Source organism: Hymenobacter sp. BT18, assembly GCF_012273015.1.
Taxonomy (GTDB): domain Bacteria; phylum Bacteroidota; class Bacteroidia; order Cytophagales; family Hymenobacteraceae; genus Hymenobacter; species Hymenobacter lutimineralis.
In genome coordinates, this window is the sequence record NZ_CP050954.1 from 4209596 (window position 1) to 4267266 (window position 57671).

Annotated in this window: 51 protein-coding genes (2 of these 51 running past the window's edge); 30 read left to right on the top strand and 21 right to left on the bottom strand. The window is 57.8% G+C overall.

Translation table 11 applies throughout. From position 1 onward, the window contains the following. Positions 1 to 148, top strand: the 3' portion of a protein-coding gene (locus HER32_RS18060) for a T9SS type A sorting domain-containing protein (protein WP_168682890.1). Its footprint begins 935 nt before the window's first position; only the last 148 of its 1083 coding nucleotides appear in the window; the start codon falls outside the window, past its left edge; the stop codon is at positions 146 to 148. A 464-nt stretch (positions 149 to 612) separates the two neighbouring features. On the opposite strand, the gene HER32_RS18065 is transcribed toward HER32_RS18060, so the two are convergent. The 3 genes from HER32_RS18065 to HER32_RS18075 form a co-directional block, all read right to left on the bottom strand. Next, positions 613 to 1686 (bottom strand): SusE domain-containing protein, encoded by a 1074-nt coding sequence (locus tag HER32_RS18065; protein WP_168682891.1) that lies wholly within the window; start codon positions 1684 to 1686, stop codon positions 613 to 615. Positions 1687 to 1792: 106 nt separating this feature from the next. Next, complete coding sequence (locus HER32_RS18070; RefSeq protein WP_168682892.1) at positions 1793 to 3412, bottom strand: RagB/SusD family nutrient uptake outer membrane protein; 1620 nt, start codon at positions 3410 to 3412, stop codon at positions 1793 to 1795. Positions 3413 to 3431: 19 nt separating this feature from the next. Next, entirely contained in the window at positions 3432 to 6425 is a 2994-nt protein-coding gene (locus HER32_RS18075; RefSeq protein WP_168682893.1) for a SusC/RagA family TonB-linked outer membrane protein, read from the bottom strand. 516 nt (positions 6426 to 6941) lie between these two features. Between HER32_RS18075 and HER32_RS18080 the strand changes: the two genes are divergently transcribed. From HER32_RS18080 to HER32_RS18145, 14 genes are all read left to right on the top strand, one after another. Further along, positions 6942 to 7505: a hypothetical protein gene (locus tag HER32_RS18080; protein ID WP_149070539.1), complete on the top strand. Its 564-nt coding sequence runs from the start codon at positions 6942 to 6944 to the stop codon at positions 7503 to 7505. 61 nt (positions 7506 to 7566) lie between these two features. Further along, complete coding sequence (locus tag HER32_RS18085) at positions 7567 to 8949, top strand: alpha/beta hydrolase-fold protein (protein ID WP_168682894.1); 1383 nt, start codon at positions 7567 to 7569, stop codon at positions 8947 to 8949. Positions 8950 to 9228: 279 nt separating this feature from the next. After that, positions 9229 to 10644, top strand: coding sequence for an anthranilate synthase component I family protein (locus tag HER32_RS18090; RefSeq protein WP_149070541.1), 1416 nt, complete (start codon positions 9229 to 9231; stop codon positions 10642 to 10644). Between the two features lie 132 nt (positions 10645 to 10776). Beyond that, positions 10777 to 11343, top strand: a complete 567-nt coding sequence (locus HER32_RS18095) for an anthranilate synthase component II (RefSeq protein ID WP_149070542.1) — start codon at positions 10777 to 10779, stop codon at positions 11341 to 11343. A gap of 169 nt (positions 11344 to 11512) precedes the next feature. Further along, a complete protein-coding gene (gene trpD, locus HER32_RS18100) occupies positions 11513 to 12505 on the top strand; it encodes an anthranilate phosphoribosyltransferase (RefSeq protein ID WP_168682895.1) in 993 nt (330 codons plus the stop codon). 144 nt (positions 12506 to 12649) lie between these two features. Further along, positions 12650 to 13462 carry an indole-3-glycerol phosphate synthase TrpC gene (gene trpC / locus HER32_RS18105; RefSeq protein WP_168682896.1) on the top strand — a complete coding sequence of 271 codons (813 nt, stop codon included), beginning with the start codon at positions 12650 to 12652 and terminating at the stop codon, positions 13460 to 13462. A 227-nt stretch (positions 13463 to 13689) separates the two neighbouring features. Further along, complete coding sequence (locus tag HER32_RS18110) at positions 13690 to 14316, top strand: phosphoribosylanthranilate isomerase (protein ID WP_168682897.1); 627 nt, start codon at positions 13690 to 13692, stop codon at positions 14314 to 14316. 53 nt (positions 14317 to 14369) lie between these two features. Next, positions 14370 to 15278 carry an ABC transporter substrate-binding protein gene (locus HER32_RS18115; RefSeq protein WP_168682898.1) on the top strand — a complete coding sequence of 303 codons (909 nt, stop codon included), beginning with the start codon at positions 14370 to 14372 and terminating at the stop codon, positions 15276 to 15278. Positions 15279 to 15362: 84 nt separating this feature from the next. Then, positions 15363 to 16559, top strand: coding sequence for a tryptophan synthase subunit beta (gene trpB, locus HER32_RS18120; protein ID WP_149070547.1), 1197 nt, complete (start codon positions 15363 to 15365; stop codon positions 16557 to 16559). A gap of 139 nt (positions 16560 to 16698) precedes the next feature. Then, positions 16699 to 17478, top strand: a complete 780-nt coding sequence (gene trpA, locus HER32_RS18125; protein WP_168682899.1) for a tryptophan synthase subunit alpha — start codon at positions 16699 to 16701, stop codon at positions 17476 to 17478. Positions 17479 to 17641: 163 nt separating this feature from the next. Beyond that, on the top strand, positions 17642 to 18655 hold the full coding sequence (gene aroF, locus HER32_RS18130; RefSeq protein ID WP_168682900.1) for a 3-deoxy-7-phosphoheptulonate synthase: 1014 nt from the start codon (positions 17642 to 17644) through the stop codon (positions 18653 to 18655). 224 nt (positions 18656 to 18879) lie between these two features. Continuing rightward, the gene (locus HER32_RS18135) at positions 18880 to 20220 is read left to right on the top strand and encodes a helix-turn-helix domain-containing protein (protein ID WP_168682901.1); all 1341 of its coding nucleotides are present in this window, start codon (positions 18880 to 18882) and stop codon (positions 20218 to 20220) included. Between the two features lie 329 nt (positions 20221 to 20549). Beyond that, complete coding sequence (locus HER32_RS18140) at positions 20550 to 20936, top strand: hypothetical protein (protein ID WP_149070551.1); 387 nt, start codon at positions 20550 to 20552, stop codon at positions 20934 to 20936. A gap of 402 nt (positions 20937 to 21338) precedes the next feature. Then, complete coding sequence (locus HER32_RS18145) at positions 21339 to 22073, top strand: phenylalanine 4-monooxygenase (RefSeq protein WP_232066302.1); 735 nt, start codon at positions 21339 to 21341, stop codon at positions 22071 to 22073. Between the two features lie 67 nt (positions 22074 to 22140). On the opposite strand, the gene HER32_RS18150 is transcribed toward HER32_RS18145, so the two are convergent. The 6 genes from HER32_RS18150 to HER32_RS18175 all read right to left on the bottom strand — a co-directional run bounded on the left by HER32_RS18150 (position 22141) and on the right by HER32_RS18175 (position 27977). After that, positions 22141 to 22611, bottom strand: a complete 471-nt coding sequence (locus HER32_RS18150) for a DUF962 domain-containing protein (RefSeq protein ID WP_168682902.1) — start codon at positions 22609 to 22611, stop codon at positions 22141 to 22143. Between the two features lie 130 nt (positions 22612 to 22741). Further along, the gene (locus tag HER32_RS18155; protein ID WP_149070554.1) at positions 22742 to 23599 is read right to left on the bottom strand and encodes a dienelactone hydrolase family protein; all 858 of its coding nucleotides are present in this window, start codon (positions 23597 to 23599) and stop codon (positions 22742 to 22744) included. Between the two features lie 71 nt (positions 23600 to 23670). Continuing rightward, positions 23671 to 25029 (bottom strand): ABC1 kinase family protein, encoded by a 1359-nt coding sequence (locus HER32_RS18160; protein ID WP_232066303.1) that lies wholly within the window; start codon positions 25027 to 25029, stop codon positions 23671 to 23673. Positions 25030 to 25136: 107 nt separating this feature from the next. Then, positions 25137 to 25805, bottom strand: coding sequence for a TetR family transcriptional regulator C-terminal domain-containing protein (locus HER32_RS18165; protein WP_168682904.1), 669 nt, complete (start codon positions 25803 to 25805; stop codon positions 25137 to 25139). A gap of 35 nt (positions 25806 to 25840) precedes the next feature. After that, positions 25841 to 27148, bottom strand: a complete 1308-nt coding sequence (locus tag HER32_RS18170; protein ID WP_168682905.1) for a cryptochrome/photolyase family protein — start codon at positions 27146 to 27148, stop codon at positions 25841 to 25843. A gap of 115 nt (positions 27149 to 27263) precedes the next feature. Beyond that, positions 27264 to 27977, bottom strand: a complete 714-nt coding sequence (locus HER32_RS18175; RefSeq protein ID WP_168682906.1) for an SDR family NAD(P)-dependent oxidoreductase — start codon at positions 27975 to 27977, stop codon at positions 27264 to 27266. A gap of 202 nt (positions 27978 to 28179) precedes the next feature. Between HER32_RS18175 and HER32_RS18180 the strand changes: the two genes are divergently transcribed. From HER32_RS18180 to HER32_RS18190, 3 genes are all read left to right on the top strand, one after another. Further along, positions 28180 to 31626, top strand: coding sequence for a pyruvate carboxylase (locus HER32_RS18180; RefSeq protein WP_149070559.1), 3447 nt, complete (start codon positions 28180 to 28182; stop codon positions 31624 to 31626). 45 nt (positions 31627 to 31671) lie between these two features. After that, the gene (locus tag HER32_RS18185) at positions 31672 to 32445 is read left to right on the top strand and encodes a hypothetical protein (protein WP_168682907.1); all 774 of its coding nucleotides are present in this window, start codon (positions 31672 to 31674) and stop codon (positions 32443 to 32445) included. A 405-nt stretch (positions 32446 to 32850) separates the two neighbouring features. Further along, positions 32851 to 34188, top strand: coding sequence for a M20/M25/M40 family metallo-hydrolase (locus HER32_RS18190; protein ID WP_149070561.1), 1338 nt, complete (start codon positions 32851 to 32853; stop codon positions 34186 to 34188). Positions 34189 to 34258: 70 nt separating this feature from the next. Here the strand turns inward: HER32_RS18190 and HER32_RS18195 are convergent, their stop codons facing one another. From HER32_RS18195 to HER32_RS18210, 4 genes are all read right to left on the bottom strand, one after another. Then, positions 34259 to 34510 carry a hypothetical protein gene (locus tag HER32_RS18195; RefSeq protein WP_168682908.1) on the bottom strand — a complete coding sequence of 84 codons (252 nt, stop codon included), beginning with the start codon at positions 34508 to 34510 and terminating at the stop codon, positions 34259 to 34261. A gap of 246 nt (positions 34511 to 34756) precedes the next feature. Next, positions 34757 to 35572 (bottom strand): transporter, encoded by an 816-nt coding sequence (locus HER32_RS18200; RefSeq protein WP_168682909.1) that lies wholly within the window; start codon positions 35570 to 35572, stop codon positions 34757 to 34759. A 282-nt stretch (positions 35573 to 35854) separates the two neighbouring features. Then, positions 35855 to 37462: a S41 family peptidase gene (locus tag HER32_RS18205; protein ID WP_168682910.1), complete on the bottom strand. Its 1608-nt coding sequence runs from the start codon at positions 37460 to 37462 to the stop codon at positions 35855 to 35857. Between the two features lie 275 nt (positions 37463 to 37737). Next, the gene (locus tag HER32_RS18210) at positions 37738 to 38076 is read right to left on the bottom strand and encodes a tetratricopeptide repeat protein (protein ID WP_168682911.1); all 339 of its coding nucleotides are present in this window, start codon (positions 38074 to 38076) and stop codon (positions 37738 to 37740) included. Between the two features lie 77 nt (positions 38077 to 38153). Here HER32_RS18210 and HER32_RS18215 point away from each other — a divergent pair, with 77 nt between their 5' ends. The 4 genes from HER32_RS18215 (at position 38154) to HER32_RS18230 (ending at position 41440) form a co-directional block, all read left to right on the top strand. Further along, the gene (locus HER32_RS18215) at positions 38154 to 38894 is read left to right on the top strand and encodes an electron transfer flavoprotein subunit beta/FixA family protein (RefSeq protein ID WP_149070565.1); all 741 of its coding nucleotides are present in this window, start codon (positions 38154 to 38156) and stop codon (positions 38892 to 38894) included. Positions 38895 to 38998: 104 nt separating this feature from the next. Next, entirely contained in the window at positions 38999 to 39976 is a 978-nt protein-coding gene (locus HER32_RS18220) for an electron transfer flavoprotein subunit alpha/FixB family protein (protein ID WP_168682912.1), read from the top strand. 162 nt (positions 39977 to 40138) lie between these two features. After that, positions 40139 to 40765 carry a bifunctional nuclease family protein gene (locus HER32_RS18225; protein WP_168682913.1) on the top strand — a complete coding sequence of 209 codons (627 nt, stop codon included), beginning with the start codon at positions 40139 to 40141 and terminating at the stop codon, positions 40763 to 40765. A 129-nt stretch (positions 40766 to 40894) separates the two neighbouring features. Beyond that, positions 40895 to 41440, top strand: a complete 546-nt coding sequence (locus HER32_RS18230) for a YfiT family bacillithiol transferase (protein ID WP_168682914.1) — start codon at positions 40895 to 40897, stop codon at positions 41438 to 41440. A gap of 90 nt (positions 41441 to 41530) precedes the next feature. Here the strand turns inward: HER32_RS18230 and HER32_RS18235 are convergent, their stop codons facing one another. Both HER32_RS18235 and HER32_RS18240 read right to left on the bottom strand, forming a co-directional pair. Continuing rightward, entirely contained in the window at positions 41531 to 42340 is an 810-nt protein-coding gene (locus HER32_RS18235; RefSeq protein ID WP_149070569.1) for an ABC transporter ATP-binding protein, read from the bottom strand. 9 nt (positions 42341 to 42349) lie between these two features. Then, complete coding sequence (locus HER32_RS18240) at positions 42350 to 43081, bottom strand: MlaE family ABC transporter permease (RefSeq protein ID WP_149070570.1); 732 nt, start codon at positions 43079 to 43081, stop codon at positions 42350 to 42352. A 117-nt stretch (positions 43082 to 43198) separates the two neighbouring features. On the opposite strand from HER32_RS18240, the gene HER32_RS18245 reads away from it, so the two are divergent. Continuing rightward, entirely contained in the window at positions 43199 to 43912 is a 714-nt protein-coding gene (locus tag HER32_RS18245) for an SDR family oxidoreductase (protein ID WP_149070571.1), read from the top strand. A 14-nt stretch (positions 43913 to 43926) separates the two neighbouring features. Here HER32_RS18245 and HER32_RS18250 read toward each other — a convergent pair whose 3' ends face one another. Next, positions 43927 to 44706 (bottom strand): GIN domain-containing protein, encoded by a 780-nt coding sequence (locus tag HER32_RS18250; protein ID WP_168682915.1) that lies wholly within the window; start codon positions 44704 to 44706, stop codon positions 43927 to 43929. A gap of 17 nt (positions 44707 to 44723) precedes the next feature. Between HER32_RS18250 and HER32_RS18255 the strand changes: the two genes are divergently transcribed. The 7 genes from HER32_RS18255 (at position 44724) to gldC (ending at position 52182) form a co-directional block, all read left to right on the top strand. Continuing rightward, a complete protein-coding gene (locus HER32_RS18255) occupies positions 44724 to 45422 on the top strand; it encodes an SDR family oxidoreductase (protein WP_168682916.1) in 699 nt (232 codons plus the stop codon). Positions 45423 to 45586: 164 nt separating this feature from the next. Continuing rightward, a complete protein-coding gene (gldA, locus tag HER32_RS18260) occupies positions 45587 to 46513 on the top strand; it encodes a gliding motility-associated ABC transporter ATP-binding subunit GldA (protein ID WP_168682917.1) in 927 nt (308 codons plus the stop codon). A 112-nt stretch (positions 46514 to 46625) separates the two neighbouring features. Further along, complete coding sequence (gene gldF / locus HER32_RS18265) at positions 46626 to 47351, top strand: gliding motility-associated ABC transporter permease subunit GldF (RefSeq protein WP_168682918.1); 726 nt, start codon at positions 46626 to 46628, stop codon at positions 47349 to 47351. Between the two features lie 43 nt (positions 47352 to 47394). Continuing rightward, positions 47395 to 49107, top strand: coding sequence for a gliding motility-associated ABC transporter substrate-binding protein GldG (gene gldG, locus HER32_RS18270; RefSeq protein ID WP_168682919.1), 1713 nt, complete (start codon positions 47395 to 47397; stop codon positions 49105 to 49107). Positions 49108 to 49146: 39 nt separating this feature from the next. Next, positions 49147 to 50409: an acyltransferase family protein gene (locus HER32_RS18275; RefSeq protein WP_168682920.1), complete on the top strand. Its 1263-nt coding sequence runs from the start codon at positions 49147 to 49149 to the stop codon at positions 50407 to 50409. A gap of 165 nt (positions 50410 to 50574) precedes the next feature. Continuing rightward, positions 50575 to 51699, top strand: coding sequence for a DNA polymerase III subunit beta (dnaN, locus tag HER32_RS18280; RefSeq protein WP_168682921.1), 1125 nt, complete (start codon positions 50575 to 50577; stop codon positions 51697 to 51699). A gap of 144 nt (positions 51700 to 51843) precedes the next feature. After that, positions 51844 to 52182, top strand: a complete 339-nt coding sequence (gldC, locus tag HER32_RS18285; protein ID WP_149070580.1) for a gliding motility protein GldC — start codon at positions 51844 to 51846, stop codon at positions 52180 to 52182. Positions 52183 to 52252: 70 nt separating this feature from the next. Here the strand turns inward: gldC and HER32_RS18290 are convergent, their stop codons facing one another. The 5 genes from HER32_RS18290 to HER32_RS18310 all read right to left on the bottom strand — a co-directional run. Beyond that, positions 52253 to 52795 carry a hypothetical protein gene (locus HER32_RS18290; RefSeq protein WP_168682922.1) on the bottom strand — a complete coding sequence of 181 codons (543 nt, stop codon included), beginning with the start codon at positions 52793 to 52795 and terminating at the stop codon, positions 52253 to 52255. Positions 52796 to 52970: 175 nt separating this feature from the next. Beyond that, entirely contained in the window at positions 52971 to 53507 is a 537-nt protein-coding gene (gene dcd / locus HER32_RS18295) for a dCTP deaminase (RefSeq protein ID WP_149070582.1), read from the bottom strand. 23 nt (positions 53508 to 53530) lie between these two features. Continuing rightward, positions 53531 to 54424: a hypothetical protein gene (locus tag HER32_RS18300; protein ID WP_168682923.1), complete on the bottom strand. Its 894-nt coding sequence runs from the start codon at positions 54422 to 54424 to the stop codon at positions 53531 to 53533. A gap of 214 nt (positions 54425 to 54638) precedes the next feature. Next, the gene (gene hemL / locus HER32_RS18305) at positions 54639 to 55970 is read right to left on the bottom strand and encodes a glutamate-1-semialdehyde 2,1-aminomutase (RefSeq protein ID WP_168682924.1); all 1332 of its coding nucleotides are present in this window, start codon (positions 55968 to 55970) and stop codon (positions 54639 to 54641) included. Between the two features lie 110 nt (positions 55971 to 56080). Further along, positions 56081 to 57671: the 3' portion of an ABC transporter substrate-binding protein gene (locus HER32_RS18310; protein ID WP_168682925.1), read on the bottom strand. The gene runs 254 nt beyond the window's last position; only the last 1591 of its 1845 coding nucleotides appear in the window; the start codon falls outside the window, past its right edge; the stop codon is at positions 56081 to 56083.

Sequence of the window (57671 nt, forward strand, 5' to 3'; positions counted from 1 at the left end):
CCTCATGGGTCAGCGCGTACGTACGCTGGTGGCTGGCAAGCAGACGGGTACTCAATCCGTTGCCTTGTCCGAACTGAAAGCTGGCACGTACTTAGTGAAGCTGCGCGTGGGTGACCAGATGACCAGCCAGAAAGTGGTCATTCTGTAAGTTCCTGCACAAAAAGCATCAGCAAAAACGGGAGGACCAATTGGTCCTCCCGTTTCGTTTATATGCCTCCGCAGAAAAGTGAAGTTATACACTCGGCCGTAGAAGGAAGCCAGCTGGCGCAAGATCGTACGTTCTAAATAGATGACTGCGCCAGGCCACCAGCAGTTGGTGCCTTGGCGCAGTAGTGAGGTACAAGCAGCACCAATATCGAGTACCCGCTGTACGCATCGGCGTGTCTTCTGTTGCCTTATGTACGAGTGCTTTACCGTAGATAAGCAAGTAACACATCAGGTTGCCAAGCGCATTACCTAGTTATTGAAGCGTCTCTTTCCTATCAATGCCTTGGCGCTAAATTCAGAGAGGAAACTATAAAACGTAAAAAAGCGCCGACCAACGGGCCGGCGCTTTTTGATAGATATAAGAAAGAACGCCAAAGCCCAACGGCCGGCAGATCTTGCTGTGACCTAGTTTTTAGTCAGCTTGTACTGGAAATTACCAGCATTCGACAGGTCCATCGTGATGGTGTAGTTGCCCGGCTCTGCAATAGCAATGTTGTCTCCACTGTAGTCGAGCAAACCATCCGCAGCAATGCCGTCATCTTTCTTACCATCACCGAAGTTGATAGCCCAGTCGTTGTTAGCGCGGAATTTGATTTCGCCAACTGCCAGCGTGGTCGTTACCGACCAGAGCTTAGTGGCCGGATCATAGGTCATTGGGGTATCCGTGCTCCAGGCACCGGGCGTAGCCGAACCGATTACCCCCCACGTGGTTTTGGTAGCCAGGAAAGTCAACTCACCCAGGTCAATACGCAGCTGGTAGTAGCCAGCGCCCGTCACCTTAAAGTCGGCGCCAGGGGAAGCCACTTTACCGGTTGTGCCATCACCGGCATCACCGTAAATGCCCTTCGCGTCGCTCCACTCGGGAGCACCCGTGATTTTGAACATCGTCGTGGCATCGGGGAAGTACAGGTAGCCTTCGTACTTCTGTGCCGCAGTAGTGAAAGCTGCCAGCGTGGGAGCAGTAGCTGGAGTCCAGCCCTGGTAGCTGCCAGGCACCCATACCGTAGGATACACAACGATAGCCGCGTAGGGCGTACCCGTCAGCGTAGTAACCGTGGAGGCCAGCGTTTTGATTTTAGCATCCACTACCGAAACAAGGCGAACATCAACAGAAGACTCCGAGCCGGCGGGCAGCCCCAGGCCATTGAAGATGTTATTTAGGTCTTTAACCGTAGCCTTGTACGAGGTGGCACCGGCGGGTAGGCTGATGGTTTTAGGAGCCGAAAAGTTTCCTCCACGCTTATCAAATTGCAGCGTGTACTGCTGAGCTGCCTGGAAGCCAAACTCACCAGGGGTCCACTTAAACGTTGTCGCCTCATCGGCACTCTTATCGGCAGACAGCGTGAGTGTCTTTTGGGAAACCGTGAGGGAAGGAGCGGTGCCAGGCTGAACCGTTGCCTTTATTTCGTCTTTCTCGCAGGAGGAGAAAACGAGGATGGCAGCGCAAAGCCCAACGAGTTGGGTAATCCAGTTTTTCATAAACTTGGGGCTGTTGAGACGAAAAAATGAGTGAAAAGAGAAATTACAGAAGCTGAACAGGTAAATAAATACGAATTGTTCAGCTTCTGTAAAATTTCCTAACCGGCTATTGGCGGCCGATATTTTGCTTCAGATTGGGGTTAGCAATCAGATCAGACGAAGGAATGGGAAATACCACCCGGAAGTCCTCTACGCCCGTACCCTCAGGCACGCCGCCTTTGAAAGGCCACACATATGCGGCCGTCGTGTACTTGCCAAAGCGAATCAGGTCGGTACGACGGTGGGCTTCCCAGTATAGTTCCCGGGCCCGCTCGTTGAGAATCTCATCCAGCGAGAGAGAACCTAGCGCGGTAGCCCCGGCCCGGCTTCTGATTTGGTTGACGTACGTCAGTGCTTGCGCCTCGCTGCCGCCTTGTCCACCGCGTAACACGGCTTCGGCATACATCAGCATCACGTCGGCTAGGCGGAACATAGGGAAGTCAGTGTCCACAAAGTCACCATTGCCACCCGTGCCATCAGGCTTAGGGTACCAGGAGCCGGGCGTGCCATCCAGGTTCACATTGCGCCATTTAGTTACCGCGTAGCCATCATTGAAGTTGGTAAAGTTGGTAATCTCCTTGCTCTGTCCGCTGGTATAGAACATAGCGCGTTTATCGTTGCCACCTTCCGGGAACAGATCAACTAGGTTCTTTTTGGTCCTTAGACCAAACCAACCGTTGTTGACACCAAAGTCTGCCGCGTTCATCGAGCCACCAATGGAGGCATGGGTCAGGAACGTAGTGCCACCATAGTTCTGGGTGTAGACGCCGTCAAAAACAACCGGGAAGATGATTTCGTTTTTGGCGGCCGTAGAGCCGTTATCAGCTAGGAAGAGCGAACGGTACTCAGGAGCCAGAGAATAACCCGAATCAATTACTTTCTTGGCGTAGGTAACGGCATCGGTGTACCGGTTCGTTTTCGCAAACACCTCGGCGTTCAGGTACAACATCGTTTGCAGGGCCCAGCAAGCACCTTTGTCGGCGCGACCGTATACGCTGCCGGGAGCTAGCAAAGAGCCTTCTATGGCTTTCAGCTCCGAATCAATGTAAGCAAAGATTTCGGCGCTGGTTTTTTGCTTGGGCAGAGTACCAACATTATCCTCTTCGGTTACGAAGGGTACGCGGCCGAACAAGTCCAGCAGGTGAGTGTAAGTAAGAGCCCGCAGGAAACGGGCTTCGGCCCGGTACTGACGAACTTTTTCCGCATTCGCCCCGGAGATACCGCGCTCCGACATTTTGCTGTCGGTGGTCTGACGCAGGAACTCGTTGCAGGCCGAAATCTGAAAGAAGAAACGCTCGTACATGCCGCGGATAAATTGGTTATCCGCCGTCCATTGCACCCGGTTGAAGTCGGGAATACCTGCGTCACCCCAAGCCAGCGTAGCCTCGTCGGTTGTTACTTCCTGCAAGTTGAAGTAGTTCCGCACATAGTTGGAATAGTCGCCGTTGATCTTTACCAGATCGTTGATTTCGGCGGCGCTACCAGCCTGTCCCTGACCCGTCATGGCCAAGCCGCCATAGAGACGGGCTACTACCTGCTCAATCTGGGCTGGGTCGCTATAAATAACTTCCGCGCTTGCCCGGTACGTAGGCTGTTGATCCAAATCTTTAACGCACGATGAGCTTACGGTCATCAGCGTTGCGGTCAGGGCCAACAGGCCCAAACCACGAGTAAAAGAGCTATGCATACTAAAGAGGAAGTAAGGGTTAGAAGCCGAAGTTCAGACCGAGCGTGTACGTGCGGGGGCGCGGATAAACCGTGTTATCGATGCCATTCGCAATTTCCGGATCAAGCCCGGAATATTTCGTAATCAGGAACGCATTCTGAACAGCAAATGAGAGGCTTAAGTTCGAGTTTTCTTTCACAAGGCTGCCGAAATCGTAGCCCAGCGTAATGTTCTGCATGCGCAGGAACGAGCCGTTCTCGATGTAGTAGTCCGACAGAATCTGGCGGTCCGAAGACGTGGTAAAACCAGTTACCAACACTTCCGGAGTAGAGTTGCGGTTGTAGCCGCTGGTGGGCACGTACAGCGAGCGGGAACGGATGTTGTTGTATACGTAGTTGCCGATGTTGGAGCGCAGCGTGAAGGCCAGGCTGGCTTTGCCATAGCTCATGTTGGAGCTGAAGCCCAGAATGGCCGTGGGGCGGGGCGACTTGTAGCGGTAACGGTCAGCTACCGTGATGGAACCATCCCCATCGCGGTCTACGAATACACCTTCCAGGGGCTTACCATCAGTGCCGTACACCTGCTGGTAGGGGAAGAAGGACTGGGCCTGGTAGTCAACAGAGTTCACCTGAATGTCACCGTTGCCTACGCCATCGAAGTTGTTGATACCGCCGGTCAGGAAGTCAATCCGCTCGATGTCGTCGCTGGTCGTCAGCTTGGTGATTTCATTACGGTTGAACGTCGCGTTACCGCTCACGGTCAGGTTGAATTTTTCGCCTTTGATAGCGTCAACCGTCGTAATTACCTCTACCCCTCTGTTGGTGAGTGAGCCTACGTTGAGTAGACCACCATTGCTGGGGTAAGAACCGGCGGCCACGAATACTTCGTTGATGAGGTCATCCGTGTCGCGCTGGTACACGTCAACGGCACCATATACGCGGCCGTCGAAGAAGCCGTAGTCCAGACCAGCGTTGTAGGTGGTCGTCGTTTCCCACTTCAGGTCGGCGCTGTAGAAGTCAGGCCGCAGGGTGGTTACGGGCTTGCCGCCAATCACGTAGGAAGAAGAACGTACGCCCTGAGTGTAGAAGGGCAGGGCAGGATAGTAGTTGATGCCAACGTCCTGCTGACCGGTCTGGCCGTAGCCCAGGCGCAGCTTGAACTCCGAAATAATCTTGGAGTCTTTCAGGAAGTCTTCGCCTTTCAGGCGCCAAGCCACCGAAGCTGAAGGGAAGTAGCCCCACTTGTTGTTGGCGAAGCGCGAAGTGCCATCGGCCCGGAAAGTACCCGTGAAGAGGTAACGGTCCTTGATGTTTACGTTAGCGCGTCCGAAGAACGAAACCAGGTTGTACTGATCTTGGAAGTCGGTCTTGTTATCGTAGGTTTTGTTGGCTGGCTGGAACAAGGTGCCGTCGGCGCGCAGGTCGTCGAAGTTGTAGTTCTTGTTCTGGAATTCCTGCCAGGAGTAACCACCCAGGACGTCAAACTTGGTTGAGCCAATCTCGCGGTTGTACTTGAGCAGGGTTTCCAGCAGCTTGTTGTTCAGGTCCTGACGGTACTGCTGCTTTACGCCGCCGCGGTTGAAGTCGGTACCGGCGGTTTTCGGAACGTCAATCGTGCCTTTGCCGCGCTGCACGTCAAAGCCTAGGTTCAGGTTGGCGCTCAGGCCGGAGAGGAAGGGCAGCTTGTAATCGAGTTGGGCGTTACCAATGCTGCGGTTCACGGTGCTGCGGTCATTGCGCTGGTTGATGGCGCTTACCGGGTTGCGGGGAGCCAAAATGTTCAGGTTGCCACTGCCGTCCAGCACTTCAAAATAGCCGCCAAAAGGAGCGTATTCAGCGCCGGAGTTGGTGATAGGCTGGGTGGGGTCAAAAAACACCGCTGAGTTCACCGCGCCCTGGTTGCTGAAGTTGTTTTCAATCTGGCTGGCGCGCAGGTTCAGATCTACTTTGAGGTTGTCGTTCAACAGACGGGGCGATACGCCTACCGAGCCGGAGTAACGCTTCAGGTCGTTGCGTTTCAGCAAGCCTTCCTGATACAGGTAGCCGCCCGATACGCGTACGGGTACATTGGCAATGGAGCCCATCAGGCTCACGTTGTTATCCGAGGTGTTAGCCGTGCGGTAGATGGCTTTCTGCCAGTCGGTGTTGCTGGTGCCCAGGGCGGCTTTCTGCGAAGCCGTACCGCGAGCATTTACCAGTGCCCGGAACTCGGGGCCATTGAGCACATCGACGTAGTCGGCAGCTTCCGAGATAGAGTAGTTAGTGCTGGCCGAAACCCGCAGTTTCTCGCCTTGCAAGCCGCGCTTGGTGGTTACGATGATAACGCCGTTGGAGCCGCGCGAACCGTAGATAGCCGTGGAGGAGGCATCCTTCAGGACGGAAATGCTTTCGATGTCGTTGGGGTTGATCAGGGCCAGCGGGTTGCTGGCGCCTTTCACGCCAATGTTGTCGACAGGCACGCCATCGATTACGATGAGCGGATCATTGGAAGCGTTCAGTGACGAACCGCCCCGGATCCGGATTTCCGAGCCGGCACCAGGGGCGCCGCCGGTAGTAACTTGTAAACCAGCTACTTTGCCCTGAACAAGCTGCTCGGGGTTGGTTACTTGGCCTTTTACAAATTCCTTTTCCGAAATCTGGGATACGGCACCAGTTACGTCTTGCCGACGCTGGGTACCGTAGGCCACAACCACGGCTTCATTCAGAAGCGTAGTGTTTTCCACGAGGTTCACGTCCACCGTAGAATTCTGACCGGCCGCTACTGTAACAGGGCGGCGCATGGTCGTAAAACCCACAAACGATGCAACAATCGTTTGCGGCCCGGCCGGCACATTCTGGATAGAGTACTGGCCATCGGAGTTGGTTGAGGTGCCCAGCGTCGTGCCGGAAATCAGCACGGTCACACCGGGGAGTCCCTGATTCTTTTCGTCCACAATCCGGCCGCTTACCGAGCCAGTTTGGGCCAGAGCGCTAGTGAACCCAGCACACACAAACAGAAGCAGAAACAGCAGTTTCGGCAAATAAGGGTGTTTCATTAAGTAGGTTGGTTGAAGGTAAGGGGAAAAAATTGTGAAAGTTGCATTAAGCCAAGGCAGCAGAGTTAGACCATAAGAAAAGTACAGTTCGAGTGCAAGTCAGCTCCTCCGCGGCAGAAAATAACAGCCCGGATGAAAGGCAGATTGCAGATATTCTCCGCAAGATAAACGTTTGAAAACAAGAAAAACAATGAATTCAAGCCCAGAATCTAGTATTGTAATAAGTCTATTTCGAGCGCGAATTTTCGCTCTTTTTCGAGCAGCGGTAGCAGAATTCGTTCACTCCGGTCATTATAGTTAGTAACTACTTACCCACGGCCACTTTATCCGGTTAGGCGGCCCAGCGAAAGGTTTTCCATTTGCAGCCTCAAATGGCCGATACGCTTACATAACACCTGGTTAAGCACCGATATTTTTTCCGCGCCTGGAAGCTTCAAGAGGCAAATATTGCTGGAATGATAGTGTGAGCCCGCCTATACTATGTGTTCCGCTTTACTTTATCTAGCTTTACCTTCTATGAAACGCCTATTGCTTGCTTCTGTTATCGTAATGGAATTGTTGCTGGGGGCGGTGCGGGCCGGCGGCCGACCCGCACCCCGGTTAAAAGCCATTGAAATACCCGACCCAGTGCTGGTATTTTACCGGGAAAAGCCGCCGGGCACCGCTGCGCAGCAGTTGATCATGAACAGCTCTGAGCTGCCACTGCTGGCAAAACTTTCCTTCCTGGAACTGGTACAGCGTCCCAATATCTACTTCGATGGTATCGGTAACCGGGAACTGCCCGGTAAAAATAAGGAGGCAACCCGACTGCGGTTAGTGGGAACGTATGCGCTGGCCACGGGAAAGCCTTTACTGGCCCCCGACGGCCGGAGCCGCTACGTGCCGTTGCGGCAACCTAAGCAGCGCAAATTCTACGTGTGCTGGGACAATGCCAACCAGTTTCGGACCCTGACGGCCGGTATGGGTTTCACCACCAAAGTTGATTTTCAGGCCGATGTGCTGCCCGCGGTAGACTCGGTACGGGCGTTGTACGTATTGCGCGCCGTGCCCCCATCCCAGCAGGGTGCAGCCATCCGCTAATGTCTTGAGCGCACAGCCTTTTCCTTCAATGCGACTATTCCTTTCCACAGCAGCTTGGTTGATGGTGCTGACTGCACAGGCGCAGACTACGCTTAAAATCACCAGCGTACCCGCATCTACGCCCGCTGCCGATGCTATTTACGTGGCTGGTACCTTCAACAACTGGAACCCTGGCGATGCAGCGTACCAGCTAGCCAAAAACTTAGATGGAACGTATGAACTGACCCTGCCCGCCACCGTAACCGGGGCGCTGGCGTTCAAGTTTACGCGTGGCTCCTGGGATAAAACCGAAACCAATGCCCAAAATGGAGATATTAGCAACCGAACCTACACGGTCACAGGTAGCCCGGTAACGGTGGCACTAACCGTAGCCAACTGGAAAGACTTAGGTGGCGGGTCCAGCGGCTGTGTGAGCACGGCCCTTAAGCCCAACGTGCAGGTGATGAGTGCCAGTTTTGCCATCCCCCAGTTAGGCCGTACCCGCCGCGTCTGGATTTACCTGCCCACAGATTACGCCACTTCCGCGCGTCGCTACCCGGTGCTGTACTTGCACGATGGACAGAATGTGTTCGATAAATGCACCAGCTTTTCGGGCGAGTGGGGCGTAGACGAGGCCCTGCGCCAGCTGCAGCAAAGCGGCCAGGACCCGACCGGTACCATTGTGGTGGCCGTGGATAATGGCGGCAGTTCCCGCTTAGACGAATACTCGCCGTGGAAAAATGCGCAGTACGGCGGCGGAGAAGGGGAGAAGTACGTGGACTTTCTCGTACAAACCCTGAAGCCCTACATCGATGGCCAGTACCGGACGCTGACGGGGCGGGAGTATACGGGTATTGCCGGCAGCAGCATGGGTGGGCTGATTTCCGTGTACGCGGCCTTAAAGTACCAAGAGGTGTTCAGCAAGGTAGGCGTGTTTTCTCCGGCTTTCTGGTTTGCCAAAGAACCGCTGTTTGATTTCGTCAAAACGGCCGGCCATCACCAGCCCATTCGGTTTTACTTTGTAGCCGGCACCAAAGAGAGTGAAACCATGGTGCCATACATGGCGGAAATGCGGGATGCTCTGCAAGCGCAGGGCTTTCCGGCTGCTGATATGAGCTACCACGCAATGGAAGATGGCCAGCACGCCGAGTGGTTCTGGCAGCGGGAGTTTCCATCGGCCTTTCAATGGCTGTTTTCGTCTGCTGTAACTAGTACCCGCAAGTCCCACGTGGCCCTGGCGTTTAGTGCTTATCCCAGCCCGGCCCGCGAACGGCTTAGCCTGCAATTACCCGCAGAGGTGAAGGAAGCCAAAATAGAAATTATCGATACTGCGGGCCGTTCGGTACTGAAAGCGAAAGTGCGCGGAAGTACACCGATTGATGTAAGTAGCATAGCGCGAGGATATTATATCTTGCGGGTTAAGGCCGGAAATACCAGTGGCCGCCAAGCCTTTTTCAAAGAGTAGGGTCAGCAATACTACTTAAACTGTTTTTTGCCCCGGCTCTAAATTGCCTTGCACAATTCAATCCGCTTATTACCTTTGCAGCACATCGTTTCTCAACAATGACTTCTTTCTCAGCGCAGCAAGCTTGGTGGTGGCCCTACGGAAATTCCGGACGGGACTCCCTGTGCGTGCGTTAGAGCAACCTTCAACGTATCGACTCAACAGAAAGCCCGGCCGTCCGCCGGGCTTTTTTTGTGCCCTGCCGCCTCCCTTCTCCCTCTTCCATCACCTCGTTCCTGTATGCACACTTTTCAGCTTCACACGCGCTACCTCCGGGTGCTGGCCGATACCGTAACGCCTGTGGGCCTCTACCTGCGCCTGCGTGACCGGTACGACAATTGCCTGCTGCTGGAAAGCTCCGACTACCACGGCCAGCAGAACGCGTTCAGCTACCTGGCCTTCGACCCGCTGGCCCGCTTTGAGCTGCGCGGCCGGGAGCTAACCCTCACGCTGCCCGACGACACCACCGAAACCGAGCTGCTCGACTCGCCCCGCGCGGCTCTGGCCCGCCTGCAGGCCTTTGCGGCCAGCTTCCAGACCGAGGATACCGGCCACGACTTCATCACGGGCGGGCTATTCGGGTACCTGGGCTACGAGGCAGTGCAGGCCTTCGAGGACCTCACGCTCAACCCCGACAAGCAGCCTGCCGGCCAGATTCCGGACATCCTGTACGGCACCTACCGCTACGTCATTGCCATCAACCACTTCCGCAACGAGCTGTACGTGTTCGAGCACACGCTGCAGGGCCAGGAGGTGGACGAGGACGGGCTGACCAAGCTGGTGAACCTGATCCGCAACCCTTCGTTGCCCGATTTCAAGTTCCGGACGGAAGGGGAGGAGCGCACCAACCAGACCGACGAGGAGTTCCTCAAGGTGCTGGCCCAGGGCCAGCAGCACTGCCTGCGGGGCGACGTGTTTCAGATTGTGCTGTCGCGCCGGTTTCAGCAGGGCTTTTCGGGCGACGAGTTTAACGTGTACCGGGCGCTGCGTTCCATCAATCCCTCGCCTTACCTGTTCTACTTCGATTACGGTTCCTTCAAGATTTTCGGGTCGTCGCCGGAGGCGCAGGTGCGCATCCAGGGCCGCGAGGCCAGCCTGTTCCCGATTGCGGGCACCTTCCGCCGCACCGGCCACGATGCCGAGGATGCCGCCCTGGCCCAGAAGCTGGCCGACGACCCCAAGGAAAACGCCGAGCACGTGATGCTGGTGGACCTGGCCCGCAACGACCTGGCCCGCCACGGCGACAACGTGCGGGTGAAAACCTTCCGCGAAATCCAGTTTTACTCGCACGTGATTCACTTGGTGAGCGAGGTGAATGCTACCCTGGCCGCCGGCACCAACTCCCTGCAGGTGGTGGCCGATACTTTCCCGGCCGGCACGCTCTCGGGCGCCCCCAAGCACCGCGCCATGCAGCTCATTGATGGCCTGGAACCAACCGCCCGCGGCTACTACGGCGGTGCCATCGGCCACTTGGGCTTCAACGGCGACTTCAACCATGCCATCATGATTCGCTCGTTTCTGAGCACCGCCGACCAGCTCTACTTCCAGGCCGGGGCCGGGGTGGTGGCGGCTTCCGACATCAACTCCGAACTCAACGAAGTGCATCACAAGCTGGCCGCCCTGCGCAAGGCGCTGCAGGCTGCAGAAGCCATTTAAGTAGTGGGTAATGGGTATTGAGTAGTGAGACAGATGCGCATAATCCGGCTTGCTCGCCGGTGCCTCGCCCGGCCTCCCTCAATACACCACAAAGAACCTAACTACTCACTACTTAGTACTCTCTACTGAACCATGAACATTCTCGTTCTCGACAACTACGACTCCTTTACCTACAACCTCGTGCAGGTGCTGCGGGAGCTGGGGCATACCAGCAACGTAACCGTGATTCGCAACGACAAGCTGGCCGTGGACGACGTGGCCGCCTACGACGCGGTGCTGCTGTCGCCCGGTCCCGGCGTGCCGTCGGAAGCGGGCCTGATGCCCGAAATCATCCGCCGCTACGCACCTTCCAAGCGCATCCTGGGCGTGTGCCTGGGCCACCAGGGCTTGGCCGAGAGTTTTGGTGGGGAGCTATACAACTTGCCCCAGGTGCTGCACGGTCTGGCTACCGACGCCCACCTCACTGCCCCCGACAAGCTGTTCGAGGGCCTGCCCGATACCTTTAAAGTAGGCCGCTACCACAGCTGGAGCGTGCGCCCCGAGAGCGTGCCCGCCGAGCTGGAAGTCACCGCCCTCGACGCCGACGGTCAGGTGCTGGCCTTCCGCCACCGACAGTATGATGTGCGCGGCGTGCAGTTCCACCCCGAGTCCATCCTTACCGAACACGGCCACCAGATGCTGCGCAACTGGCTGAGTTAAAGTAGAACGTCATGCTGAGCGGAGTCGAAGCATCTCTACCTCTGACTAATAAACTGGCATTATAACGAAGCGGTAGAGATGCTTCGACTCCGCCTCCGGCTCCGCTCAGCATGACGGGCAAACATCCATCAGCGAAATCCTTTTAATCCGCATACTCTGCGATTCAATTGTGAAACAGATTCTGAATAAACTATTCGACCAGCAGCTGCTGACTCACCCCGAGGCGCTGGAAGCCATGCTGCGCATTGGGCAGGGCGAAGCCAACGCGGCGGAAATGGCGGCCTTCATGAGCGTGTACCGGATGCGCCCCATTTCGGTGCCGGAGCTGGCGGGCTTCCGCGAGGCCCTGCTGAGCCTCAGTCGCGACCCGGAGCTGGGCACCCGCGACACGGTGGACATTGTGGGCACCGGCGGCGACGGCAAAGACACGCTCAACATCAGTACGCTGGCCTGTTTTGTGGTGGCCGGGGCCGGCTACAAGGTCACCAAGCACGGCAACATTGGGGTGTCGTCGGTGTGCGGGTCGTCGGATGTGCTGCAGCAGCTGGGCGTGGAGTTTGGGGTGGGTAACGACGTGCTGCAGCGGCAGCTGGAGCGGGCGGGCATCTGCTTTCTGCACGCCCCGGCCTTCCATCCGGCCATGCGCCATGCCGGGCCGGTGCGCCGGGAGCTGGGCGTGCGCACGTTCTTCAACATTCTGGGCCCGCTGGTGAACCCCGCGCGGCCGAAGTTTCAGGTGGCAGGCACCTTCAGCCTGGAGCTGCTGCGCCTCTACCACTACCTGCTCCAGCAAACCGACACCCGCTACGCCGTGGTGCACGCCCTGGATGGCTACGACGAACTCTCGCTGACGGCCGCCGCCAAGCTGGCTACGCCCGAGGGCGAGCGGGTGGTATCGGCCGCCGACCTGGGCCTGACCCTGAACCAACCCGAGGAACTGGCCGGTGGCCGCACCGCCGCCGAATCGGCCGCCATCTTTGTGGATGTGCTGGAAGGCCGCGCCACCCGCGCCCAGCGCGACGTGGTAACGGCCAACGCGGCCCTAGCCATCGGCTGCCTGGAACCCGCCTTCAGCTTCGCCGATAGCCTGGCCGCCGCCCGCGAGTCGCTGGATTCCGGCCGCGCCCGCCAGGCGCTGCGGGAGCTGGTGGCGGCTATCTAAGCTCAACTAGTAGGTCCTGTCATCCTGAGCGGAGCGAAGGACCTTATCAAACCAGAACGACCCTTGTTGTTATGCTTCGTGCTGACTGCACAAGGTCCTTCGCTCCGCTCAGGATGACACACGTAACCAAGAGTACCCAACACCATGACCATTCTCGATACCATCATTGCCCATAAGCGCCAGGAAGTAGCCACCCGCCAGAGCCTGGTGCCGGTGAAACTGCTGGAGCAAAGCTTCTACATGCCGGCCCAGCCGCTAAGCCTGCGCCGCTACCTGCTGCGCGACGATTTGAGCGGCATCATTGCCGAATTCAAGCGCAAATCACCCAGCAAGGGCATCATCAACGCCCACGCGCCGGTGGAGCGTACCACGCTGGGCTACATGCAGGCCGGGGCCTCAGCGCTGTCGGTGCTGACGGATACGGAGTTTTTCGGCGGCAAGAACGAGGACCTGACCACGGCCCGGCGCTTCAATTTCTGCCCCATCCTGCGCAAGGATTTTGTGGTGGACGAGTACCAGATCATTGAAGCCAAGAGCCTCGGGGCCGACGCCGTGCTGCTGATTGCGGCCGTGCTCAGCGGCGAGGAAGTGCTGCGCCTGGGCCGCCTGGCCAAGAGCCTGGGCCTGGAAGTGCTGCTTGAAATCCACAACGCCGAGGAGCTCGACAAAACCCTGCACCCCGACGCCGTGAGCCTGGTAGGCGTGAACAACCGCAACCTGCACGACTTCTCCATGAGCCTCGACACGTCCGGCGAGCTGGCCCAGCGCATCCCCGACGAGTACGTGAAGGTGACCGAAAGCGGCCTGAGTACCGCCGCCGACATCGAAGCCCTGCGCGCCGTGGGCTACCGCGGCTTCCTGATGGGCGAAACCTTCATGCGCCACTCCCGCCCCGAAAAAGCCTGCGCCGCCCTGGTGCAGCAGCTCCGCGTCACCGAGGCGGTAACGTTGCTGTAAGGCCAGAACGAAGAAATAGAACGTCATTCCGAGCGAAGGCGCAGCCGAAGCCGAGGAATCTCGCCAGAGGGTAATCAATAGTACTACAACATCAGCACGCGAGATGCTTCGACTGCGGCTGCGCCTTCGCTCAGCATGACGTTTCATTCAGCATGACGTTTCATTCAGCATGACGTTTCATTCAGCGTAACGAATTACACTCCCTCATGCCCACCAACCCCCACCACATGCCTCACCTTAAAGTCTGCGGGATGGCCGATGCCGACAGCCTGCGGGCGGTAGCGGCGCTGCAGCCCGATTTTCTGGGGTTCATCTTCTACCCTGCGTCGAAGCGGTACGTGGGGGAGCGGCTGCCGGCGGCAGCGGTGCGGGCGTTGCCGGCCGCCATCCGCAAGGTAGGCGTGTTCGTGGACGACGACGCGGCCACGATGCTGGCGCGGGTGCGGGAGTTTGATTTGCAACTGGCCCAGCTCCACGGCCACGAAACGCCCGAAACCTGCGCCGCGGTGCGGACTGGCGGCGTACCGGTGGTGAAGGCCTTTGCAGTGGGTGAGGGGTTCGACTTTGCGAAGCTCCAGCCCTACATGGGCTGCGTGGACTATTTCCTCTTCGACACGGCCGGTCCCCAGCCCGGCGGCAACGGCACTGCCTTCGACTGGACGCTGCTGCAAGATTACAACCTGCCGGTGCTCTATTTCCTGGCCGGCGGCATCGGGCCGGAGCATGCAGCGGCGCTGCGCAACCTTCGGCTGCCCGGCCTGTTTGCTCTGGACCTGAACAGCCGCTTCGAAACCACACCGGGCACCAAGGATGCCGACCGGCTGGACGCCTTTTTTCAGGAGCTGAAAGCATAACAAGCCAGCATCATACACAGGCAGATTCCGCTAACGACGGATACAAGAAAGCTATGAGCGAAATAAAAATTGCGCTGGACTGGACGGTGAATACCAACCACACGGGCTTTGTGGTGGCCCAGGAGTTGGGCTGGTACGCGCAGCACGGGCTGCAGGTGGAACTGCTGACCCCGGAGGCCGACAACTACGCCCTGACTCCGGCCAAGAAGGTAGAGCTGGGTCAGGCCGACTTTGCGCTTTGCCCGCTGGAAAGCATCATCAGCTACCGCACCAAGGGCCGGCCGTTCGATGCCATAGCCGTGGCCGCCCTGCTGACGGAAGACCTGAGCAGCATCGTGACGCTGAAGCGACCAGATATTCAGTCGCCCAAAGACTTGGCCGGCAAGATCTACGCCTCGTATCAGGCTCGCTACGAGGATCAGATAGTGGCGAAGCTGCTGGAAAACGACGGTGCTACCGGCCCGCTGACCATCACCTACCCCGAGAAGCTGGGCATCTGGAACACGTTGCTGCAGCAGCAGGCCGATGCCACTTGGATTTTCGATAACTGGGAAGGCGTGCAGGCCCGGCAGCAGGGCGTGGAGCTGACCAGCTTCCGCCTGGCCGATTATGGCATTCCGTACGGTTACTCCCCCGTCATCATGGCGTCAGAAAAGCGGGTGCTGGAAAACGGGGAGGCCTACCGGAAGTTTCTGCAGGTATCCGGGCAGGGCTTCCTGCATGCCAAAGACCACCCGGAGGAGGCGGTGGCGCTGCTGGAAAAGGTAGTGCCCGCCGCCGACCGCAACCCCGGTTTCCTGCTCGAAAGTCAGCAGTACACGGCCGAACACTACGGCAATGGACCTGGCTGGGGCCACATAAGCCCCGCCAGGGTACAGCGCTACCTGGACTGGCTGGCCGAGCATGGCCTGGAAACCCAGAAGCTGCCGCTGTCGGAAGTCATGACCAACGACCTGTTATAAGAACCCTTTTTTGCGTCTGATTTCGCGGGGTAATCCACTGCGAGACCCTGCGCCATCCACCCCGAGACCCTGCGAGAAACCATCATGAAACCAACCTACCAACAACCCACGGAGCGCGGCTACTACGGCCAGTTTGGGGGCGCGTTCATTCCCGAAATGCTTTACCCCAACGTGGAGGAGCTGCGCCAGCAGTACCTGAGCATCATGGCCGAGCCGGAGTTCCAGCAGGAATACCAGCAGCTCCTGCGCGACTATGTGGGTCGGCCCACGCCGCTGTTCGAGGCCAAGCGGCTGTCGGCCAAGTACAACACCCGCATCTACCTCAAGCGCGAGGACCTCTGCCACACCGGCGCCCACAAGGTGAACAACACCGTGGGGCAGATTCTGCTGGCTAAGCGCTTGGGCAAAACGCGCATCATTGCCGAAACCGGCGCCGGTCAGCACGGCGTGGCTACGGCTACGGTGTGCGCCCTGATGGGTATGGAGTGCATTGTGTATATGGGCGAAGTGGACATGGAGCGGCAGAAGCCCAACGTGTACCGCATGCGCCTGCTGGGGGCCGAGGTGCGGGCGGCCATGAGTGGCAGCCGCACCCTCAAAGATGCCACCAACGAGGCCATCCGCGACTGGATCAGCAACCCCGTGGATACGCATTACATCATCGGCTCGGTGGTGGGTCCGCACCCGTACCCCGACTTGGTGGCGCGCTTGCAGGCCGTTATCAGCGAGGAAATGCGCAAGCAGCTGCTGGAGAAAACCGGCTCCGAGCTGCCCCAGTACGTGGTAGCCTGCGTGGGCGGCGGCTCCAACGCGGCCGGCGCATTCTACCACTTCCTAGAAGAGCCCTCGGTACAGCTGGTGGCCGTGGAAGCCGCCGGGCACGGCGTGCACTCGGGCCACTCGGCCGCCACCTCGGTGCTGGGTACGCCAGGCATCATCCACGGCAGTCGTACGCTGCTGATGCAGGACGAGGACGGCCAGATTACCGAGCCGTACTCCATTTCGGCGGGCCTCGATTACCCCGGTATCGGGCCGCTGCACGCCTTCCTGGCCGATTCTAAGCGCGCCCGCTTCATCAGCATCGAGGATGAAGACGCCCTGAAAGCCGTGGCCGAATGCAGCCGCCTCGAAGGCATCATCCCCGCCCTGGAAACCGCCCACGCCATTGCCGCCCTCGGCCAGCTCGGCGCCGGCCCCGACGATGTGGTGGTCATCAACCTCTCCGGCCGCGGCGACAAGGACCTGGAAACCTACATCAAGTACGCTGACGCTATTATGTAATGCCAAACCATCTGTCATCCTGAGCGAGGACGAAGGACCTTACCACGCGTGAACAAGTCGTTTACAAGTAATCTAGGCGTGATAAGGTCCTTCGTCCTCGCTTGATGCGCGACATGCTCAGGATGACAGGGCCGCTGATATGAACCGAATCAAAGACGCCTTCGCCAAAAAGCAGAAAAACCTGCTGAACATGTACTTCACGGCCGGCTACCCGCGCCTGCACGACACCGTACCGCTGATTAAAGCCCTGAGTGAGGCCGGGGCCGACCTCATCGAAATCGGAATGCCGTTTTCGGATCCGCTGGCCGATGGGCCGGTAATTCAGGCCAGCAGCACGGTGGCTCTGGCCAACGGCATGAACCTGCGGGTGCTGTTCGAGCAGCTGCAAGGCATCCGTCAGGAAGTGCCCGAGACGCCGATTCTGCTGATGGGCTACCTCAACCCGGTGATGCAGTTCGGGGTGGATAACTTCTGCCGTGAAGCCGCCGCCGCCGGGGCCGACGGTATCATCCTGCCCGACCTGCCCCTCGACGATTACGTGGCCGAGTACCAGGACATCTTCCGCCGCCACAACCTGCGGCCGGTGTTCCTCATCACCCCACAAACCGCCCCGGAGCGCATCCGCCGCATCGACGAGCTGACTGATTCGTTCCTATACCTCGTGTCGGGCCCCGGTACCACGGGCGGGGCCAACACCCAGGCCGAGGGCGTGCAGGAAGCCTATTTCCAGCGCATCGAGGCCATGAACCTGCGCAACCCCCGCCTCATCGGCTTCGGCATCGGCGACAAAGCCTCGTTCCAGAATGCCTGCCAGTACGCCGAGGGCGCCATCATCGGCTCCGCGTTGATTCGCGCCCTGGACGGCGTGGACGACGCCCCGGCCGCGGCTAAGCGGTTTGTTTCTTCGGTGCTTTCCTAAGTACCATAAAAAAGACCGTCATGCTGAGCGCAGCGGAGCGGAGTCGAAGCATCTCGCGTGCTGACATTGTAGTAGTAATAGCAACGATTCGAGCGAGATGCTTCGACTACGGCTGCACCTTCGCTCAGCATGACGTGCTGATATTTTTCTCTCCCCCCAGAACATGATTATCCAACTCGACCCCCATATCACCGCCGCCAACAAAGCTGCCATTGAAGCCCGCATTCAGGAGCTGAAATATAAGGCCACGGAGGTGAAAACCCAGCGCGCCCACTACCTGGTGGCCATCGGCAAGGCCGATGTGGATTTGCGCACCATTGGTCAATTGCCCGGCATCTTGGACATCCACCGCGTGTCGGACGATTACAAGCTGGTGAGCCGCAAGTGGCGTGTGCGCCCCACGGTGCTCGACCTCGGCGACGGGGTGCGCATCGGGGAAGGCTCGCTCACGCTGGCCGCCGGCCCGTGCAGCATCGAGAGCGAGAAGCAGATGGAATTGATCATGCAGCACCTGGTGGACAACGACGTGCGCATCATGCGCGGGGGCGTGTTCAAGCCCCGTTCGTCGCCGTACGCCTTTCGCGGCCTGGGCATGGAAGGCCTGAAGGATTTCCACCGCATGGCCCGGGAGCGGGGCATCAAGATTGTGACGGAGGTCATGCAGGTGTCGCAGGTAGAGGAGATGCACGACTACGTGGACGTGTTCCAGGTAGGCGCCCGCAACACCCAGAACTTCAACCTGCTCGACGCCCTGGGCGGTGTGGATAAGCCCGTGATGATTAAGCGCGGCATTTCCGGCACCATCGAGGAGCTGCTGTCGTCGGCCGAGTACGTGTTTTCGGGCGGCAACGAGAAGCTGATTCTCTGCGAGCGAGGCATCCGCACCTTCGAAACCGCCTCGCGCAACACGCTCGATCTGAACGCGGTGCCCATCCTGAAGGAGAAAACTCACCTGCCCGTCATCGTGGACCCCTCGCACGGCATCGGCATCCGCGAGTACGTGCCCACCATGGCCCTGGCCGGCGTCATGGCCGGTGCCGACGGCATCATCTACGAAGCCCACGAGAAGCCCGAAGAAGCCGCCTCCGATGGTGCCCAGACCCTGAATTTTGCCGAGTCGGAGCGCCTGATCCGCAACCTGCGCAAAGTGTACGCCCTGCGCCAGGAGCTGGAGTAGGAGCGTGACGTTCTATTCGGTTTCGGATGCAATTCAGAACGATGTAGAGACGCGACACTTCGCGTCTCGTCGTTGAACGACCCGGCACCACTCCAATCAAAACAACATCAGCAACGACGAGACTCCAACTATTGTGTCTCTGCATCACACAACCCGCCCCGGCCCATGGAAGCCAGGGCGGGTTTTTATATAGCGGAAGTCCGATCTACTGTTACCTTGCCGGTATGTTCTTCGGCTTCAACCTGTACAGCGGCTTGCTGCTGCCGTTTTTCCTGCAAGGCATCATTGTGGCGGTGGTGCTATGGGCCCGGCGCCGGCGCGAGGATATGGCGGCCGACGGCTGGCTGGCTTTGCTGCTGCTGCTGTTTGCCCTGCGGCTGGCCCAGTGGATGCTGGGCTTTGCCGGCTGGTACGACTCGCACGACGGACGCACGACGTTTATGTTCTACTGGCCGTTCAGCAACTGGCTGGCGGTGGGGCCGGCGCTGTACTTCTACTTCCGCAACCTCACCAACCAGGAGTTCCGGCTGCAGCGGCGGCACTGGTGGCACTTCGCGCCCGCGCTGGCGGTGCTGGCGTGGCGGCTACTGGTGTTCGGCTACGATATCGGCTGGTGGCATGGTCTGCGGGGAGAACTGCTGCCGGAGCACTTTGGCACCAAAGGCCCTTTGGCTGCTTGGGCTGACTGGCAACCGCTGTACTATGTGCTGGATGCGTTGGGCTACCTCTCGGTGCTGACTTACGCGGTACACACCCTGCGGGCCTACCGCGCCTACGCCCACTACCTCAACGACAACTTCTCCGATACCGAGCAGCTTCGGTTTCGGTGGCTGCGCAACGTGTTGGTAGCCGTGGTAGTGGGTACCGGCGTCACGCTGATCTTCGGCCTGGTTAACCTTTTCATTACGCCCCTCAATTACGTGCAAAGCTGGTACGACTACCTGTTCACCGGCCTGCTGATCTATTACCTCAGCATCTCGGGGCTCCTGACAGGCTACCGCCTGGGTGCCCTGCGCTTCCAGCTGCCAACGGCCACTGATACTCCGGGGCCGGCTGAGTTGCTATCAATTACTACAACGGAAGTAGCTTACGCTGCCGGATCTGCTGCCACGGGCGCCTTGGGTCCGGTATCAGGTCTGGCTGAAACTACCGATCCGGCCAATGCAGCGGTGGTGGCCACTGCGCCATTGAAAACCCAAACAACAGCCGCCACCGCACCCGATGCGGAGCTGGCCCGCTGGACTACCCGGCTGCTGAACCATATGCAGACAGCCCGGCCCTATCTGGAGCCTGAGCTGACGCTGGGTGAGCTGGCCACCCAGCTGCGCACCAACACATCCTGGCTTTCTCGGGTCATCAACACCGGTTGCGGCCAGAACTTCAACGACTTCGTGAACGAGTACCGGGTGCGGGAAGCCGAGCGCCGCCTCCGCGACCCGCAGTTCCGGCAGTATACCTTGCTGGCTCTGGCGTTGGCGGCCGGTTTCAACTCCAAGTCCACGTTCAACCGCGTCTTCAAAAAGCTCCGCGGCCAGACGCCCAGCGAAGCCGCCCGGCAGCTGTAGAAAGGCATCCTTGCGTCTCGTCGTTGAACGACTGGGCCTGCATCAACAGGAACGATGTAGAGACGCGGCATTTCGCGAAGCTGTTCAAGAAGTAGGCCTAACGAAATTTCTTTGTCATCCTGAACAGCTACCGGGCTCTGCATTGAACGATTCGGCATCATGCATGGCAAGCAACCGCAGCAACGATGCGGCCCGATGGGTTTCCTCTCTGCAGCGGCCTGGTGCCAATCTATAAGTTGAGGTGTCCCAGACTGTAAAATGGAGCGTATGGGCGCTGACTGGGCGTTTCCTTTGGAGCATCGTTTCACTTCAACCTCCAACTAACTGCCATGCGTATTTTCCTGCCTTTCCGTCCGGTCGTCATTGCCACTTGCGCAGCCGTGTTTCTCCTCGTTACGGCTTGCTGGGCGGGGATTACCTCCAATCTGCTTATTGAGCCGGGTAAGCAGTTTGCGCTGGGCGGCGGGCAGTTGGGTGCCTTCAGAGTAGTAGCTCATAATGTGGGGAAGGTGCCGGTTGAAATCAAGGAGCGCCCCCGGGGCGGTGGTAACTTCGGTAAAACTACTTTGGCTCCTGGGGCCCGGGGCACACTGCGGTTTATGGCCGGCTCCACAGCGCTGCTGCTAAATCCATCTGCTCAGCAGGCTCGTCTCGACCTTAAAATCACAGGCGACACTCGATTGAGCATGACCTATGAGGCCAATGGTAAGCAATAAGCTATGCTTACGCATTCCTTGCATCGAATCGTCAATATAAGTGGAGGCAATTTTGTAAATAGGCTATGAAAATAAAGGGGGGTGTTGAGAAAATTATTGTCTTTTCTTTGTGTTTTACCTTGGGCTAGAGGGGGGATTTGGGTAATGATGGTACGGACTAGGATTTTGGCCATGAAAAATAAACTAGGGTGCTGAATAGTTTATTCCGGAAGTCTTCTATATTTGCATCATCATGCTAATCCTAACCGCGAAATGCAATGTGGCCATTAATCGTCCTGTCCAGGGCGAGGTCGGGCGCTTTTGCGGGTATGAATGGTAGAACACAGCATGCTTCTTCTACTCTGAAATCCACTTAAGAGCCCGCCTCCCGCAAGGAGCCGGGCTTTTTTAATGCCACGTGTTATGCTTGAGCAGCGTTACGACCAGTACACCACGCAAGATCAGCTGGTATGGAAAGTGTTGTTTGACCGCCAGACCGCATTGTTGCACAAGCGGGCCTGCTCGGCGTTTGGCCAGGGTTTGGCAGGCGTAGGCTTTCACCGAAATGCTATTCCAAGGTTCGAGGAAGTAAGCCAGCGGCTGTACAAAGCCACTGGCTGGCAGCTGGAGCCGGCAAAGGGCATGCTCAACGATGCGGACTTTTTTGGGTTGCTGGCCCAGCGTAAGTTTCCGGCCACCGTCTGGATCCGCAGCATGCAGCAGTTCGACTTCATTGAGGAGCCCGATCTGTTCCACGGCGTGTTCGGGCACGTGCCCCTGCTTATGGATCAGGCCTTTGCCGATTTCCTGCACTTCCTGGGCCAGGTGGCTGCCCAGCACCTGAACGATGCCGTGGCCCTGGCGCGCCTGGAGCGGCTCTATGGCTTCACGGTGCAGTTTGGGCTGGTGGAGGAATACGGCCAGACCCGTATGTACGGGGCGGGTCTGCTGTCTTCCTCGGGCGAAATTCACCATTGCCTCGGCGACGTAACGCGCCGCTTCCCCTTCGATCTGGCCACCGTGCTGCACACGCCCTACAGCGAAGCGCACCTCCAAGACCAGTACTTCGTGCTCAATAGCTGGGACCAACTCACCGAAAGCGTAGCCGAATTGGCTGCCTTGCTCTCGAGTGGCTGGGAACTGCAGCCGGTGGAGTAGTAGGCTGGGAAAGTTGAAAGATTAGCTGCCTGGCAGAAGCTACTAATTTGGTTATGGGCTGTTCTGGCTAATACGACCAGCCCAGGCGGCGGTACACGAAATGTAGTAGCCACAGCGGACCGATAAGCAGAAACTGCAGGTCTTTCAGAAAGCTGGGTTTCTTACCTTCCACCTTGTGCCCCCAAAATTGGCCTACCCAGGCCAACACGAAGATAAGCAGGCACACGACCCAAAGGGGGAGAGGAACACCGGCTTCTACCACTCGCAGGATTAGCGCCATAACCGCCCACACCAGCACCATGCCTACCGCCAGAGGCACCGATAGGCGCAGGTAGTAGCCCACAGCCAGCACCATTACTACCGTAGCCCAGTTCAGCCAGGGGCTAATGGCGCGCACCCCCTCCGGCACCGGCACCGACCACAGCAGGCCAAGAATGGAAAACATAATGAGTGGAACGCACACCCAGTGCACCAGCTTGTTGGTGGGGTTTTGGTGACTTTCGCCGTATTCGGCAAGAAGGGCAGGTAAGGCAGACATAAGCAGAGCGTAGGAGTGGGAGAGAAGAAAGCTACGGGGTTTGCTGGCTGTATCCAAATGATAAAGCCCACAAAAAAGCCCTTCCTTAAGCAGGAAGGGCTTTTTTGTGGGCGCAGAAGCGAATGGGGCTTTAGCCTTTCAACTTCAGAGCCTTCCGGAGGTAGGCCAGGGAAAGGGCATGGGCATCTTCCGCAAACTGACGGTTGTACTTCGGGTTCGATGGATTGGCAAACGCGTGCTCGGCATCGTAAAACTTCACCGTAAGCTTCTTCTTGGCAGCGGCCATATCCTTGGTGAATTGGGCAACCACCTCTGGCGTAATGGATTTATCCTGCTGGGCAAAAATGCCGAGTACGTCGGTATTGAGGGTTTTCAGGCGGGCAACGTCTTTCTCCGGCATGCCATAATACATAATGGTACCCACAGCTTTGGGCCCGGCCAACAGCGCCGTCTGCAGACTCCAGCCGCCACCAAAGCACCAACCCAAAGTGGCAATCTGCGCATTGTTGCCTACATGCAGCATAGCCCCCTTAATAATTGCTTCGGCGCGCTCTGTAGTTACGCCCTGCATGAGCTTGGCTGCTTCTTCGGCGGAGGTGGCCACCTGCCCATCGTATAAGTCCAGGGCAATAACGTTCACGCCTTTCAGCTCATTGGCGTAGCGGAACGACTCCTTTTTGATGTAATCGTTCAGGCCCCACCACTCGTGCAGTACAAACAGGTACTTGTCGGAGCGTACGTTGCTTTTGATTTCAAAACCACGGGCACTTTTGCCATCGGCCGTGCTGAATTCAATCATCTCACCTGGCCCTTCATACTGGTACGGGGTGGGGTCTTCGTGGCCCCGTACAAATTCTTCGTTGGTAGCCAGCATTGCAAATACTTCCGTAGCCTTGCCCGGCTTGGCACAGCAACTGGCCGGGCTCTGGGCACGGGCCAGGGAGAAAGTGGCAAACAGCGCCACGCACAGGATAACAAGCTTTTTCATGACGGTAGGGAAGGTTATAGAGCGTTGAGGAGGCAAACAAACGAAAAAGCCGCGAATCAACCCTCCTCCGGCTAGAATGCGGCCTTGCTTGGCGCACCTGTCTGGATAGAAGCGCGCAGCTCCGTGAGCAGGGCATAGAGCCCCACGTAGGTACGATTAAGGTAGATAAAATGCTCGGAGCCGCGGGGCTCACGCTGCTGGCGCAACTCGGGCTGCTGCATGAGGTCGTCGCCGAGGGCGTAGAGGCTTTGCATGTAGGCCGGGTCGCCAAAGTCGAAGGTGGGCTGGCGAAACGGGCGGCCCACGAGTTCCAGCGAGGCCTGCATGGTGCGCACGTAAAACTCCCGGCGGGCAGGGGTATCTTCGGCGCGCAGCACGCCGGCTTCTTCCAGCAACGCTGCCAGTTGGGTAGGGTTGGCCAGCGTTTCGGGCGTCAGCAGGGCGGTGAACAGGCGGTGTACCTCGGCTGGAATTTCCTTGACGCAGCCAAAATCTAGCACCCCCACCGTACCGCCGTTGGTAGCACTGAGCAGGAAGTTGCCCGGGTGCGGGTCGGCGTGTACCTGACGCAGCTCATTGAGCTGGAACATGTAGAAGTCCCACAGGGCCTGCCCCAACTGGTTACGTACTTCCTGGCTGGGATTGGTAGCCAGAAACTCCTTGAGGTGCTGACCCGGCAGCCAGTCCATCGTCAGGATACGGGCCGCCGAAAGTTCGGGGTAGTAGTGGGCAAACTGCAGGTGAGCGAGGCCGGCGCAAGCCTGAGCAATGTGCTGGCCACGCCGCAACTCCAGGGCGTAGTCGGTTTCTTCGAGCAGGCGGGTTTCTACCTCCTGCATATACGGCCGCACGGTGGCTTCGTCGAGGCCCAGCACGCGCAAAGCAATAGGCTTTACCAGCCGGATATCGGAGCGGATGCTGTCGGCTACGCCGGGGTACTGCACTTTCACGGCTAGCTCGCGGCCGTCTTTACGGGCGAAATGCACCTGCCCGATGCTGGCGGCTTGCCGGGCTTCAATGTCGAACTCGTCGAATACCTCAAACGGCGACTTGCCAAATGCCTCCCGGAAGGTTTTCACCACCAGCGGCCCGGAAAGGGGCGGGGTTTGGTATTGGGCCTGGGCAAACTGATCGGCGTAAGCGGTGGGCAGCAGGTTCTTTTCCATGGCCAGCATCTGGGCCACCTTCAGTACGGAGCCCTTCATTTCGCTGAGCGTGCCGTAGAGCTCGGCCGCGTTGGCGGCGTGCAGGTCGGCGGTAGGACTCTCGGCTCCTACGGCCCGCTTGGCGTAATGCTTCACGTAGTTGGCACCTACGTTGAGGCCGGTTTTGGCGAAGCGCGCCGCCCGGGCCACTTTGGTGGTGGGCAGAGAAGTAAGTGGCTTGGGGGTATCGTCCATGGGAATAGCTAAGAAATCGAAAACGGTCATGCGGCGCTTCGAAAAGCACCCTTACTGCTCTGTTGTATTACCTCAACAACGAAGCGGTAGAGATGCTTCGACAAGCTCAGCATGACCGTTTAAAGAAATTAAGAACCTTACCGACGCACTAGGAACCGCACGAAGTCGGCGGCCGAATCCAGGGTGTTGCGGCCTACTAGGTCGAAACTCAGCGTCACGGCTTTTTCGATGGCTGCATCGGTGCGCTCAAAGTTCACGGTGTCGTCTTTGGCAAAGAAGCCGAGCACAAACAACTGCTGCTGCCAGAAGAAGCGCGGGTAACTTTGCTGCACTAGTTGGCGGTTGGCTACTTCTTCATTGCGGCGGCCTTCGCGCAGCAGATCCTCTACAAAGGCCTCAAAATCCTGTCGGAAATCGTCCAGTACGCGGGGCGTGATGCCGGGCATTTTGGAGAGGGAGCGACGCAGGCTTTGCAGAGCATAGCTGCGGTTGCGCTTGAGAATCTCAATCAGGGTATAGTAGAAAGCCAGGAGCTTTTCGCGGGCCCCGTACTGTTCCCACACGGGCTCGTGGGCAGCCGTGGCGCGGGCCTCGCGGCCGAAGTCAGCCCAGATTTCCCGGTCGATGGCGTCGAAGTTGGCGTAGCTGGCGTAGAATTCCTGCTCGGGCAGGCCTAGTTTCTGCGTCAGTTTAAACACGGAAAGCGGCGGCTGGCCTTTGCGCAGCACGTAGTCGAGGTAAGCCTGCTTGATGCGGGCTTTGGGCGAAGCGGCCGTTGCGGCGGCCGGAGTGGGTTGCTGTTCCATAGGTTGATAACCACGGCAAGGGCCGTAAAGTTGTGCTATTGATGCCCGTCGCGGGAGGCGCGAAAAGCCGCCAGGGCCCGGTCGCGGGTGCTGGGGTGCTCTACAATGGGCCTGGGGTAGCGCGAGGTGCCAAACTCAGGTACCCACTGCTGCACGTAGGCATGCTGCTTATCGAACTTGGTTAGCTGCGAATCAGGGCTGAAGATGCGAAACCAAGGCTGCGAGTCGGCGCCGGTGCCGGCCACCCACTGCCAGTTGCCCACGTTGGACGCCATTTCGTAGTCGAGCAGCTTGGCGGCGAAGTAGGCCTCGCCCCATTTCCAATCGATGAGCAGGTTTTTGACCAGAAAGCTAGCCGTGGCCATGCGCACGCGGTTGTGCATAAAGCCGGTGGCATTCAGCTGGCGCATGCCCGCATCGATGAGCGGGTAGCCGGTGCGCCCTTCGCACCAGGCCTGAAACTCGGCTTCGTTGTTGCGCCACTGAATGTTACGCAGCTTGGGGTCGTAGCTTTCGTGGGCGGTGTAGGGGAAGTGCCAGAGCAGCTGCATGAAGAAGTCGCGCCAGATCAGCTCACTCAGCCAGATTTCGGCCTTGGCTTCAAGTGCCCGCTGCACCAGCTGGCGGATGCTGATGGTGCCGAAGCGCAGGTGCAAACCCAGGCGGCTGGTGGAGTCGCGGGCGGGCAGGTCGCGGGTATCGGCGTACTGCTCCAGGGTGCGGAAGGCCAGCTGCCGGCCCGGAATGGGCTCCTCACTCCGCTCAAAGCCCATGTCGGCCAGAGTGGGTCGGGAGCCGGCTGGTACGCAGGCGAGCTTGCGCAGGTAATCGGCGGAAGGGTGGGGGCGGTAGTCGGCTTCAGTGAGGCGGGCCAGCCACGCGCGCTTATAAGGACCGTAAATCTTGTAGGGTTGGTCGGTTTTGGTCTGCACCTCGTCTTTCTCGAAGATTACCTGGTCCTTATAGGTGTGCAGCGGCACATTGTGCTGGGCCAGCAGCTTGGTCACGGCCTGGTCGCGGGTAGCGGCGTAGGGCTCGTAGTCGTGGTTGGTGTACACGGCGGCTACGTCCAGCTCCGTAAGCAACTCAGTAAATACCTCTTCCGGCCGACCATATCGCACCAGCAGCGTGCCGCCAGCGGCCTGCGCTTCTTCGGCAAGCCGTTGTACCTCATCGTAGATGAACCCAACGCGGGCATCCTGACGGTTTTCCAGTTTCTCCAGGATTTCGGGGTCGAAGATGAACAACGGTACCACCGGCAATTCGGCTTGCAGAGCCGCCGCGAGGCCGGCGTTGTCTTCAAAACGAAGGTCGCGACGGTGCCAGAATAAAGCTACTTTCATTATGATGGAAAAGTGAGATAGTGAGAATTGAGAAGTGAGACGATATTCAATTCCTCTTTGTCGAGGTTGAACATCGTCTCGCTTCTCAATTCTCATCCTCTCAGGTCTAAAAAAGCTACTTCAACCGGCCCATACCACCGTCCACCGGCAGTACCTGGCCGGTGATGAAGGAGCCGTGGTCAGAGAGCAGGAAGGAGGCCATGTAGGCCAGGTCTTCGGGCTCCCCAATGCGCTGCAGGGGGTGGCGCTTGGCGCTGGCTTCGGCTTTTTCGGGCGTGTTGAGCAGGGCAGCGGCCAGAGGAGTATTGGTGAGCGACGGGGCCACGGCATTCACCCGCACGCCGCTGGCGGCATACTCGGCGGCCAGAGCACGGGTGAGGCCCTCCACGGCGGCTTTGGAAGTAGCAATGCTGGCGTGGAAAGCCATGCCCGTATCGGCGGCTACCGTGCTAAACAGCACCACCGACGCGCCGCCCGCCTTCTTCAGCCGCTTCATGCTGGCCTGCAGCACTTGCACCGCGCCCAACACGTTCAGCTCAAAATCACCGCGGAAATCTTCCACCGGAATCCGCTCGAAGGGCCGGAGCTTGATGTTGCCGGGGCAGTACACCACGCCGTGCAGGACCTCGGGCAGAGCATCGAGGGCCGAACCCAGGGGCTGGGTCACGTCGAGAGAAAAGAAGGTAGTATTAAGCTCGGCCAGCTCGGCCGACTGGTGGCGGGAGGCGGTGTACAGGCTGGCGCCCAGGCCGTGCAGCAGCCGGGCCGTAGCCAACCCAATGCCTGAGGAAGCGCCCACGATGAGAATGTTCTTGTCAGTGAATTGCATGGTAGAAATTGTAGGAAGCAGGAAAGCGTGTTTTGCTAACCTGGACAGGTACGTTTGGTTTCGCAGATTTTACTTATTCAAGATCAAACAGGAAGCAGTTGATTGCGAAATTCTGCTCTTTAGCAAAAATTCGCTGCTGCTTACCGCTTCATTCAGTAGCTTGCAGTCCGCTTTCACCCTTACCTAAACACCGCTTTCCAAGATGAATATCCGCAAACTGCTGGTCGCCAATCGGGGCGAAATTGCCATTCGGGTCCTACGTGCAGCAACGGAGCTTGGCATTCCTACGGTCGCCATCTACACCTACGAGGACCGGTACTCCCTGCACCGCTACAAAGCCGATGAGGCGTACCAAGTCGGGCGCGATGATGAGCCGTTGAAACCGTATCTGGACATCGAGGGTCTTATCCGCACGGCCAAGGAAAATGGTGTTAATGCCATTCACCCGGGCTACGGCTTTCTAAGCGAAAATGCCACGCTGGCCCGGCGCTGCCGCGAGGAAGGAATCATCTTTATCGGGCCCCGCCCCGAAGTAATGGAAGCCCTCGGCGACAAAGTAGCCGCCAAGCGCGTGGCCGTTGAGTGCCAGGTGCCTATTATCGAAAGCAGCCAGCAGGACCTCACCAGCTTCGACGTGGCCCTGGAAGAGGCGCACCGCATTGGCTACCCCGTAATGCTGAAGGCCGCTTCCGGCGGGGGCGGCCGGGGCATGCGCGTCATCCGCGACGACGACCAGCTGGAAAAAGGGTTTTTTGAGGCCCGCAACGAGGCCCTCAAAGCCTTCGGCGACGATACCGTGTTCCTCGAAAAGTTTGTGGAACAGCCCAAGCACATTGAGGTTCAGCTGGTAGCCGACAACTATGGCGGCCTGATGCACCTTTACGAGCGGGACTGCTCGGTGCAGCGGCGGTACCAGAAAGTGGTAGAGGTAGCGCCTTCCCTGAACCTGCCCGACCACATGCGTCACTTGCTGTATGAGTACGCGCTGCGCCTGGGCCGGGCCGTGAACTACAACAACGTGGGCACGGTGGAATTCCTGGTAAACCCCGAGCAGGACCGGATTTACTTTATCGAGGTGAACCCGCGCATTCAGGTGGAGCACACCGTCACGGAGATGATTACGGGCGTCGACCTGATCAAAACCCAGCTCTACATTGCGGCCGGCTACCGACTTTCGGACCCCGAAATTGGGCTGGGAACGGATGCCAAGCCCCTGAAAACGGGCTACGCCATCCAGTGCCGCATCACTACTGAGGACCCTGAGCAGGATTTCAAGCCCGACTACGGCACCATTACCGCTTACCGCTCGGCCGGGGGCTTCGGCATCCGCCTCGATCAGGGTTCCGTGTACACCGGCGTGAAGGTGTCACCCTTCTTCGATTCGCTGCTGGTGAAGGTGTCAGCCCACGCGCCTACACTGGCCAGCGCGGCCCAGAAAATGGCGCGTACCCTGGATGAGTTCCGGGTACGTGGAGTGAGTACCAACATCCAGTTTCTGCAAAATATCATTGCCCACCCGGTGTTCATGGCCGGCGAGGCCAACGTGGACTTCATCAAAGACCACCAGGAGCTGTTCAAGTTCAAGACCCGGCAGGACCGCGCTACCAAGGTGCTGAGCTTTCTCGGCAACGTGATTGTGAACGGCAACCCCGATGTGAAGGGCCTGGTGGACCCCAAGCGGGAGCTGCGCAAGCCGCACCTGCCCGAGTGTGGCCCGGGCCCCGCGCAGCCGGGCACTAAGGACAAGCTCACGGAGCTGGGCCCTGAGAAATTTGCCCAGTGGCTGCGGGCCGAAAAGCAGATTCACTACACCGATACGACCCTGCGCGACGCCCACCAGAGCCTGCTGGCCACGCGCATGCGCACCTACGATATGCTGAAAGTGGCGGAGCGCTACGCCATTCAGCACCCCCAAACCTTCTCCCTGGAGTGCTGGGGCGGCGCTACTTTCGACGTGGCCCTGCGCTTTTTGCACGAGGACCCCTGGGAGCGGTTGGCCAAGCTGCGCAAGGCTGTGCCCAACATCCTGCTGCAGATGCTGATCCGTGGCGCCAACGGCGTAGGTTACAAGGCGTATCCGGACAACCTTACGGAGCGGTTTGTGCAGCAGGCCGCCGAAACCGGCATCGACGTCTTCCGCATCTTCGACTCCCTGAACTGGATGCCGGGCATGGAAGCCTGCATTGGGTTTGTGCGCAACAAAACCGACCGGTTAGCCGAAGCCAGCATCTGCTACACCGGCGACATTCTCGACCCCCGGCGCAACAAGAAGTACAACCTGGAATACTACCTGCGCCTGGCCCGGCAGATTGAGGACGCCGGCGCGCACATTCTGTGTATCAAGGACATGGCCGGTCTGCTGAAGCCGTACGCGGCTACCGAGCTGATTACAGCTCTGCGCGACACGGTACAGCTGCCTATTCACCTGCACACCCACGATACGTCCTCCCTGCAGCCGGCCACTTACTTAAAGGCCGTAGAAGCTGGGGTAGATGTAATCGATGTGGCTATGGGCTCCCTCTCGGGGTTGACCTCGCAACCCAACTTCAACTCCGTGGTAGAAATGCTGCGCGGGCAGGAGCGGCACCGGGAGTTCGACCAACAGTCGCTCAATGAATTCTCTAACTACTGGGAAACTGTGCGCGAGTACTATTACCCGTTTGAGTCGGGTCTGAAGGCCGGCACCTCGGAGGTATTCCAGCACGAAATTCCGGGCGGGCAGTACTCCAACCTTCGACCCCAGGCCTCGGCCCTAGGCTTGCTGGATAAGTTTGAAACGGTGAAAACCACCTTTGCCGACGTAAACCAGCTTTTCGGCGACATCGTGAAGGTAACGCCCTCGTCGAAAGTAGTGGGGGATATGGCCCTGTTCCTGGTGTCGAACAACCTCACTACCCAGGATGTACTGGAGAAAGGCGCTACGCTCAACTTCCCGGAGTCGGTGCGGGAGCTGTTCCGCGGCGACATTGGCCAACCCGAAGGCGGGTGGCCACGGGATGTGCAGCAGGTGATTCTCAAGGAGGAAACACCCTTTACCGACCGTCCCAATGAGCACCTTGCGCCCATCGACTTTGACGCTGAGTGGCAGCGTTTCGAGAAGAAGTTTGGGCAGCGCGGTAAGTTCACGGATGTATTGTCCTGGCTGCTGTACCCAAAGGTATTTGAGCAATACTGGGCCCACGTGCAGCAGTACGGTGAGGTGTCGGTCGTGCCTACACCGGTGTTTTACTATGGCCTGCAGCCCGGCGATGAAACCATTATCGACATTGCCCGGGGCAAAAGCATTATTGTGGGCCTGCAAAGCATTGGCCCGGTCAACGAAGACGGCTGCCGCACGATTTTCTTTACCCTCAACGGCCAGACCCGCAACCTCGAAATCCGGGATACCAGCGTAGAGGTAAAGCGCATTCAAAACCCGAAAGCCGACAAAGCCAATCCCCGCCAGGTGGGCGCTCCGCTGCAGGGCATGCTGTCGAGGGTGCTGGTGGAGAAAGGCCAGGCGGTGCGCAAAAACACCCCGCTCTTCATCATCGAGGCCATGAAGATGGAAACTACTATTACGGCCACCCAGGATAGCACCGTACAAGCCGTGAACCTAACGGAAGGTGCGCTGGTTAACGCTGATGATCTGGTACTCACGCTTGCCTAAGCGCCGAAGTGCGTAAATTGGGCAACGCATTTACGCTTAGTCAGCATGAAGAAATCAAACGTATTTTTTGTTCGTTGTACACTGGCCGCCTTGGCGACCCTGGCGTTGGCGCTGCCAGCAGCGGCTCAGCAAGCCACGGGCAGCGCCCTGGGCGACCAGGAAAACCTGCGGCTGCTGTCGGGGGGTGATGTCAATGCCGCCATTATTACCGTTGATAAACGGTACGAGGGCGTACGGGGCACGCCATTTTTACTGCCTGTATGGGCTTCCGGTAATCTGTTGCTTGCCTCGCAAAAGCAAGTAGCGGGTGTACCCCTCAAGTACGATGTCTATAACCAGCAGCTAATGGCCAAACGCCCGGCCGGCGACTCGCTGTGGGTGGAACTGCGCAACATTCGGGAGTTCACGCTGACCGACCCGCGGGCGCTGCCCGGGCAGGCTAACCAGCGCCGCTTCCGCCGCTTCAGCGGAGCACCGGGGCTGCCTCCCCGCACCGATTTTCTGGAAGTCCTGCACGATTCGGGCCCGTATCAACTACTTAAACGCCCGGGCAAGCAGCTGGTAAAAGCCAACTATCAGCAGGCGTACAGTGCCGATAAGCCCTATGATGAACTGGTAGACAATACGGACTATTACCTGCTAAGCCCGCAGGGTACGCTTTCCCCGGTTAAGCCCGCTGCAAAAGCTTTACTGTCAGCCGTGCCGGGCGAGTTTCAGGAACCGCTTCGAGCCAAGCTGAAGAAGGCACCATTACGCACTGAGTCGGACTTGTTTAACGCCGTCTCGGAGTTGAACCTACTGGCCAGTGCCAAAAAGTAAAGCCGTCCGTGCGGCCAGTTTACGCCCCGGCAACGTCTGTTGCCGGGGCGTTTTTTCGTTATGCCTGCCGTGCCTATCCCGGCTTTCAGCCTTGCTCGATTTTGTGTCGGTGGTCCTGGCTTCCTGCTCACTACGTGTGAGGTGGGCAGGGGCGAAGGCGGGCGGGCGTGCCCGACAACTAAAGCCTGGCCTACGTGTTGAAATAGCGTAACTTGCTCATGCGACAGCACTTTTCGGACGACGTGTCTTGATCAAGGCGGCATTCCGGCCGGCTGCAAGCAACAAACCTCGCCGAAAAGCGTCTGTAGGTTTCTTTTCCTCCCCAACTGATAGCGAAGCGGCACTGTTGTTGCTTCGTGCCAGCACTCGTTCTGCCCTCGCGCCTACGCACCACCCCCTCTCTCCATGAAATCGGTTTTTGTAACTGCCCTGTTTTTACACGCTGTGTTGCTGGGTTACGGGCAAAAAAAGGCCAGCCCGCCCGCTATATCAGAAGGCATTCCTGCGGCCACGGTTGAGCGGCTGGAACGCGCCCTGGCTGCCGATGAAATGCAGGGGCGCGGCGTGCAGGGCGGCGCGAACAAAGCTGCCCAGCTGCTGATAGCCGAGTTTGAGCGTATCGGGCTGCAGCCCTTGCCGGGGCAGGCTTCCTTCGAGCAGAAGTTTACTGCTTTTGAAACCCGGACCACGGCGTTGTTTGTGCAATTAAACAACCAACCGATTGCGCGGGACAAAACGCTGCTGATTTCGGGTGAGCCTCACTTGAACTGGGCCGACGACGACCAGAGTGCGCGGGTAATGGTGATTGGGGCGGAAGCCAACCTGATGAAGGTGATACGCCCCTTGCTGCAGCCCACCGAAAACGTCGTGGTTTTCATCGACCCGGCGCATGCCGCTGCTTTCCAGAAGGTGGCCGACTACGTGGCGCACAGCAACGTGCACGCCGAAAAACCCGGCCCGTATTCGGTGGTAATGGCGCTGGCATCTGTGGGCAACGGCGCCGTAAAATTCAGAGTAGCTGCGAATACATCCGTACGCCCAGTGGAGCTACGCAACATTGTTGGAACGCTACCGGGGCGCGAACCAGCCCGCGCAAACGAGCAAGTAATATTTTCGGCCCACTACGACCACCTGGGCTTGGTGACCAAAGTAGCCGGCGACTCTATTGCTAATGGAGCTGATGATGATGCCAGCGGCACCACGGCCGTGGTGGCATTGGCTGAGCACTTTAAAAAGCGCAACGATAATGCCCGCACCCTGATTTTCTCGGCCTTCACGGCGGAGGAAATCGGTGGGCTGGGCTCCCGTTACTTTGCCAGCAAGCTGAACCCGCAGCAGGTAGTTGCCATGTTCAACATTGAGATGATTGGCAAAGTGGCAAAATTCGGCCCGAACACCGCTTTCATCACCGGCTTCGATAAATCGGACTTCGGCTCCATTCTGCAGCGTAACCTGCAGGGCTCGGCGTTTCGTTTCGAGCCTGACCCATACCCTGAGCAAAACCTGTTCTACCGCTCCGATAATGCCTCGTTGGCGCGGCTAGGTGTACCAGCCCACAGCATCAGCACCGACCAGATTCCGACCGATAAGTTCTACCATACCGTAGACGATGAAGTAGAGACCCTCAATCTGACGAACATGACGGCGGTAATCAGCGCTATTGCCCGCAGTGCCAAGAGCATTATCAGTGGCCAGGATACACCTACTCGCCTCGTGGCGGAGCCCAGCCAAGCCGCGCGCTAACCGCTTGGTCTCGTTAGAAAACAAAAAGCCCCGGTATGTTAAGAATACCGGGGCTTTTTGTTTTCTAACGTTAGGGACGGGTTTGTTCGGTTTTGGGTGGCAGTAGCACTACGGAGTCAGGTGTGGCGGGCACTTGGCTGGCTGGCGCTACTGGCTCTTCGTGCAAACGAGCCATGGCCCGTTCCGAGGGTGAATCGGGCTCTGGGTCGCCGAACCCGGTTATGGTTACGTGTGTGGCCGCTTGTAAACCCTGGGCGCGGGTAGAGAAGTGGCTGATAAGCAAAAGGGCCAGTAGCAGAAGGAATCGGTAAAGTGTTTTCATAGACGTAGGGTGTAAAGGAAGAGTGCAACAAAATTATCTAATATCTATATATTCATCAATCACACAATGATGTGATGACTACGTAAACACGAAGGTTCGTAGAGCCGGTGCCCTATTGCCCAGTGCAGGAGCTGGGCTGACTGGCAGCCGGAAAAGCCGAAAGCCGTGACAAGCTTCCTGGAGGTGCTTTGCTGTAAAAGCACCTCTAGGAAGCTTGTCACGGCTTTCGGCTCCTGATGAAAAAATCTACTTGGGCAGGCGCATGCTTAGGCCAGTACCCACCAGCAGACCTGGGTTATTGAGCTGATGACCAGCCGTGACATCGAAGCGGATGCCCGGGCTTGGGCGCCAATACACGCCGGTGGTTACTCCCTTCCGCCAGGTAAAGCGGCCCAGCGCGTAAGCTTCGGTGAAAAAGCCAAAGTTGCCGCCCAAAGGGCCATTCAGGGCAACACTGGCCGTGTATTCTCCCACTTTGGTATCGGCTGCCCGAAAGCCGCGCTGCTTAAACCCAAAGTTACCTTCTAACCCGTACCGCTGCCCGAGTAGCTGCGATATCAGCAGTCGGGCGCTGGGCTCATACGTTTTATTGAGGTAGGACGCGTCTCCGTTGGGTAGCGTCATCTCAGCCAGCACAACTACCTGGGAACGGGCGTTCTGAACGGTAGAAGCCAAAAACTTAGCCCCCACGGTGAGCGGAGCAAAGCCGCCAGGTGAACGGAGGCCGGATGTCTCGCCCGTTGCCGGTCGGGGCAATTGGTGCAAATAGCCCTGAGTAGCCCGTAGCTCGATATGATTAAAAAAGCCAATGCGGAGCGTGGCGGCAGAAAGGGTACGGTGGCGGCCCAGGGCCGCAGATTCCGGCAGTTGCTGAATGCCCGCGTCTACTTGCACCTGACCTGGGTACAGCATATTGGTGGTGATGGTAACACCCGGTCGATCGGGGCGAATGTTACGCACGAATGGCGAATCGGTTAGTTCATTGCCCGAGCTTGTTTGGGCCAAGGAGTGGGAAGCAGCGCTTAGCAACGCGGCCATGCCCAGCAGAATGGTCTTTTGCATGTGGGCTGGACACCCCGCGCTACATGATAGTTCAGCAATGGGTTAGCAAAACTTTGGCTTTACGCCATTTTGTTCGAATAGTTACACGAATAAGTTATTTGTTCATACCTATACTGCTATGTGCATTCCCGTGCACAGAAGCCAGAAAGCTTCGGCCCCGCTCCTTTTACGTGCCGTTTTTGTAGATCCTATACCGATACCGAATAGTTTGGCGCGGGTGCAGAATGCCAGCAAGAAAAAGCTCCCTGGCAGGAATGTCCAAGCTAAGCAGATCGTACGGTGTTATTGAACGGTAAGATCAGGCTGGCGGGCAAGCAGAAGCGCTTTTTCCAGTATCTCGTCGCGGCCGGCGGCAATACCGGCAGGAGTGGGGAGCACCGGTACGTCAATGCGTACGCCGCGGCGCTGGGTGGGGGTACCATCGGGATAGGTGATAGCCACTCCAGTAAAGTACACCTCGATATTGCCGGGCAGCACTAAGGCGGTCATATTGCCGTTGGCCCCAGCAGTCTGGCTTCCTACAGTAACAGTCCGTGAATATGCCTGTAGGGCCATTACTAGCCCCTCAGCGGCGCTTTGGGTAAGTTCATTACAAAGAACGAACACGCGGCCCTGATACAAGGCTGCGTTTGGGGGGGCGGGCTTGGCTGTATCGGGAGCCGTATACACGCGCCCTGGCTGCTGGGCATCTACTTCAGCCCACTTCAGGTAGCGTGTTTTGCCTGGATACAGATGCCGCGCAATCTTTTCGCCCATTCGCCAATCGGGGTAGCTCCGCACATCAAAGATGATAACTGGCTGTTGCTTCAACTGCTGCAGAATGCTATCCAGTTGTTCGTAGCGGACTGCATTGGGCCGTAGGTAGCCTATGCCACCAGTCAGTACTTCCCAACCCGGTTTGGGCGGGGCGCTGGGGTTACCGTATCGGCCGCCGGGCTTAATATCATCCCAGTGGTAGTGTGAAGTATTGGTATGGATAAGGCGACCGTTGCGCTGCAGCGTCAGGCGTAAATGCTGCCCCACAGGGCCGCCAAGCAGATAGTTGTTCAGGTCGCGCTCAAGCGCACCGGGAGTAGACGCGCTGAAATACGGCCGCAATGCGGTTCGTACTTTCTCTACAGGTTGGCCATCAAGGTGCGTGATCATGTCCCCGAGACGAATGTCTGCCGCCTTTGCTACCGAATCAGAAATCAGTCTATCTACTACCATCTTACCCCGCAGGTAACTTGCGAAGAAGGGTGAGGCGCCATAACCGGCGCGTTGTTTGTTCAGTATGCTGCTGCTCACGCCAGTGTGACTATCCCGCAGTTCCGCCGCCAGCTTTTGGTATAGCTGGTGATAAGCCAGTGTGTCGGGTGCGGCGGCAAACGCCGGGATGTAGCTCGTCAGTACGTTGTCCCACTTACGTGCCGTACCCGCCTTGAATGGATAGTAGTACTCGATGACGTTCCAGAGGCGAAACAGGCCCAATAAGCGGTATTCCGCCGCAGGATAGACCAAATCGGCATAGTCTTTTTCGCCCGGGAATATGGGTTGGGAAAGAATATATTGCTGGTATTTCTTGGAAACGTACACATTATCCTGCGGGTGGTAGCGTTGTACTACTTCCGTCAGTTGCTGCCGCAGGGCTGGGGTGAGGCAGGCATCAGCCCGCAGCCAAGCTGGCGCTGGTGAATTGGCCGACTCACGTCCAGGGTCGAGGGGGCCAGCCGCCGCACACATGTCCTGTAGTGACTTTTCAAAGGCGGCCGCCGTAGCCGCGCCGCGTACCCGCGGGATGGTTACTACCAGAACGGAGTCCCAGTTTACGGCCCCGCGGGCTACCTGCGGATGATAGTACTTCAACAGGCCCCATACCCGCGCTACGGTAGCTAAGCGGGCATTAAGCATTTTTGGAGAAGCGCCAGAGCCAGGGAGGCTAATCAGTAGCAGTAAGCTCAGCAGGAAACGTTGGGCAGCGAACATTGAGTACGGACCTGTGAAAGAATAGCGGCAAAGCTATCTGCCATTTATGTCTTGCACAATCACATTTATATGCCTGCGGGCTCAGGCAACCTATAGCGCAGAAAAGGCATCTGCAACGGGAGTGGAGCAAGACCGAGAAGCCAAAGCTGGTCGAATTATGGTTACGTAAACAGGACCGCTCCAAAGAGTTGCCCTACCACTCAATCATCCTCGTAATCGAGGCCCAGCAGGCTGTTCAATACGCCCTGAATTTCGCTGGCCGCGTGCAGCTGCCCCGCCCGGCGGGCTACGGTCAGGCCGGTGCGGTAAACCTGCTCCGCTTCGGCTGGCTGCCCGAGCTGTTCCAGGAGCTTGCCGGCGTGATAGTAAGTACCCACATACTCCGGGTGCTCGGTGAGAAGTTTGTGATAAAATTCCCAGGCTTTGGCGGGGTCAGAGGACCGATATTCGGTTGCCAGCGCGTAAATGGTGAAGGCATCATTGGGGTCATCGTGGTAGAAGGCCAGAAGTTGCTGCAAGCGGGTCGGAGGGGTTTCCATAGGGCAGGAGTTTTCAGTATCTTTGCCCGCAAATTTGGGGCTTTCCCGTAGTATATCGTTCACTCAAGTCGTCATAGATGAAGTTTCTCGTTTGCATCAGCAACGTGCCCGACACGACCACTAAGATTACCTTCACGCCCGATAACAAGGAATTCAATAAGGCGGGGGTACAATTCGTTATCAACCCCTGGGATGAGTACGCACTCACCCGCGCCATTGAGCTGAAGGAAGCGCAGGGTGGGGGCACGGTAACGGTCCTGAACGTAGGGGAAGCCGACACGGAGCCCAACATCCGTAAGGCCCTGGCTATTGGCGCCGACGATGCCATTCGCGTTAATGCGCACCCCAAGGATGCCTTCTTCGTGGCGCAGCAGATTGCCAGCATAGCCAAAGACGGCGGCTACGATGTTATCCTGATGGGCAAAGAAAGCATCGATTACAATGGGTTCCAGGTGCACGGCATGGTAGGGGAACTGTTGGGCATTCCTACGGTAGCCCCCGCTATGAAGCTCGACATGAGCGGCAACACCGCTACACTGGAGCGCGAAATTGAGGGCGGTAAAGAAATTGTGGAAGTAGCCACGCCCTTTGTGGCCTCGTGCCAGCAGCCCATGTGCGAGCCGCGCATTCCTAACATGCGGGGTATTATGACGGCCCGTACCAAGCCGCTGAAAGTAGTAGAGCCAACGGGAGATGCTCCCCGTACCCAGGTAACGGAATACCAGCTGCCGCCAAAAAAGCAGGGAGTGAAGCTGATTCCGGCCGAAAGTGCTGGTGATCTGATCAAGCTGCTGCGCAACGAGGCCAAGGTGATTTAATTGGTTTTTGGTAACTGACTTCGCGCTACCGGTTAATAATAGGAGCGGGAAGCTTGCTCTGAGCAATACCCAAAACCAAGAACCCAAAACAAAAAATCAAAGACATGTCAGTTCTAGTAGTCGTTGAATGTGATAAAGGCGAAGTGAAAAAGTCTTCGCTGGAAGTGGCTTCGTATGGTAGCCAGGTAGCGCAGCTATTGGGCACCACCGCTACGGCCGTAGCCGTAGGCGAAGCTTCGGAGGCCAGCCTGACCCAGCTCGGCGAGCAAGGCATCAGCAAGGTGCTGTACGACGCCGAGCCCCGCCTGAAGGATTTCGTGAACGGTGCTTACACCAAGCTCATTGCTACGGCTGCTCAGAAAGAGGAGTCGACCGTTATTGTGCTGGCTAACTCCAACATCGGCGCCGCGGTAGGCTCGCGCCTGGCGGTGCGCCTGCAGGCCAGCCTGGCCACCAACGTGGTGGAGCTGCCCAAAAACGACGGTGGCCAGTTCACCGTGAAGCGCGGTGCTTTCTCGGGCAAAGCCTTTGCAGAAGTAGTGCTCGGCGGTGACCGGAAAATCATTGCCGTCAAGAAAAACTCGATTGAGGCCCAGCATGAAGCTGGCAAAACAGCCACGGTAGAGGCTTTCTCGGCTCAGCTTGCTGATACCGACTTTGCCGATGCGCCTAAGCAAGTAGTTATGCAGGATCAGGCCGGTGGCATTCTGCTGCCGGAGGCCGACCGTGTGGTATCGGGTGGCCGTGGCATGAAGGGCCCCGAAAACTGGAACCTCATTGAGGATCTGGCCAAGGCGCTGGGGGCGGCTACGGCCTGCTCCAAGCCCGTATCGGACGTAGACTGGCGCCCTCACCACGAGCACGTGGGTCAGACGGGCATAACTGTGTCGCCGAACCTGTACATTGCCTGCGGTATTTCCGGCGCTATCCAGCACCTGGCCGGGGTAAACTCCAGCAAGGTCATCGTGGTCATCAATAAAGATCCGGAGGCTCCGTTCTTCAAAGCAGCCGACTACGGCATTGTAGGCGACGTATTCGACGTACTGCCGAAGCTGACGCAAGCCGTAAAAGAGCTGAACTAAGCAAAAGGAAAAGCGTAGGGTCTTGGGAACAGGGTTTGAAAAAGCCGTGTCCCCAAGACCCTAACCGTTTTTTGCTCCGTACATCAGGTGTGCAAAGTCTTCGTTTCTTTGCGGCGGCAAGCCTTGAATTCGTAAGCCTCCAAGCTCCAAGTCCTTATTCCCTTGAAAAAAATCCAGCTCGAAATTCTGGGCCTTTCCTCCAGCCAGTCGCAATCTGGCTCGTTTGCCCTGATTCTGGGAGAGAAAACCGGTAACCGGCGCCTGCCCATCATCATTGGCATGTTTGAGGCCCAGAGCATCGCCATCCAGATTGAGAAAATCAACCCTAACCGGCCCCTTACCCACGACCTATTCAAGTCGTTTGCCGAGCAGGTACACGTCGCCATCCTGGAAGTCATGATTTCCGATCTGAAGGAAGGCGTATTCTACTCTAAAATCGTGTGCTCGGACGGCGCAACCACGTTTGAGCTGGATGCCCGTCCTTCCGACGCTATTGCCATTGGCCTGCGGTTTGGCGTACCCATCTACACGGTCGAAAGCGTGCTGAGCGAGGCCGGTATCATCTTGTCGGATCTGGATGAAAATGCCGAGGATACGGACGATGAAGACGAGGACGAGGACGATGAAGATACCGGCGGGCCGGCCCGTCCGGAGCCAACTGCGCCCCGGGAGCCCAGCGGGCAGGTGCCTTTAGAAGAGCTCACCAAAATGCTTTCCCAGGCTCTGGAGCGTGAAGACTACGAAAAGGCCGCTAAAATCAGAGACGAGCTCAACAAACGAAATTCATAAGTGCCCAGAAAACGGTTTCTTCCTGCGAAGAAACCGTTTTCTACTTTTACCCGGGTAAAGCTGAACGGTAAATACCAGCCGTTTAAGCTTTGCTTGCTCTCCCAACCTCTCCCTCACATTCCGCCCTTTATGCTTACCATACCCGAAGCCGATTTGCGTTATCCCATTGGGCACGCTGAAATCTCCCCGGAACCACTCACGGAAGGGCGCCGCCTGGCCCTGCTGGCCCAGATTGCCGTACTGCCCGACCAAGTGCGCGCGGCCGTAGCGGGCCTGCAGGCTGAACACCTAGACACGCCTTACCGCCCCGGGGGCTGGACGGTACGCCAGGTACTACACCATCTGCCCGATTCGCATATGAATGCCTACACCCGGATGCGGCTGGCGCTTACCGAAGAATTGCCCACCGTTCGGCCCTACGACGAGGCGGCCTGGGCCGAACTGCCCGATGTAGCAGCAACACCCGTGGCGGTATCTTTGGCTTTGTTGGAGGCGCTTCACATTCGGTGGGTGAACCTGATGCGGCAGCTTTCCCATGAGCAGTGGTCCCGTCGGTTTTATCACCCCGGATCCAAGCAGGAGGTTTCCCTGGATCAGGCATTGGCAACTTATGCCTGGCATGGGCGGCATCACCTGGCCCACATCACCAGCCTGCGGCAGCGGCAGAACTGGTAGTAGGAGGAGGGGCTAATGAATAAGGTGCTGAGGTGCTAATAGGAAAAGGTTATTAGCACCTCAGCACCTTATTCATTAGCCCATTACTTATCATACCTCCGATAACGGCTCACTAGCCAAGGCTTCTAATCCTCCCTCGGTGGCATCATCTACTTTCTTGGCGGCCCGCACCAAGCTGCTGCTGAAGATGAACTCCCGCAGCTCAGGAACCTTAGCCCCCAGAATCTCATCTTTGGTGCCATCCCAAAGCTTGAGGCCCTTGTGCATAAAGATGATATGGTCGCCAATTTCTACCACCGAGTTCATGTCGTGGGTAATGACGACGGTGGTGATGTTGTATTCATGAGTGATTTCGTAAATCAGCTCGTCAATCTTGATGCTGGTGGCCGGGTCCAGGCCGGAGTTGGGCTCGTCGCAGAACAGATAGGTACAGTTGGGCGCAATGGCGCGGGCAATGCCCACGCGCTTTTTCATGCCCCCGGATATTTCGGAAGGCATTTTGCTGCCGGCGTTTTCGAGGCCTACGCGCTTCAGGCAAAACTCCACCCGGTCGCGCCGTTCTTCCCGGCTCATGCTAGGCGTGAGCATCTTCAGGGGGAATTCCGTGTTTTCGAACACCGTCATGGAGTCAAACAAGGCCGAGCCCTGAAAGAGCATCCCGATCTTGCGGCGGATTTCCTGCCGGATCTGAACCTTGTTGTTGGTGAAGGTGGTGCCATCAAAGGTGATGCTGCCAATATCGGGCTTCATCAATCCCACGATGCACTGCAACAACACGCTTTTGCCAGTACCCGAGCCGCCCAACACCAAGTTGCACTGGCCACTGGCAAAAGTGCACGTGATGCCCTTGAGCACCTGGTTGCCGTCAAAAGCTTTCTGAATGTTATGAACTTCAATCATTACGCTTAATTAGAGCAGGACAGCGGCTAGCACGTAGTCGGCCAGCAGGATGGCAATGATGGAGTTGGTAACAGCCCCCGTGCTGGCAGCCCCCACTTCCAAGGCACCGCCTTTGGTAAAGTAGCCCTTATACGCCGAAATAGCCGATACCAGAAACGCGAATACCACCGATTTGATCAGGGCGAAGGCAATGTTGTAGGGAATAAAGTCGGTGCGGATGCCTTCTACGTATTCCGGGGCCGACATGGCGCCGGAAAGTGTACCGGCCAAATAGCCGCCCAGGATAGACAAGCCCATAGCCAGAATCACCAGCAGCGGAAACATTAGCAGGGCGGCAATAATCTTGGGCAGCACCAGGTAGGAAGCCGAGTTAATGCCCATTACCTCTAGGGCATCTACTTGCTCCGTGATGCGCATGGTGCCCAGCCCGCCCGCAATGCTGGAGCCTACTTTGCCGGCCAGCACGATGCTCGTAATGGTAGGTGCCAGCTCCAGAATGGTCATTTCCCGTACCATGTAGCCAATGGTGCTCTTCGGGATAAGCGGATTGGTCAGGTTATAGGCAATCTGCACGCAGGTAACAGCCCCGATAAACGCCGACACAATCATCACGATGAAGATGGAGTCGATGCCAATGAGGATGGCCTCATCGAGGGTGCGCTGCCACAGCACTTTCAGGCGCTCGGTGCGCGTGAGCATGCTTTGCAGGAAGAGAATGAATTCGCCAAAGGTTTTGACCATACAGAGCGAAAGTGTAGCAGAAATACGAAAACTTGCGGAGCCCGCCCGGGCGCAACCCCAACAGGAGTAAGGCGGTTTGGGCAGGCATACGTAAAACCAGATTCAACAAGCAAAGGAATGCAAAAATTAATCGTGGTGACCGGTGGCACCAAAGGAATTGGCCGCGCCGTAGTGGAGCGTTTTCTGCAAGCCGGGATGCGGGTCGTCACCTGTGCCCGGTCGGCTACCGACCTGCTGGCCCTCAGCAGTGAGCTGGGGCAGCGCTACCCCGAAACGCCGGTGTATACTCTGGCCGCCGACCTGAGCCAGGCCGACGATGCCCGGCGCTTCGTGGAGTTTGTGCGTGAGCTGGAAGGGGAGGTAGAGGTGTTGGTAAACAATACGGGTGGTTTCGAGCCCGGCCGCCTGCAGGACGAGCCCGCCGACGGCTCCCAGCTCCGCCGCATGATTGACGTAAACCTATACAGCGCCTACGACGTGACGCAGGGGTTGCTCCCGGAGATGATAGCGCGGCGCCACGGCCATATTTTTATGCTTTGCTCTACGGCCAGCATCACGGCCTACACCAATGGCGGCTCCTACTGCGTGGCGAAGTTTGCGCTCTACGGCATGACGAAGGTGCTACGTGCTGAGCTGCAGGAGCACAACATCCGGGTAACGGCCATATTGCCCGGGGCCACCCTCACGGCCAGCTGGGAAGGCGCCGACCTGCCCGCTGAGCGGTTTATGCGCCCCCAGGACGTAGCCGAGTCGATATTTGCTGCTTATTCCCTTTCGCCCCAGGCGGTAGTCGAAGAGCTGCTGATGCGCCCGCAGCTAGGCGACATTTAAGAAGCGTCAGGTTTCTACTCGGGTATAGCCTTTCCTTTACCCGTAACGGAAATGTCAACGGCGGCGGGCTGACCGGCATAAAATAGCGTGCCCGCGCCCGCGTGCCGGCCACCAATCAGGCGCGACGCCCGCACATGGGCGTCGCCGCCGCTGTCGTGGTTGGTTTGAAAATAGCAGTCGGTAGTAGTTAGCTCCTGCGCGAAAAGCCGGCCCAGGCCGCCCAAGGTGAAATGCAGCTCATCGGTGCGCCCGCGCAGGCGGATGTCGCCCAGCTCGTACTGGCTGAGCGCCAGATAGCGGCAGTCTACTTCTAGGTCCACGTCGCCGGCACCTATCAGGTGGCAAAATAGGGCATCGGTGCGCAGCGAGCTTGCCGTGCGGATGCTGTTTTCCCCGCGCTGGTAGATATTAACCACGGAAGGCAGGTGCAGCCGTACTTCCCGGGGCACATCGTAGCGGCGCACCCAGTTGCAGCGGCTGGTATTCTCAATCACCAGGGCGCTGTCTTGTACGCGCAGTTCCAAGTCTTCCTGCAGGTTGCGGCCCGTGCGTACTTCGGCGAAAAAGCGGCTGTCGGGGACAATGATTACGTCCACGTTATCATACACCGTGAAGGTGTGGAACGCCGGTAGCTCCCGGTGCGTAGTTTCTACGGGGCCAGTGCTTTTCAGGCAGTCCAACTCGTGGTCGGGGCCGCAGGTAGTGAGGGTGCCCGCCGCGACCAGCAGGAGCCACCACCGCCAAAGCAGTTGTAAGGCTCTATCTTGCGGCCCCAAATGAACATCAAACGCCATCCAAACAAGCTATTTCTATGGACCTGAACGGCAAGGTAGCCATTGTTACGGGCGTCAGCAAAGGCATTGGGCAGGCCACGGCCGAGTTGCTGCTGGCCCGCGGAGCCATTGTGGTAGGCTGGAGCCGTAGCGCCCCCAAGAGTCTGCAGCACGAGCGGTTCCATTTTATTAGCTGTGATGTGCGCCGGGAGGAATCAGTAGCCCTGGCGGCCGCAGCTACCAAGCTGGCCGTGGGGGAGGACTGCCACGTGCTGATAAATAACGCCGGTCTAGGCATCATGGGAGCCACGGATGGGTTTTCCTCCGAAGACTGGCTGGCTATGTTCGATACCAACGTGCACGGCACCTTCTACTGCACCAAAGCCGTACTGCCCGCCATGAAGCGCCAGCAGCTGGGACATATCATCAACGTAGCCTCGTTGGCCGGCACGGTGGGCAGCGAAAATATGGCCGGTTACTGCGCTTCTAAGTTTGCGGTGCGTGGCTTTTCGGAGGCTTTGTTCAAGGAGGTACGCCAGTTCGGTATCAAAGTCACCTGCCTGAATCCTGGCTCCGTGGAAACCAGCTTCGGCGGCAAGACGGTGGAAGGACCGGGCTTCAACCCTTATAAGGTGCAGGCCGAGGACGTAGCCGGGGCCATTGTGCATACGCTGGAGACGCCGTTGCGCGTTCTGGTATCAGAAATAGACCTGCGCCCCCTACAGCCAGGGAAATAAGGATGACAGCACAGGCGGGCTTTTCGTTTACCGATTAAGCGCGTGGAATATCCTAGCAGGATTTGATAACTGATATGGGTCCTCTTTTCCAGACTTTTAAAGTAGCAGCGGAATCCAGCTGGACAAAGCTGCCCCGAACAGACTCCGAGCTGCTCTGAACAGACATGGTAGAAATACAACAGCTGACCAAGCTTTTTGGTACGCAGGCCGCCGTCGATAACATCAGCTTTACGGCGGGTAAAGGCGAAATTCTGGGCTTTCTGGGGCCAAACGGGGCCGGCAAAAGCACCACCATGAAAATTGCCACCGGCTACCTGCCACCCAGCAGCGGCTCGGTGCGCGTAGCCGGGTTCGACGTGGTAGAAAGCCCACTGGAAGTGCGGCGGCGCGTGGGCTACCTGCCCGAGCACAACCCGCTATACCTGGACATGTACGTGCACGAATACCTGGAATTTATTGGCCGGGTGCATGGGCTTTCGGGGAAAAGCCTGCGGGAGCGGGTAAAAGAACTGATTAGCCGGGTAGGCCTCACGCGCGAGCAGAACAAGCTGATTGGGGCCCTTTCCAAAGGGTATCGGCAGCGGGTCGGCTTGGCGCAGTCCTTGGTGCACGACCCGCAGGTCCTGATTCTGGATGAACCCACCACGGGCCTCGACCCCAATCAGATTGGGGAAATCCGCCAGCTGATTCGTGAGCTGGGTCAGGACAAGACGGTCATCTTCAGCACCCATATTCTGCCCGAAGTGCAGGCCCTCTGCGACCGGGTAGTTATCATCAGCCGGGGGCAGTTGGTGGCCGACTCGCCCGTGCGGGAGCTGGGCGCGTTGGCTCAGGGCGAAACAATCATTCGGGCCGAGTTTGAAGGGCAAATTGACCCGGCAAAGCTGCAGTTGCTGCCCGGGGTAAAATCGACTGAGCCGGGACCTGGCAACGTTTGGCGCATCCGCGTGGCAGGTACCGCCGACCAACGAGGTGCCATTTCCCGCCTGGCCGCCGAACAAGGCTGGGTTCTGCTGGGCCTACGCCAGGAAGAACAGTCGCTGGAGCAGGTGTTCCAACAGCTGACCACGCAAAATCCGGTGTCATCCTGAGCAGAGCGAAGGACCTTGTCACGCCTGAAAGAAGTCGTTTTAGCGTGATAAGGTCCTTCGCTCCGCTCAGGATGACACGTGGTCTTTTTCTCTCACCAGTACATCAACGTCGATGTTCGCCATACTTCGCAAAGAATTTAATGCCTTCCTCAACTCCCCCGTGGCTTATGTGGTCATTGGCGTGTTCCTGGTCGCAACTGGGCTGTTCGTGTGGGTATTCCCCGACTCCTCGGTGCTCGACTACGGGTTTGCCGACCTGCAGACGCTGTTCAACCTGGCTCCCTGGATATTCCTGTTCCTGATTCCGGCCATCTGCATGCGCACGTTCGCGGAAGAGAAGAAAGCGGGCACTATTGAATTGCTGCTCACTCGCCCGCTCACCGACGGGCAGCTGGTAGGAGGGAAGTACCTGGCCTGCCTGCTGCTGGCCCTGCTGGCCCTGGTGCCCACGCTACTCTATTACTACTCGGTGTACCAACTGGGCAACCCCGTCGGCAATATTGACTCGGCGGCGTTTGCGGGTTCCTTTCTGGGGCTGGCGCTGCTGGCCGCGGTGTTTGCGGCCATTGGCGTATTGGCCTCCGCCCTCACGCGGGACCAGATCATTGCTTTTCTGGTGGCCGTGGTGGGCTGCTTCCTGGTGTACTCCGGGTTCGATTCGGTGGCTTCGCTGTTTGATGGCGCCCCGGCCTACTACATTGGACAGTTTGGCATTGCCGCTCACTACCGCGACATGAGCAAGGGCCTGGTAGACTCCCGCGACCTGCTCTATTTCTTTTCCATCGTTGCCCTGATGCTGGCTGCCACGCGCCTCGTGCTGCGCAGCCGCACCTGGTAAGCTTTTTCTTCTGTCAACTGACCACCGTCAACTGACAACCCGCATGGAACAACCCGCTCCGATTTTTCCTACTCCCCGCAAACAGCGCGACTTGCTGCGCTTTGGCTTGTTTGCCCTGGCCTTGCTCGTGCTCAACTTTCTGGCCCAGCAATTTTTCTTTCGCCTCGATCTGACGGAGGACAAGCGCTACAGCATGTCGGCGGCTACCCAGCAACTACTGAGCAAGATGCCCGAGCCCGTAACGGTAACCGTGTATCTGGCCGGGGACTTCCCACCGGCTTTTCGCCGCTTGGCGCAGGCTACGCGCGAAACGCTGGATGAAATGCAGCTGCAGTCGGGCTCCAAGCTGCGCTACGTGTTTGTTGACCCGTCGGCGGCGGCCTCCGAGGAAGCCCGCAACAAAGAGTTTCAGCGCCTGATGCAGAAAGGGCTGCAGCCGACCAACCTAGGTGCCAACGAAAACGGGAAGCGCGTCGAGAAGATTATTTTCCCCTGGGCTACCATCACGGTTGGCAACCGGGAGCAGAACGTACTGCTCCTGCGCGGCAACCAGGCCGCTCCGCCCGATGTGCGTCTGAACCAAAGCATTGAAGGGCTGGAATATGAATTGGCCAGCGCCATCCGGCGGCTGCAGCCCAATCAGCGCCGCATCATTGGCATAGTGGAAGGCCACGGCGAACTGGATAACCTGCAGATGGCCGATATGATCGGGACACTGCAGCGCGACTACAACGTGTACCGCGTGGATCTGAGCAAGGTGCCCAGCCTCAAACCGCTGGCGGCGGTGATTGTAGCCAAGCCCCAGCGGCCGTACACCGAGGAGGAGAAATTCAAGCTGGATGAGTACATCACCCAGGGTGGTAGGGCCATGTTTTTTGTGGATCAGATGCGGGTAAACCTCGACAGCGCCAACCGGGGTGGTATGCTGTCTTTCCCCCAGGAGCTGAACCTGAACGACCTACTCTTCAAGTACGGCGTGCGGCTGAACGGGGACCTGGTGCTTGACCTGAACTCCGGCCTTATCCCGCTGGTAACGGGCATGACGGGCAACAAGCCCCAGGTGGAGCCTATGCCCTGGCAGTTTTACCCCATCGTCAACGCCTTTAGCCCGCACCCCATCACGCGCAACCTCGACGCGGTGTACCTGAAGTTTGCGGGAACCATCGACACCGTAAAGGCCCGCGGAATTCGTAAAACGCCGCTGTTTTTCACTTCGCGCTATTCCCGGGTGCTACCGGCGCCAGTGCCTATCAACCTCAACGATGCCCGCCTGCCACCCGACCCCAAGCTGTACACGGCGGGTCCCAAGCCTGTGGGTTACCTGCTGGAAGGTCAGTTTAGTTCGCTGTTTGCCAACCGCACCAAGCCCGGGACCACGCAGTTTCAGCCCCCTCAGTCGCCGCAGGCCCAGCCAGGCAAGGTACTAGTCGTGTCGGATGGGGACTTTGTGCGCAACGATGTGGATACCAAAACCAACCGCCCCCTGCGCCTGGGCTACGACCGACTGGCTACTACCGAGTTTGCCAACCGGGAATTGGTACAAAATGCGGCTGATTTTCTGCTGGATGAAACCGGCCTCATTGCCGTTCGTAGCAAGGAAATAACCCTGCGGCCCCTGGACAAGGTGAAAGTAAACGAGGAGAAGCGCCGCTGGCAGTTGCTGAATATTGGAATTCCCTTACTGATGCTGGCGTTGTTCGGGCTCGGGCGGGCCTGGCTGCGCCGGCGGCGTTACGCATCCTTTATCGAAGGATAGACTTGAGAGGTTGGTTTAGTGTTCAGTAAAACAGATTACATGAATTTTTCCGCTGCAGAAAAAAAGCAAGTTGCCCCGATTTTTGACTACCAGCTGGAAAGTCTCCGGGGACTGGCTGCTTTTGTGGTTGTATTGGCGCACGTTTTTTCCCGCGACTTTCATTTAGATCCGGCTTATCGAATGCAGGGTATTCTGCAGTTTACTCCGCCCGGGCATTTAAGTGTTATTGTATTTTTTATTTTGTCGGGCTACGTGATTGGCCTTACCAACCAAAACCCCATTTCAACGAATACGCTGCGGTATGAGTATTTGAAAAAACGCTTGGTGCGACTTTATCCACTGTATATAGTGGCTATAGTCCTCACCATTCTTATATCGGCTGCGTGTAATCTGTATTATTCTTATCAGAATATTGCCTGGCACCTGATGTTCGGGCAAGTGGCTATGGCCCCGGTATTACATTATAACTTGCCTTTATGGTCGTTGAGCTATGAAATTGTCTATTATGTTCTGTTTCTGGTTCTTTCTACCTATAAAATAAATCCGCTGCGCGCAGCGCTGATTTTCCTATTACTCGGCCTGATTAGCCGAATCTGCCAGGGGCCAATGGCGTCTTCCGTAGTTTCTTACAGCTACGGCGCTTGTTTCTGGTTTATTGGGGTGGCTATTGCTAAAATGCCACGCGAAAACACGCCTATCAATTACGGAGCTTTGCTGGCTATGCTCGTGCTTATGCTCAGTTACGAACGGCTTAATCTGGTAGCCAGCTTTATTGAGCGCACGGGCCTGGATTTTACGGAACATGAAGTTCCATCCTTTTTCCAGCGTGCTATTTCTTTGTCGGATTTAAGCTACCTGATATTTTGCCTGCCGTTAATCATGAACTTTACCAACCGTTCGTTTAAAGGTATGCTGCTAATGGAACGACTTTCATTTGTCATTCCAGGCCTATACTTGGTAGTATATGTGGTATCGGGGAAAATTCTGCAGGAACACTTGCTTAATACGCTCTATATACCTGGGTTGCTGTACGTAGCTTCTATCTTGATTTATTTGTTTCAGCACGAATTCAATGACATTGGAAATGCTATGCTGAAAAAAGTATATGGGTTGGGCAGTGTTTCCTACGGGATATATATTATTCACTTTCCCATTCTTATGCTTTTCAATGAAATAGACTACTTCAGTGGCAGCGGCTTCACTTTTACAGCGCGCGTAGCCATTTACTTAGTCGTCGTATTTGCCTTGGGTTACCTGCTGGAGCGCCGGTTCCAGCCTTGGATTAAGGCAAAGCTCATGTAGTTCAGGCCTGGGGCGGCGCATCGGCGAGGCCGCGCTGCGGTTGGGCGTCGGTAAGCTTACGGAGGGCCGCAACGAAGGCAGAATAGGCTTAGCAGCGCGTAGCAAACCCGGTGGCGGTTTCCTATCTTTGTCCTCTTCCAAAAACGCCCGACAACCGCCCGCCATATGAAGTTCATCGTCTCGTCTTCCGCCTTGCTCAAGCAGCTACAGAGCATCAATGGCGTGGTTACGAACAACCCCGTAGTACCCATTCTGGAGAACTTCCTCTTCGAGATTGAAGAAAGCAAGCTGACTATTACGGCCTCGGACCTGGAAACCAGCATGATAACCGAGCTGCCGGTGGAAGCCCGCGAAAGTGGCCGCATTGCCGCTCCCGCTCGCATCCTGCTCGATACGCTCAAAAATCTGCCCGACCAGCCCGTGACCTTCACGTTGGACGAGGAAACGTATACCATCGAAATCAGCTCGGCCAACGGGCGCTACAAGCTGGCCGGCGAAAACGCTACCGACTTTCCCCGGGTACCCGTAGTGAAAGGCTCGGCACCCATCGAAATTCCTTCGTCCTCGCTGTCGCGCGCTATCAACAAAACCATCTTCGCCGTTAGCACCGACGAGCTGCGCCCAGCCATGACCGGGGTGCTTATTCAGTTGGCCGACAGCCAGGTGACCTTTGTGGCGACGGACGGACACCGCCTGCTGCGCTACCGCCGCCAGGATGTGGGTGCTGGCCAAACGGCTAACCTCATTGTGCCGCGCAAAGCCTTTAACCTACTCAAAAACGCCTTGCCCTCCGAGGCTACCACGGTGCGCGTAGAGTTCAACCACTCCAACGCCTTCTTCTCCTTCAACCAGATGCGCCTGGTGTGCCGCCTGATTGATGAGCGGTACCCCGACTACGAAAACGTAATTCCGGTGAGCAACCCCAACAAGCTCATCATCGACCGCGCGGCGCTGCTCAACTCGGTTAAGCGGATTGCCATCTACTCCAACAAAACCACGCACCAAGTGCGGTTCCGCCTGGCAGGCTCCGAACTGACGGTTTCGGCCGAGGACCTGGACTTCTCCAATGAAGCCAACGAAAAGCTGGCCTGCCAATACGACGGCGAGGATATGGAAATTGGCTTCAACGCGAAGTTCCTGATCGAAATGCTGTCGAACATCGACTCCGAAGAAATTACGCTGGAGTTGAGCACGCCCAACCGGGCCGGCCTGCTCATGCCCACCATTGCCGACGACAACGAAAGCATCCTGATGCTGGTAATGCCGGTGATGCTGAACAACTACGTGTAAGTTTTTAATGGCTTACTTGCTAGCGAGTTAAATGGTTGGTCGTGCTAGCGGCCAGCCATTTCGCTTATGTAGCGGTTGTGCCTTTTCTTGTTTGAGAGGCTACTACTTACGGATGTAGCCATTCAGCCATCTAACTATCCAACCATGAAAAAATCTGAAATTCGCTTCAGCATTGCCCTCGACGACCAGAAAGTGCCCGAAGCCATCAGTTGGCAGGCTACTGATGCCGGCCCCGATATTCACTTTGCCAAGGCCATCAACATTGCCTTGTGGGACCGAGACGAACGCGGTACTATGAAGATAGACCTCTGGACCAAAGAAATGCCCGTTGACGAAATGAAGCATTTCTACGTGGATACCATCGGAGCCATGGCAGAGAGCATCGTTACGGCCACCAACGACTCCGTGATGGCTACCAAGATGCGCGACTTATGCCGCGAACTAATGAACCATCTGGAAGAAGAACAGAAAAAGCAGAAATAGATCAACGTAAAAAGGCCCCTCCTTACGAAGTCAGGAGGGGCCTTTTGTTATAAACAAAGGTGTATGGACCCTAACGGCCACGGGCTCGGGTACTGGCTGGCTTGGTAGGGGGTGTTTCACTCGCCGGAGCCAGCACAGCGCCTTTACTACCCGCCGGTGCCGGATTCTGGACGGAGTTCACGAAACGCGTATTAGCCGCCGTAGCGGCATAGTCCTTATCGTACTTATAGAACGAGGCGCGGGAGCCGTAGTATGAGCTGTACTGATCGGTACTAAGAATGGCCTGCAGTTCCTTGTCCCGCTCTTTGCAGACGCCTTGGCATTGCTGATCAATCAGCTGGGAGTTGCCGGCGTGCTTTTGCTCAATGGCCGCCATCTTGGCTACTTTGTCTTCGTTGATGGCCCGCAAGCGGGAAGCCTGGTAGCCGTTAAGCCGGAGCTGGCGCACCATTTGGTCGGAGAGGCGGTCGGCCCGTTGGGTTACTGCTGGGTTCAGGCGGGGCGAGGCCTGCGTTTTATCCCGGCTAACAGCAAGCTGGTTGGTTTGTTGAGCCTGCGCTGCGGTAGCTACCGAAGCCAGCAACAGGGCCGTAAAAGCAAGTGTATGTCGCATGGTCTGGGTTCGTTAACGGGGTAAGTAAACAGCAACTACGAGCACCAGAAAAACTGCCGCTGCCCGCAGGCTATGCCATTCCCTAACGAAAAACTGTGCCAGGGAGTTTATCGGAAAGCAAAAAGTGCTGCCTGTGGTAGCACAGACAGCACTTTTAACTGGGGATAAAGAAGCGCTAAAACTGGTTTTTCCACATCATCGATTCCACCGGCTTTACCGTCCGCTCGTTGTACTTGGCGTTGGGCTTGCGGTTGTAGAAGTTCTCCACGTTGCCTTGCACGGTAAAGTAGATCAGTTGGCCTACCGGCATTAGGTGGTACACCCGCACCGGCATCGACACGCTTATTTCCAGCGTCCAGGTATTGCAGAAGCCGATATCTCCCTTGCCGGCAGTGGCGTGAATATCGATGCCCAGGCGCCCGACGCTGCTCTTGCCTTCCAGGAAGGGGACGTGGGCATGGCTTTCGGTGTATTCCTCCGTCACGCCCAAGTAGAGGGTGCCCGGTTGGAGGACGAAGCCTTCGGCCGGAATTTCAAATACGTCGATTTCGTTGTGCTTACGCGCATCCAGCACGGCGTCGCGGTAGGTAGCCAGGTAGCGGCCCAAGTGTACGTCGTAGGAATTGGTGCCGAGGCAAGCTCGGTCGTAGGGCTCAATGACGATGTTGCCCTGCTCAATTTCAGCGAGGATCTGCTGGTCGGTAAGAATCATGCGGTTTAGTCGGAAAGTGCAGTCTAGGAGTCGTCACCGTCTTCGTAACGGTCTTCGGGCAGGCCTGCCCGGCGTTTCACCGGCGAAAAAGCAGCTTCGGGCGCATCTTCCTCCAAATCATCATCTGCCTGCGGCTCGTACGCACCGTCGAGGCGGCGCTGCAGTTCGGGCACCGTTACCAACGTCAGGCGCAGCGTCAGGCCTAAAGCGGCGGCGGCCATCAGGAAGGAAAGATAATCGAGGAGTCCGTAGCGTGAGGGTACACCGGCTTCGGGGGCAGCATTGCTGGTAAGCGCCCCGGTGCGACTTGCCGTGGTGGGCGCTACGGTTTCCGGCTCGGGCGCCGGGTCTTCAATCGGCGAGGCAAGGGGAGCTTCCGCATCCACGTCGGCCGGGGGTACGGCGGCCCCATCGGCGGCCAGGGCTGCGGGCTCGGGGTCTTCGGAGGCATTGAACTGAGCGGTACCCTGCTTGATGACGCGCTGCAAAGCGCGAATCAGAGCTACCCGCTCATCGCGCGGCAGCACCCGGATAAAAAACTCAAAGTTGCGGTCGATGAGAATGGAGTTCAGCTGCTTTTCGAACTCCACCAAATCCGTACGCCCCTTACCAAAGCGGCCTTTGTAGCGTTCCGATACGCCGTTGTAGTTATGAAACAGCGTTTTGAGGTCACTGCGGTCGGCAAAATCGTCGAACTCCCGCCGCGCTTTGGCCGTGCGGAGCGTAACGGGAAACTTGCGCCGCGTAAACGACCGGTCGTACACCGTTTCCATGGTACGGAAATTCAGCTCGTCCACGGTGCGGTCGAACAGACGCTTATTGGCGGCGGCCGGCGTTTCGGTTTGGGCCAGCAGGGTGGCCGGCCCGGCGAGCCACAGCAGCACGAAAAGCAGGAGCAGCTGGCGAAGTCGGGGCATAGAAGGAGAGGAGTTTCGCCGCAAAGGTCGGTTATAATGTGCTCATGTGCTAATGCGGGCGCAAGGTGCTACTGACGCGTTGCTTGGGTGAAATGAAGCCGGGATTCAAGCCCACTGCTATCCAGACCAAACAGTGGGCGAAGTCATAGCCCGTTATTAACCCCGCTATGCCACGTAAGGCAAGGTGTTGTAGTAGCACGCGCGCTGCAACGGTCTATTCCCCCAGGCCATGCGCCTCGCGCATGGATTCGCGGCAAGCTGTCAGGTAGAGGTCTACGTACTCGTCGGTAATAGCCGTGCTCACGAACAGCGCCTCGTATTGGGCGGGTGCCAGGTAGATACCCCGGTGCAGCATGGCCCGGAAATACCGGCCGAAGGCTTCTGTGTCGGACGTTTTCGCCGATTCTAGGTCGGTGACGGGCTGGCTGGTGAAGAACACGCTGAACATGGAGCCCACTTGGTTTACCGTGTAGTTTAGGCCTAGGTCGGCGCAAATCTGGCGGGTGCCGTCGGCAATGCGCGTGGTAATGCGGTTGAGTTCGGTGTAGAGCTCGGGGTGCTCGTTGAGGTAGGTAAGTTGGGCAATGCCGGCAGCCGTAGCAATGGGGTTGCCAGACAGGGTACCGGCCTGGTATACTTTCCCGGCCGGGGCCACATTATCCATGATGTCCTGCCGGCCCCCGTAGGCACCCACGGGCATACCCCCTCCAATGATTTTGCCGAGCGTCGTCATGTCGGGGGTGATGCCGTACAACTCCTGGGCACCGCCGCGGGCCAGGCGGAAGCCCGTCATTACCTCATCGAAGATAAGCACGATGCCGTGCTGGGTGCACAGCGCGCGCAGGGCTTGCAGGTAGCCTTCCTGCGGCGCCACCAGGCCCATGTTGCCCACTACAGGCTCCAGAATAAGGGCGGCTATCTGACCTGGATTGGCGGCAAGAATCTGCTCTACGGCCACCACATCGTTATAAGGCACAGTGAGCGTATCCTGAGCCACTCCCTGGGTTACGCCCGGCGAATCGGGGGCACCCAGGGTGAGGGCACCAGAGCCGGCGGCAATCAGGAAGGAGTCGCCGTGGCCGTGGTAGCAGCCTTCAAACTTGATGATCTTGTCCCGGCCGGTATAGCCGCGGGCTACCCGGATGGCAGACATCGTGGCTTCCGTACCCGAATTTACCAGCCGTACTTTCTCAATGCTGGGCACCATCTGCTTGATCAGCTCGGCCATTTCTACCTCGCGGCGGGTAGGCGCGCCAAACGATAAGGAGCCGTGCACGGCAGCCTGCACTGCGTTCAGCACCAAATCTGGTGCATGGCCCAGGATCATGGGCCCCCAGGAGTTGATGAAGTCCAGGTACTGGTTGCCGTCCACATCCGTCAGCCAAGCCCCTTTGGCCGATTGCATGAACACGGGGTGCCCGCCCACGGCCCGGAAGGCCCGCACTGGGGAGTTTACGCCGCCGGGTATGTGGTTTTTGGCGCGGGTGAAAAGGGCGTCGCTGGTAGAAAGCGTGAGGGCGGGAGCAGAAGGCAGAGACTGTGACATACAAAAAGGTTGGGCAAAACGACGAACGGCTACCCACGGATGGGAATAAGCCAATCAACTAACAAGAAACCCTGCAACAAGTGCAGGCAACGGGCACGGATTTACAGCCGCTAGCGGCCATCAACGGGGTTCAGCACTTCCACTTCCAGTCGCTCAAGCTTGGTGATGGGAACGTACTGATTATCGTGGGCGCCGCCGGGGTAGCCGATGCCTTGGAACAACGTGCCCGAAACCGGCCCGCCGTTGGCCAGCTGCTGCTGGAAAGCAGGCCCATATTGGTGCAGTTGGGTACCGAAGTAATACAACAGCTCAAAGCCGGAAAAGGCGAAAACCGAAGGCGGTAAATTCTGGCGCTGCGTATACAGCTGGCGGAAGCGTCGCACGCCCGGGTTGGCTTTGTCCAGGTACTTGGGCTGCACAAAGTACACGTCGCGCGCATCGAGCTGACTTAGCGCTACGCGGTTGTTTTCTATCCAGGATGCGTAAGTGAGCAGCGGCGTGCGGGCATCCTGGGCTTTCATGGCGGTGAAAGTATAGGCGCCCGCCTGCTTGCCATCGGAGGCCACAACCAGGTGGCCCAGCGTTTTGAGGTCAACGCCCGCAAAGCCTGCAGCCAGCGACTCTTCCAAGTCGGAGTTGATGCGCCGCAGTTGCAGCACTTTGCCGCCCAGGGCTTCGTAGGCCTGTTTGTAGGCCAGCCCAAAGGTCGCCTCGTCTTTAGTGTCTTCGTAGAGCACCACGGCCGTGCGGGGCCCGCCCAGGCGGTTGTAGGCAAACTGGGCGGCTTGGCGAGCCTGGGTGGCCGTGCTGGGCTCGTACAGGTAGTGCCAGGCGTTGTCCAGAACCAGGTCCCCATCCTGGGAAAGCGGATTTACCGTGACAATCTGCTTTTGCTGGGCGTAGCGGGCCAGGATTTTACTGCCCGACTTATACACCGGCCCAATAATCATATCCATGCCGGCCAGTTCCGGCTGGGCCAGCACCTGCTTGAGCTGAAGCGTATCGGCGCCGGTATCGTAGGCAAACAGCTGCACGGGCCGGCCTTCGCGCTGCAGGGAATCCTGGGCCAGGCGCAGGCCCGCGTATAAATCGGTGACAAACTGGTTTTTGCGGCGGGTTTCCCAGCTGGTGTCATTCAGCTCGAAGGGCAGCAGTATGGCAATGTTGTAGGAGCTTTTCTTGATTGCCCGGCGAGGCGTGTAGCGGGTGCGGTCAAGCGAAAACTGGGTGATGAGCTGATCAAGCTGAGCGCGGTCGGCATCGGTGTACCAGCCGCCGTTGGCCAGCTTGTCGGCGTAGGCGCGGGCCAGGGAGGCATCCTGCGGAAAATCCTGAATTAGCTTCTGAAAGGTGGCCTTGTCCTTGACGCGGGGCAGGTACTGGGCTTTCATGTATTCCCGCTCGGCCACGAGGCGGTCCGGAGGAAGCTGGGCCAGCACGCGCAGGGCATTGTCAAAATCCCCCTGCTCGAAGGAAAGCTGCCCTTGCAGGAAAAGGGCGTCGGCTAGGGACGGCCACTGCGAAAACCGGTTGCGCAGCAGGTTCAGCATCTGTTCGGCTTCCGCCCACTTTTTCAGCCGGCTGGCGGCTACCGCGTAGAGGTAGGCGGCTTCGGGGGCGCGGTCGAACCTGGTAGTGGGCACGGTAAGGGGCTGCAGCTCCTGCATAGCCAGCTCATAGCGCGTCTGGTCGATGAGCAGC

Bases quoted from the DNA above. Each gene is read 5' to 3' on its own strand.
- HER32_RS18300 (WP_168682923.1), bottom strand. From the start codon at position 54,424: ATGCCCCGACTTCGCCAGCTGCTCCTGCTTTTCGTGCTGCTGTGGCTC.
- HER32_RS18220 (WP_168682912.1), top strand. From the start codon at position 38,999: ATGTCAGTTCTAGTAGTCGTTGAATGTGATAAAGGCGAAGTGAAAAAG.
- HER32_RS18075 (WP_168682893.1), bottom strand. From the start codon at position 6,425: ATGAAACACCCTTATTTGCCGAAACTGCTGTTTCTGCTTCTGTTTGTG.
- trpA (WP_168682899.1), top strand. From the start codon at position 16,699: ATGAACCGAATCAAAGACGCCTTCGCCAAAAAGCAGAAAAACCTGCTG.
- aroF (WP_168682900.1), top strand. From the start codon at position 17,642: ATGATTATCCAACTCGACCCCCATATCACCGCCGCCAACAAAGCTGCC.
- HER32_RS18230 (WP_168682914.1), top strand. From the start codon at position 40,895: ATGCTTACCATACCCGAAGCCGATTTGCGTTATCCCATTGGGCACGCT.
- HER32_RS18160 (WP_232066303.1), bottom strand. From the start codon at position 25,029: ATGACCGTTTTCGATTTCTTAGCTATTCCCATGGACGATACCCCCAAG.
- gldG (WP_168682919.1), top strand. From the start codon at position 47,395: ATGGAACAACCCGCTCCGATTTTTCCTACTCCCCGCAAACAGCGCGAC.
- hemL (WP_168682924.1), bottom strand. From the start codon at position 55,970: ATGTCACAGTCTCTGCCTTCTGCTCCCGCCCTCACGCTTTCTACCAGC.
- HER32_RS18210 (WP_168682911.1), bottom strand. From the start codon at position 38,076: ATGGAAACCCCTCCGACCCGCTTGCAGCAACTTCTGGCCTTCTACCAC.
- dcd (WP_149070582.1), bottom strand. From the start codon at position 53,507: ATGATTCTTACCGACCAGCAGATCCTCGCTGAAATTGAGCAGGGCAAC.
- HER32_RS18235 (WP_149070569.1), bottom strand. From the start codon at position 42,340: ATGATTGAAGTTCATAACATTCAGAAAGCTTTTGACGGCAACCAGGTG.
- HER32_RS18275 (WP_168682920.1), top strand. From the start codon at position 49,147: ATGAATTTTTCCGCTGCAGAAAAAAAGCAAGTTGCCCCGATTTTTGAC.
- HER32_RS18205 (WP_168682910.1), bottom strand. From the start codon at position 37,462: ATGCTTAATGCCCGCTTAGCTACCGTAGCGCGGGTATGGGGCCTGTTG.
- HER32_RS18155 (WP_149070554.1), bottom strand. From the start codon at position 23,599: ATGAAAAAGCTTGTTATCCTGTGCGTGGCGCTGTTTGCCACTTTCTCC.
- HER32_RS18095 (WP_149070542.1), top strand. From the start codon at position 10,777: ATGAACATTCTCGTTCTCGACAACTACGACTCCTTTACCTACAACCTC.
- HER32_RS18065 (WP_168682891.1), bottom strand. From the start codon at position 1,686: ATGAAAAACTGGATTACCCAACTCGTTGGGCTTTGCGCTGCCATCCTC.
- HER32_RS18135 (WP_168682901.1), top strand. From the start codon at position 18,880: ATGTTCTTCGGCTTCAACCTGTACAGCGGCTTGCTGCTGCCGTTTTTC.
- HER32_RS18190 (WP_149070561.1), top strand. From the start codon at position 32,851: ATGAAATCGGTTTTTGTAACTGCCCTGTTTTTACACGCTGTGTTGCTG.
- HER32_RS18200 (WP_168682909.1), bottom strand. From the start codon at position 35,572: ATGCAAAAGACCATTCTGCTGGGCATGGCCGCGTTGCTAAGCGCTGCT.
- HER32_RS18090 (WP_149070541.1), top strand. From the start codon at position 9,229: ATGCACACTTTTCAGCTTCACACGCGCTACCTCCGGGTGCTGGCCGAT.
- HER32_RS18185 (WP_168682907.1), top strand. From the start codon at position 31,672: ATGAAGAAATCAAACGTATTTTTTGTTCGTTGTACACTGGCCGCCTTG.
- HER32_RS18170 (WP_168682905.1), bottom strand. From the start codon at position 27,148: ATGAAAGTAGCTTTATTCTGGCACCGTCGCGACCTTCGTTTTGAAGAC.
- gldA (WP_168682917.1), top strand. From the start codon at position 45,587: ATGGTAGAAATACAACAGCTGACCAAGCTTTTTGGTACGCAGGCCGCC.
- HER32_RS18115 (WP_168682898.1), top strand. From the start codon at position 14,370: ATGAGCGAAATAAAAATTGCGCTGGACTGGACGGTGAATACCAACCAC.
- HER32_RS18180 (WP_149070559.1), top strand. From the start codon at position 28,180: ATGAATATCCGCAAACTGCTGGTCGCCAATCGGGGCGAAATTGCCATT.
- HER32_RS18215 (WP_149070565.1), top strand. From the start codon at position 38,154: ATGAAGTTTCTCGTTTGCATCAGCAACGTGCCCGACACGACCACTAAG.
- HER32_RS18070 (WP_168682892.1), bottom strand. From the start codon at position 3,412: ATGCATAGCTCTTTTACTCGTGGTTTGGGCCTGTTGGCCCTGACCGCA.
- gldC (WP_149070580.1), top strand. From the start codon at position 51,844: ATGAAAAAATCTGAAATTCGCTTCAGCATTGCCCTCGACGACCAGAAA.
- HER32_RS18165 (WP_168682904.1), bottom strand. From the start codon at position 25,805: ATGGAACAGCAACCCACTCCGGCCGCCGCAACGGCCGCTTCGCCCAAA.
- HER32_RS18110 (WP_168682897.1), top strand. From the start codon at position 13,690: ATGCCTCACCTTAAAGTCTGCGGGATGGCCGATGCCGACAGCCTGCGG.
- dnaN (WP_168682921.1), top strand. From the start codon at position 50,575: ATGAAGTTCATCGTCTCGTCTTCCGCCTTGCTCAAGCAGCTACAGAGC.
- gldF (WP_168682918.1), top strand. From the start codon at position 46,626: ATGTTCGCCATACTTCGCAAAGAATTTAATGCCTTCCTCAACTCCCCC.
- HER32_RS18145 (WP_232066302.1), top strand. From the start codon at position 21,339: ATGCTTGAGCAGCGTTACGACCAGTACACCACGCAAGATCAGCTGGTA.
- HER32_RS18250 (WP_168682915.1), bottom strand. From the start codon at position 44,706: ATGGCGTTTGATGTTCATTTGGGGCCGCAAGATAGAGCCTTACAACTG.
- trpC (WP_168682896.1), top strand. From the start codon at position 12,650: ATGACCATTCTCGATACCATCATTGCCCATAAGCGCCAGGAAGTAGCC.
- HER32_RS18240 (WP_149070570.1), bottom strand. From the start codon at position 43,081: ATGGTCAAAACCTTTGGCGAATTCATTCTCTTCCTGCAAAGCATGCTC.
- HER32_RS18140 (WP_149070551.1), top strand. From the start codon at position 20,550: ATGCGTATTTTCCTGCCTTTCCGTCCGGTCGTCATTGCCACTTGCGCA.
- HER32_RS18150 (WP_168682902.1), bottom strand. From the start codon at position 22,611: ATGTCTGCCTTACCTGCCCTTCTTGCCGAATACGGCGAAAGTCACCAA.
- trpB (WP_149070547.1), top strand. From the start codon at position 15,363: ATGAAACCAACCTACCAACAACCCACGGAGCGCGGCTACTACGGCCAG.
- HER32_RS18085 (WP_168682894.1), top strand. From the start codon at position 7,567: ATGGTGCTGACTGCACAGGCGCAGACTACGCTTAAAATCACCAGCGTA.
- HER32_RS18175 (WP_168682906.1), bottom strand. From the start codon at position 27,977: ATGCAATTCACTGACAAGAACATTCTCATCGTGGGCGCTTCCTCAGGC.
- HER32_RS18255 (WP_168682916.1), top strand. From the start codon at position 44,724: ATGGACCTGAACGGCAAGGTAGCCATTGTTACGGGCGTCAGCAAAGGC.
- HER32_RS18290 (WP_168682922.1), bottom strand. From the start codon at position 52,795: ATGCGACATACACTTGCTTTTACGGCCCTGTTGCTGGCTTCGGTAGCT.
- HER32_RS18080 (WP_149070539.1), top strand. From the start codon at position 6,942: ATGAAACGCCTATTGCTTGCTTCTGTTATCGTAATGGAATTGTTGCTG.
- HER32_RS18195 (WP_168682908.1), bottom strand. From the start codon at position 34,510: ATGAAAACACTTTACCGATTCCTTCTGCTACTGGCCCTTTTGCTTATC.
- HER32_RS18245 (WP_149070571.1), top strand. From the start codon at position 43,199: ATGCAAAAATTAATCGTGGTGACCGGTGGCACCAAAGGAATTGGCCGC.